Annotated in this window: 53 protein-coding genes and 3 pseudogenes (1 of these 56 only partly in view); 31 read left to right on the top strand and 25 right to left on the bottom strand. The window is 73.5% G+C overall.

Annotation, left to right across the window (positions count from 1 at the left end; genetic code table 11):
• On the bottom strand, positions 1 to 404 hold the 5' end (the start) of the coding sequence (locus ACZ58X_RS37540; RefSeq protein WP_470338049.1) for an SAV2148 family HEPN domain-containing protein. Its footprint begins 871 nt before the window's first position; only the first 404 of its 1,275 coding nucleotides appear in the window; the start codon lies at positions 402 to 404; its stop codon lies off the left edge, out of view.
• Positions 405 to 816: 412 nt separating this feature from the next.
• On the opposite strand from ACZ58X_RS37540, the gene glgX reads away from it, so the two are divergent.
• The 3 genes from glgX to treZ all read left to right on the top strand — a co-directional run bounded on the left by glgX (position 817) and on the right by treZ (position 7,351).
• A complete protein-coding gene (gene glgX, locus ACZ58X_RS37535) occupies positions 817 to 2,964 on the top strand; it encodes a glycogen debranching protein GlgX (protein ID WP_470338048.1) in 2,148 nt (715 codons plus the stop codon).
• A 128-nt stretch (positions 2,965 to 3,092) separates the two neighbouring features.
• Entirely contained in the window at positions 3,093 to 5,579 is a 2,487-nt protein-coding gene (locus tag ACZ58X_RS37530; protein WP_470338047.1) for an alpha-amylase family glycosyl hydrolase, read from the top strand.
• The gene (treZ, locus tag ACZ58X_RS37525) at positions 5,576 to 7,351 is read left to right on the top strand and encodes a malto-oligosyltrehalose trehalohydrolase (protein WP_470338046.1); all 1,776 of its coding nucleotides are present in this window, start codon (positions 5,576 to 5,578) and stop codon (positions 7,349 to 7,351) included. Before ACZ58X_RS37530 ends, treZ begins: the two co-directional genes overlap by 4 nt.
• Positions 7,352 to 7,355: 4 nt before the next feature.
• Here treZ and ACZ58X_RS37520 read toward each other — a convergent pair whose 3' ends face one another.
• Together ACZ58X_RS37520 and ACZ58X_RS37515 are read right to left on the bottom strand one after the other, a co-directional pair.
• Positions 7,356 to 8,249, bottom strand: a complete 894-nt coding sequence (locus ACZ58X_RS37520; protein WP_470338045.1) for a transketolase family protein — start codon at positions 8,247 to 8,249, stop codon at positions 7,356 to 7,358.
• A 137-nt stretch (positions 8,250 to 8,386) separates the two neighbouring features.
• A complete protein-coding gene (locus ACZ58X_RS37515; protein WP_470338044.1) occupies positions 8,387 to 9,100 on the bottom strand; it encodes a transketolase in 714 nt (237 codons plus the stop codon).
• A gap of 56 nt (positions 9,101 to 9,156) precedes the next feature.
• On the opposite strand from ACZ58X_RS37515, the gene soxR reads away from it, so the two are divergent.
• Together soxR and ACZ58X_RS37505 are read left to right on the top strand one after the other, a co-directional pair.
• A complete protein-coding gene (soxR, locus tag ACZ58X_RS37510) occupies positions 9,157 to 9,720 on the top strand; it encodes a redox-sensitive transcriptional activator SoxR (RefSeq protein WP_470338043.1) in 564 nt (187 codons plus the stop codon).
• A 43-nt stretch (positions 9,721 to 9,763) separates the two neighbouring features.
• Positions 9,764 to 10,687 carry a phosphotransferase family protein gene (locus tag ACZ58X_RS37505; protein ID WP_470338042.1) on the top strand — a complete coding sequence of 308 codons (924 nt, stop codon included), beginning with the start codon at positions 9,764 to 9,766 and terminating at the stop codon, positions 10,685 to 10,687.
• Here ACZ58X_RS37505 and ACZ58X_RS37500 read toward each other — a convergent pair.
• Positions 10,684 to 11,205, bottom strand: coding sequence for a GNAT family N-acetyltransferase (locus ACZ58X_RS37500; RefSeq protein WP_470338041.1), 522 nt, complete (start codon positions 11,203 to 11,205; stop codon positions 10,684 to 10,686). The genes ACZ58X_RS37505 and ACZ58X_RS37500 overlap by 4 nt on opposite strands.
• Before the next feature lie 35 nt (positions 11,206 to 11,240).
• Positions 11,241 to 11,756, bottom strand: a pseudogene (locus ACZ58X_RS37495) (formylglycine-generating enzyme family protein); the annotation flags it as partial.
• A 157-nt stretch (positions 11,757 to 11,913) separates the two neighbouring features.
• On the opposite strand from ACZ58X_RS37495, the gene ACZ58X_RS37490 reads away from it, so the two are divergent.
• Positions 11,914 to 13,062: an IS30 family transposase gene (locus tag ACZ58X_RS37490; protein WP_470338058.1), complete on the top strand. Its 1,149-nt coding sequence runs from the start codon at positions 11,914 to 11,916 to the stop codon at positions 13,060 to 13,062.
• Positions 13,063 to 13,107: 45 nt separating this feature from the next.
• On the opposite strand, the pseudogene ACZ58X_RS37485 reads toward ACZ58X_RS37490, so the two are convergent.
• Positions 13,108 to 13,245, bottom strand: a pseudogene (locus ACZ58X_RS37485) (formylglycine-generating enzyme family protein); the annotation flags it as partial.
• Between the two features lie 69 nt (positions 13,246 to 13,314).
• A complete protein-coding gene (locus ACZ58X_RS37480; RefSeq protein WP_470338040.1) occupies positions 13,315 to 13,944 on the bottom strand; it encodes a TetR/AcrR family transcriptional regulator in 630 nt (209 codons plus the stop codon).
• A gap of 61 nt (positions 13,945 to 14,005) precedes the next feature.
• Here ACZ58X_RS37480 and ACZ58X_RS37475 point away from each other — a divergent pair, with 61 nt between their 5' ends.
• Positions 14,006 to 14,488: an SRPBCC family protein gene (locus tag ACZ58X_RS37475; protein WP_470338039.1), complete on the top strand. Its 483-nt coding sequence runs from the start codon at positions 14,006 to 14,008 to the stop codon at positions 14,486 to 14,488.
• Positions 14,489 to 14,586: 98 nt separating this feature from the next.
• Complete coding sequence (locus ACZ58X_RS37470; protein WP_470338038.1) at positions 14,587 to 15,009, top strand: SRPBCC family protein; 423 nt, start codon at positions 14,587 to 14,589, stop codon at positions 15,007 to 15,009.
• A gap of 78 nt (positions 15,010 to 15,087) precedes the next feature.
• Here ACZ58X_RS37470 and ACZ58X_RS37465 read toward each other — a convergent pair whose 3' ends face one another.
• On the bottom strand, positions 15,088 to 15,732 hold the full coding sequence (locus ACZ58X_RS37465) for a TetR/AcrR family transcriptional regulator (RefSeq protein WP_470338037.1): 645 nt from the start codon (positions 15,730 to 15,732) through the stop codon (positions 15,088 to 15,090).
• Between the two features lie 177 nt (positions 15,733 to 15,909).
• Between ACZ58X_RS37465 and ACZ58X_RS37460 the strand changes: the two genes are divergently transcribed.
• Positions 15,910 to 16,611 (top strand): SDR family oxidoreductase, encoded by a 702-nt coding sequence (locus ACZ58X_RS37460; RefSeq protein ID WP_470338036.1) that lies wholly within the window; start codon positions 15,910 to 15,912, stop codon positions 16,609 to 16,611.
• Between the two features lie 45 nt (positions 16,612 to 16,656).
• Positions 16,657 to 17,079 carry a tautomerase family protein gene (locus ACZ58X_RS37455; protein WP_470338035.1) on the top strand — a complete coding sequence of 141 codons (423 nt, stop codon included), beginning with the start codon at positions 16,657 to 16,659 and terminating at the stop codon, positions 17,077 to 17,079.
• A gap of 6 nt (positions 17,080 to 17,085) precedes the next feature.
• On the opposite strand, the gene ACZ58X_RS37450 is transcribed toward ACZ58X_RS37455, so the two are convergent.
• From ACZ58X_RS37450 to ACZ58X_RS37435, 4 genes are all read right to left on the bottom strand, one after another.
• A complete protein-coding gene (locus tag ACZ58X_RS37450) occupies positions 17,086 to 17,511 on the bottom strand; it encodes an SCO4402 family protein (RefSeq protein WP_470338034.1) in 426 nt (141 codons plus the stop codon).
• Between the two features lie 91 nt (positions 17,512 to 17,602).
• Complete coding sequence (locus tag ACZ58X_RS37445) at positions 17,603 to 18,043, bottom strand: hypothetical protein (protein WP_470338033.1); 441 nt, start codon at positions 18,041 to 18,043, stop codon at positions 17,603 to 17,605.
• A 59-nt stretch (positions 18,044 to 18,102) separates the two neighbouring features.
• Positions 18,103 to 18,279 carry a hypothetical protein gene (locus ACZ58X_RS37440; protein ID WP_470338032.1) on the bottom strand — a complete coding sequence of 59 codons (177 nt, stop codon included), beginning with the start codon at positions 18,277 to 18,279 and terminating at the stop codon, positions 18,103 to 18,105.
• Positions 18,276 to 18,668, bottom strand: a complete 393-nt coding sequence (locus ACZ58X_RS37435; RefSeq protein ID WP_470338031.1) for an ATP-binding protein — start codon at positions 18,666 to 18,668, stop codon at positions 18,276 to 18,278. The genes ACZ58X_RS37440 and ACZ58X_RS37435 overlap by 4 nt, the downstream gene beginning before the upstream one ends.
• A gap of 247 nt (positions 18,669 to 18,915) precedes the next feature.
• On the opposite strand from ACZ58X_RS37435, the gene ACZ58X_RS37430 reads away from it, so the two are divergent.
• From ACZ58X_RS37430 to ACZ58X_RS37420, 3 genes are all read left to right on the top strand, one after another.
• The gene (locus ACZ58X_RS37430) at positions 18,916 to 19,770 is read left to right on the top strand and encodes a helix-turn-helix domain-containing protein (protein WP_470338030.1); all 855 of its coding nucleotides are present in this window, start codon (positions 18,916 to 18,918) and stop codon (positions 19,768 to 19,770) included.
• Positions 19,767 to 19,976, top strand: a complete 210-nt coding sequence (locus tag ACZ58X_RS37425; RefSeq protein ID WP_470338029.1) for a DUF397 domain-containing protein — start codon at positions 19,767 to 19,769, stop codon at positions 19,974 to 19,976. The genes ACZ58X_RS37430 and ACZ58X_RS37425 overlap by 4 nt, the downstream gene beginning before the upstream one ends.
• A gap of 70 nt (positions 19,977 to 20,046) precedes the next feature.
• Positions 20,047 to 20,316 (top strand): DUF397 domain-containing protein, encoded by a 270-nt coding sequence (locus ACZ58X_RS37420; protein WP_470338028.1) that lies wholly within the window; start codon positions 20,047 to 20,049, stop codon positions 20,314 to 20,316.
• Positions 20,317 to 20,373: 57 nt separating this feature from the next.
• Here the strand turns inward: ACZ58X_RS37420 and ACZ58X_RS37415 are convergent, their stop codons facing one another.
• On the bottom strand, positions 20,374 to 21,150 hold the full coding sequence (locus ACZ58X_RS37415; protein ID WP_360234612.1) for an SDR family oxidoreductase: 777 nt from the start codon (positions 21,148 to 21,150) through the stop codon (positions 20,374 to 20,376).
• A 172-nt stretch (positions 21,151 to 21,322) separates the two neighbouring features.
• Here ACZ58X_RS37415 and ACZ58X_RS37410 point away from each other — a divergent pair, with 172 nt between their 5' ends.
• From ACZ58X_RS37410 to ACZ58X_RS37390, 5 genes and pseudogenes are all read left to right on the top strand, one after another.
• The gene (locus ACZ58X_RS37410; protein WP_470338027.1) at positions 21,323 to 22,180 is read left to right on the top strand and encodes a helix-turn-helix transcriptional regulator; all 858 of its coding nucleotides are present in this window, start codon (positions 21,323 to 21,325) and stop codon (positions 22,178 to 22,180) included.
• Positions 22,181 to 22,219: 39 nt separating this feature from the next.
• Positions 22,220 to 23,140: pseudogene (locus ACZ58X_RS37405) on the top strand (aminoglycoside phosphotransferase family protein).
• A 498-nt stretch (positions 23,141 to 23,638) separates the two neighbouring features.
• Positions 23,639 to 24,526, top strand: a complete 888-nt coding sequence (locus tag ACZ58X_RS37400; RefSeq protein WP_470338026.1) for a LysR family transcriptional regulator — start codon at positions 23,639 to 23,641, stop codon at positions 24,524 to 24,526.
• 156 nt (positions 24,527 to 24,682) lie between these two features.
• Positions 24,683 to 25,948: an alpha/beta hydrolase gene (locus ACZ58X_RS37395; RefSeq protein WP_470338025.1), complete on the top strand. Its 1,266-nt coding sequence runs from the start codon at positions 24,683 to 24,685 to the stop codon at positions 25,946 to 25,948.
• Positions 25,949 to 26,549: 601 nt separating this feature from the next.
• A complete protein-coding gene (locus ACZ58X_RS37390; RefSeq protein WP_470338024.1) occupies positions 26,550 to 27,356 on the top strand; it encodes a hypothetical protein in 807 nt (268 codons plus the stop codon).
• A gap of 79 nt (positions 27,357 to 27,435) precedes the next feature.
• On the opposite strand, the gene ACZ58X_RS37385 is transcribed toward ACZ58X_RS37390, so the two are convergent.
• Positions 27,436 to 27,990 carry a hypothetical protein gene (locus ACZ58X_RS37385; RefSeq protein WP_470338023.1) on the bottom strand — a complete coding sequence of 185 codons (555 nt, stop codon included), beginning with the start codon at positions 27,988 to 27,990 and terminating at the stop codon, positions 27,436 to 27,438.
• A 178-nt stretch (positions 27,991 to 28,168) separates the two neighbouring features.
• On the bottom strand, positions 28,169 to 29,158 hold the full coding sequence (locus ACZ58X_RS37380) for an ArsR/SmtB family transcription factor (protein ID WP_470338022.1): 990 nt from the start codon (positions 29,156 to 29,158) through the stop codon (positions 28,169 to 28,171).
• 106 nt (positions 29,159 to 29,264) lie between these two features.
• On the opposite strand from ACZ58X_RS37380, the gene ACZ58X_RS37375 reads away from it, so the two are divergent.
• Complete coding sequence (locus ACZ58X_RS37375) at positions 29,265 to 30,134, top strand: alpha/beta fold hydrolase (RefSeq protein ID WP_470338021.1); 870 nt, start codon at positions 29,265 to 29,267, stop codon at positions 30,132 to 30,134.
• A gap of 39 nt (positions 30,135 to 30,173) precedes the next feature.
• Here ACZ58X_RS37375 and ACZ58X_RS37370 read toward each other — a convergent pair whose 3' ends face one another.
• Complete coding sequence (locus ACZ58X_RS37370; protein WP_470338020.1) at positions 30,174 to 31,064, bottom strand: LysR family transcriptional regulator; 891 nt, start codon at positions 31,062 to 31,064, stop codon at positions 30,174 to 30,176.
• Between the two features lie 70 nt (positions 31,065 to 31,134).
• On the opposite strand from ACZ58X_RS37370, the gene ACZ58X_RS37365 reads away from it, so the two are divergent.
• Positions 31,135 to 31,863 carry a CTP synthase C-terminal region-related (seleno)protein gene (locus ACZ58X_RS37365; protein ID WP_470338019.1) on the top strand — a complete coding sequence of 243 codons (729 nt, stop codon included), beginning with the start codon at positions 31,135 to 31,137 and terminating at the stop codon, positions 31,861 to 31,863.
• Positions 31,864 to 31,899: 36 nt separating this feature from the next.
• Here ACZ58X_RS37365 and ACZ58X_RS37360 read toward each other — a convergent pair whose 3' ends face one another.
• From ACZ58X_RS37360 to ACZ58X_RS37350, 3 genes are all read right to left on the bottom strand, one after another.
• Positions 31,900 to 32,439, bottom strand: coding sequence for a GNAT family N-acetyltransferase (locus tag ACZ58X_RS37360; RefSeq protein ID WP_470338018.1), 540 nt, complete (start codon positions 32,437 to 32,439; stop codon positions 31,900 to 31,902).
• 211 nt (positions 32,440 to 32,650) lie between these two features.
• Positions 32,651 to 33,250 (bottom strand): dephospho-CoA kinase, encoded by a 600-nt coding sequence (gene coaE / locus ACZ58X_RS37355; protein WP_470338017.1) that lies wholly within the window; start codon positions 33,248 to 33,250, stop codon positions 32,651 to 32,653.
• A gap of 32 nt (positions 33,251 to 33,282) precedes the next feature.
• Positions 33,283 to 33,924, bottom strand: a complete 642-nt coding sequence (locus ACZ58X_RS37350) for an MBL fold metallo-hydrolase (RefSeq protein ID WP_470338016.1) — start codon at positions 33,922 to 33,924, stop codon at positions 33,283 to 33,285.
• A gap of 62 nt (positions 33,925 to 33,986) precedes the next feature.
• On the opposite strand from ACZ58X_RS37350, the gene ACZ58X_RS37345 reads away from it, so the two are divergent.
• Positions 33,987 to 34,418, top strand: coding sequence for a MarR family winged helix-turn-helix transcriptional regulator (locus ACZ58X_RS37345; RefSeq protein ID WP_470338015.1), 432 nt, complete (start codon positions 33,987 to 33,989; stop codon positions 34,416 to 34,418).
• A gap of 40 nt (positions 34,419 to 34,458) precedes the next feature.
• Here the strand turns inward: ACZ58X_RS37345 and ACZ58X_RS37340 are convergent, their stop codons facing one another.
• Entirely contained in the window at positions 34,459 to 36,666 is a 2,208-nt protein-coding gene (locus ACZ58X_RS37340) for an MMPL family transporter (protein WP_470338014.1), read from the bottom strand.
• A 266-nt stretch (positions 36,667 to 36,932) separates the two neighbouring features.
• Complete coding sequence (gene rpsA, locus ACZ58X_RS37335; protein ID WP_063347134.1) at positions 36,933 to 38,423, bottom strand: 30S ribosomal protein S1; 1,491 nt, start codon at positions 38,421 to 38,423, stop codon at positions 36,933 to 36,935.
• 415 nt (positions 38,424 to 38,838) lie between these two features.
• On the opposite strand from rpsA, the gene ACZ58X_RS37330 reads away from it, so the two are divergent.
• The 3 genes from ACZ58X_RS37330 (at position 38,839) to ACZ58X_RS37320 (ending at position 42,783) form a co-directional block, all read left to right on the top strand.
• Positions 38,839 to 39,735, top strand: coding sequence for a class I SAM-dependent methyltransferase (locus tag ACZ58X_RS37330; protein WP_470338013.1), 897 nt, complete (start codon positions 38,839 to 38,841; stop codon positions 39,733 to 39,735).
• Positions 39,736 to 39,740: 5 nt separating this feature from the next.
• Positions 39,741 to 42,251: an ATP-dependent helicase HrpB gene (hrpB, locus tag ACZ58X_RS37325; protein WP_470338012.1), complete on the top strand. Its 2,511-nt coding sequence runs from the start codon at positions 39,741 to 39,743 to the stop codon at positions 42,249 to 42,251.
• Between the two features lie 154 nt (positions 42,252 to 42,405).
• On the top strand, positions 42,406 to 42,783 hold the full coding sequence (locus tag ACZ58X_RS37320; RefSeq protein WP_470338011.1) for a nuclear transport factor 2 family protein: 378 nt from the start codon (positions 42,406 to 42,408) through the stop codon (positions 42,781 to 42,783).
• Positions 42,784 to 42,819: 36 nt separating this feature from the next.
• Here ACZ58X_RS37320 and ACZ58X_RS37315 read toward each other — a convergent pair whose 3' ends face one another.
• A complete protein-coding gene (locus tag ACZ58X_RS37315) occupies positions 42,820 to 43,605 on the bottom strand; it encodes an alpha/beta hydrolase family protein (protein ID WP_470338010.1) in 786 nt (261 codons plus the stop codon).
• Between the two features lie 367 nt (positions 43,606 to 43,972).
• On the opposite strand from ACZ58X_RS37315, the gene ACZ58X_RS37310 reads away from it, so the two are divergent.
• Both ACZ58X_RS37310 and ACZ58X_RS37305 read left to right on the top strand, forming a co-directional pair.
• Positions 43,973 to 44,323, top strand: coding sequence for a hypothetical protein (locus ACZ58X_RS37310; protein WP_470338009.1), 351 nt, complete (start codon positions 43,973 to 43,975; stop codon positions 44,321 to 44,323).
• 151 nt (positions 44,324 to 44,474) lie between these two features.
• Entirely contained in the window at positions 44,475 to 44,963 is a 489-nt protein-coding gene (locus ACZ58X_RS37305; protein ID WP_470338008.1) for a GNAT family N-acetyltransferase, read from the top strand.
• Between the two features lie 56 nt (positions 44,964 to 45,019).
• On the opposite strand, the gene ACZ58X_RS37300 is transcribed toward ACZ58X_RS37305, so the two are convergent.
• Positions 45,020 to 45,643 carry an SMI1/KNR4 family protein gene (locus ACZ58X_RS37300; RefSeq protein ID WP_470338007.1) on the bottom strand — a complete coding sequence of 208 codons (624 nt, stop codon included), beginning with the start codon at positions 45,641 to 45,643 and terminating at the stop codon, positions 45,020 to 45,022.
• Between the two features lie 301 nt (positions 45,644 to 45,944).
• On the opposite strand from ACZ58X_RS37300, the gene ACZ58X_RS37295 reads away from it, so the two are divergent.
• The 3 genes from ACZ58X_RS37295 (at position 45,945) to ACZ58X_RS37285 (ending at position 48,535) form a co-directional block, all read left to right on the top strand.
• Entirely contained in the window at positions 45,945 to 46,586 is a 642-nt protein-coding gene (locus tag ACZ58X_RS37295) for a dihydrofolate reductase family protein (RefSeq protein WP_470338006.1), read from the top strand.
• A gap of 4 nt (positions 46,587 to 46,590) precedes the next feature.
• Entirely contained in the window at positions 46,591 to 47,469 is an 879-nt protein-coding gene (locus ACZ58X_RS37290) for an alpha/beta fold hydrolase (protein WP_470338005.1), read from the top strand.
• A 142-nt stretch (positions 47,470 to 47,611) separates the two neighbouring features.
• Positions 47,612 to 48,535, top strand: coding sequence for a hypothetical protein (locus tag ACZ58X_RS37285; RefSeq protein WP_470338004.1), 924 nt, complete (start codon positions 47,612 to 47,614; stop codon positions 48,533 to 48,535).
• 72 nt (positions 48,536 to 48,607) lie between these two features.
• On the opposite strand, the gene ACZ58X_RS37280 is transcribed toward ACZ58X_RS37285, so the two are convergent.
• Positions 48,608 to 48,895: a hypothetical protein gene (locus tag ACZ58X_RS37280; RefSeq protein WP_470338003.1), complete on the bottom strand. Its 288-nt coding sequence runs from the start codon at positions 48,893 to 48,895 to the stop codon at positions 48,608 to 48,610.
• A 649-nt stretch (positions 48,896 to 49,544) separates the two neighbouring features.
• Positions 49,545 to 52,247 (bottom strand): DNA polymerase I, encoded by a 2,703-nt coding sequence (gene polA / locus ACZ58X_RS37275; protein ID WP_470338057.1) that lies wholly within the window; start codon positions 52,245 to 52,247, stop codon positions 49,545 to 49,547.
• A 234-nt stretch (positions 52,248 to 52,481) separates the two neighbouring features.
• Between polA and ACZ58X_RS37270 the strand changes: the two genes are divergently transcribed.
• Together ACZ58X_RS37270 and ACZ58X_RS37265 are read left to right on the top strand one after the other, a co-directional pair.
• Positions 52,482 to 52,988, top strand: coding sequence for a PaaI family thioesterase (locus tag ACZ58X_RS37270; RefSeq protein ID WP_470338002.1), 507 nt, complete (start codon positions 52,482 to 52,484; stop codon positions 52,986 to 52,988).
• Positions 52,989 to 53,588: 600 nt separating this feature from the next.
• Positions 53,589 to 54,830 (top strand): branched-chain amino acid ABC transporter substrate-binding protein, encoded by a 1,242-nt coding sequence (locus ACZ58X_RS37265; protein WP_470338056.1) that lies wholly within the window; start codon positions 53,589 to 53,591, stop codon positions 54,828 to 54,830.
• The last annotated feature ends 178 nt before the right edge of the window (positions 54,831 to 55,008 follow it).

Genomic DNA, 55,008 nt, shown 5'->3' with positions numbered 1-55,008 from the left:
GCCGGGTCGAGGAGGTAGCCCTTGCGGCGGCTGACCTCGCGCACGGCGCCGGCCCGGTGGGCCCACTCCTCGCCGGCCGGGCCGGCCGCGGCGGTGACCCAGTCCTCGCCGTGGGCGGGGGCGTAGATGGGGTGCAGCACCTCGTCGACCAGGGCGCGCAGCCGCTGTTCGACCAGATTGAGCCAGACGTAGGCGCGCCCGGAGAGCCGGACCCGCTGGTAGGACTCCTCCCACTCGGCGGCCGACCAGGCGAGCGCGGGGACCTCGACCGGGCCGCCCTGGGCGGGGACGAGGGCGCGGCCGGTCATGGTGGGCCGCATGACGACCGTGGGCGCCTCGCTGCGGGCGCCGCCCCGGTCGGGGCCGTCGGGCCCGGAGCCGCGGCCGCCAGCAGGGAACACCATGCGCCACCTCATCTGCGGCTGACCCCCGCGGGCGCGGGGGCCGTTGACGGGCCGTTGACAAGCACCGGTCGGCCGGAGCGGCCGGACGATCAAGGGTACTGCCCGCCGCGAGCCGCCCGCAGCCGGATCGGCCAGGGGCCTCCGGCGCATCTCCCGCACCGGAGGCACCAGTCTTCACACGAATGCTCGCCGGACACCCGTTCGGACTAACCCCGGCGGTACCTCCCGGCCGCCGGGGAAGGGCTCGGGGAGTATCTCGGGGAGTGTGCGGGCTGTGCCGTGCGTCACGGACCCCAGGGCCGCACATGCCCGGCCGCCCGGCCGGGAAGAGAGCGTCCGGGCCGGCCGCCCGGCCGGAACACGCGTCGGACTACACATCAGTTTCCGTAAGTCACAAGGAAGTTGAGGACTCATGCAGGTCTGGCCCGGCAAGCCCTACCCCCTCGGCGCCACCTACGACGGGGCCGGCACCAACTTCGCGGTGTTCTCGGAGAGTGCCGACCGGATCGAGCTGTGCCTGATCGACGAGGACGGCTCGGAGACCGCCGTCGAACTGCGCGAGACGGACGCCTTCGTCCGGCACGCCTACCTCCCGGGCGTCCAGCCCGGCCAGCGCTACGGCTTCCGGGTGCACGGCCCGTACAACCCGGGCCTGGGCCAGCGGCACAACAGCGCCAAACTGCTCCTGGACCCGTACGCCAAGGCGATGAGCGGCCACATCGACTGGGACGAGTCCGTCTACGGCTACCACTTCGGCGCGCCCGAGCGCCGCAACGACCTCGACTCCGCCCCGCACACCATGCACTCGGTGGTCATCAACCCGTACTTCGACTGGGGCACCGACCACCCGCCGCGCACCGACTACCACCGCACCGTCATCTACGAGGCCCACGTCAAGGGCCTCACCCGGCTGCACCCCGGCATCCCCGAGGAGATCCGCGGCAGCTACGCCGGCCTGGCCCACCCGGCGGTGATCGAGCACCTGGCCAAGCTCGGCGTCACCGCGATCGAGCTGATGCCGGTGCACCAGTTCGTCCGCGACCACCGGCTGCGCGACCTCGGACTGGCCAACTACTGGGGCTACAACACCATCGGCTTCTTCGCCCCGCACTCCTCCTACTCCTCCACCGGCGACCGCGGCCAGCAGGTGCAGGAGTTCAAGTCGATGGTCAAGGCGCTGCACGCGGCCGGGATCGAGGTGATCCTGGACGTCGTCTACAACCACACCGCCGAGGGCAACCACCTCGGGCCGACGCTGTCGCTGCGCGGCCTGGACAACGTCTCCTACTACCGCCTCGCCCAGGACCAGCGCTTCTACGAGGACACCACCGGCACCGGCAACAGCCTGCTGATGCGCAGCCCGCATGTGCTCCAGCTGATCATGGACTCGCTGCGCTACTGGGTCACCGAGATGCACGTGGACGGCTTCCGCTTCGACCTCGCCGCCACCCTGGCCCGGCAGTTCCACGAGGTCGACCGGCTGTCCTCGTTCTTCGACCTGGTCCAGCAGGACCCGGTGGTCTCCCAGGCCAAGCTGATCGCCGAGCCCTGGGACCTCGGCGAGGGCGGCTACCAGGTCGGCAACTTCCCGCCGCTGTGGACGGAGTGGAACGGCATGTACCGGGACACCGTGCGCGACCTGTGGCGCGGCGAGAACGCCACCCTGGCCGAGTTCGGCTCCCGGCTCACCGGCTCCTCCGACCTCTACCAGGACGACGGCCGCCGCCCGATCGCCTCCATCAACTTCGTCACCTGCCACGACGGCTTCACCCTGCGCGACCTGGTCTCCTACAACGACAAGCACAACGAGGCCAACGGCGAGGACAACCGGGACGGCGAGTCCTTCAACCGGTCCTGGAACTGCGGCGCCGAGGGCCCCAGCAGCGACCCGGCCGTCGAGGAACTGCGGGCGCGCCAGCAGCGCAACTTCATCGCCACCCTGATGCTCTCCCAGGGCACCCCGATGCTCTCCCACGGGGACGAGCTCGGCCGCACCCAGGAGGGCAACAACAACGCCTACTGCCAGGACAACGAGCTCGCCTGGGTGCACTGGCCCGAGGGCGACGGCCCGGCCGCCCGGCTGCTGGAGTTCACCCAGGGGATGATCTGGCTGCGCCGCGACCACCCGGTGTTCCGGCGGCGCCGGTTCTTCCACGGGCGGCCGGTCTCCGGCCGGCACGGCGCGGTCGCCCCCGCCCCGGACGGCTACGACGACCTCACCGACATCGCCTGGTTCACCCCCGCCGGGGAGGAGATGACCAAGCGCAACTGGGGTGCCAGCTACGCCAAGTCGCTGACCGTCTTCCTCAACGGCTACGCCATCTCCGAACCGGACCGGCGCGGCGGGCGGATCGTCGACGACTCCTTCCTGCTGATGTTCAACGCCCACTTCGAGCCGCTGGAGTTCACCGTCCCCGCCGGCCACGGGCAGGAGTGGCAGGTCGTGGTCGACACCGCGCAGCCCCGGCTGCCCGCCCCCGGGGCCGGGGCCCGGGTCAAGGCCGGCGACGCCCTGTGGCTCACCGACCGCTCGCTGATGGTGCTGCAGCGGCCGGCCTAGGGAGCTCGCGCGGGGACCCCGCGGAGGCCTCGCACGGACCCCGCCGGGATCTCATGGGGATCTTGCGCTCACCTGTTCGGGTCAGTACCGGGTCTTGGCGGCGGGCCCGGCCGGGTACCTATGGAGCTATGACCTCCGCCGCCGAGCCCGCGCAGCCCCGCCCGGCCGCTACCCCTCCCACCACCGCCCCCACCGCCTCGTACCGCCTCCAGCTCCAGCCCGGCTTCACCCTCCGCGACGCCACCGCCGCCGTCCCCTACCTGGCCGCCCTCGGCGTCTCCCACCTGCACCTGTCCCCGCTGCTGGAGGCCTCCCCCGGCTCCACCCACGGCTACGACACCGTCGACCACACCCGGATCAGCGAACAGCTCGGCGGCGAGGGCGCGCTGCGCGCCCTGGCCGCCGAGGCCCACCGGCACGGCCTGCGGCTGCTCGCCGACGTGGTGCCCAACCACATGGCCGTACCCGTCCCCGAAGGGCTCAACGAGCCGCTCCGGCAGGTGCTCCGGGACGGCCCCGACTCGCCGTACGCCCGCTGGTTCGACATCGACTGGACCGCCCAGCCCGGCCCCGCCGACGCCCCGGAGCGCGGCCGGGTGCTGCTGCCGCTGCTCGGCGACCGGCTCGGCGCCGTCCTCGACCAGCTGGTGGTCGACGGCGAGGTGCTGCGCTACCACCGGCACGAACTGCCGCTGCGCCCCGGCACCGAACGGCTCCCGCTCCCGGAGCTGCTGGGCCGGCAGTGGTACCGGCTCGCCTGGTGGCGGCTGGCCCGCACCGAGCTCAACTACCGGCGCTTCTTCACCGTCAACGAGCTGATCGCCGTCCGGGCCGAGGACCCGGAGGTCTTCGCCGCCACCCACGCCGTACTGCTGCGGCTGCACGCCGACGGCGTCCTGGACGGCTTCCGGATCGACCACCCCGACGGGCTCGCCGACCCGCGCGGCTACCTGCGCCGCCTGGCCGACGCCACCGGCGGCGCCTACGTCGTGGTCGAGAAGATCCTCACCGGCGAGGAGCGGCTGCCCGCGGACTGGCCGGTGGCCGGCACCACCGGCTACGACGCGCTGCGCCGCATCGACGGCGTGCTCACCGACCCCGCGGGCGCCCGCCGGCTCGCCGAGGCGTACGAGACCTTCCTGCACGACGGGCCGGTCCCGCACGACGGGGCGAACCCGCACGACGGGGCGGGCCCGCACGGCGGGCCGGCGGACTTCCCCGGCCAGGGCCCGCACCCGGCGCTCGCCGCCGCCCGCCGCGGCCGGGCCGAGATGACCGGGCCCGGCGGCGAGCTGACCGCCGAGGTCGAGCGGCTGGTCCGGATCGCCCTGCGGATCGGCGCCGCCGAACCCGCGCACGCTGACCACGCGCCCTGGCAGCTGCGCGCGGCGCTGCGCCGACTGCTCACCGACTACCCCGTGTACCGGCCGTACGCCCGGCCCGGCGAGCCCGTCGACGACCCCGGGCTGCCGGTGGACGACGCCGCCGACCCGACCGCGCGCCTGGTCGCCGCCCTCGCCCTCGGCCGGCTGGGCCGCAGCGAGTCCAAGGACGAGTTCTGCGTGCGCTTCGCCCAGACCGCGGCCGCCGTGGCCGCCAAGGGCGTCGAGGACACCGCCTTCTACCGCTGGAACGCGCTGCCCGGCCTCAACGAGGTCGGCGGCGAGCCCGCCCGGCCCGGACTGTCCCCGGCCGCCTTCCACGACTGGTGCCGGTACCTGGAGCGCAGCTGGCCGCACAGCATGACGGCGCTCTCCACCCACGACACCAAGCGCAGCGCCGACGCCCGGGCCCGCCTCGCCGTCCTCGCCGAGCAGCCGCAGGCCTGGGCCGCCGAGGCCACCGCCTGGTCCGCCGCCGCCGGGCCCGCCGCCCCCGGGCTCGACCGGGACGCCGACTGGCTGCTCTGGCACACCCTGGTCGCCGCCTGGCCGATCACCCCCGACCGGCTGGTCGCCGCCCTGCTCAAGGCCGTCCGCGAGGCCAAGCTGCACACCTCCTGGACCAGCCCGGACACCGGCTACGAGCAGGCCCTGGAGCAGCGGGCCCGCGCCGTCCACGGCGACGCCGGACTGCTCGCCCGGATCGAGGGCCAGGTGCGGGCGCTCGCCCCGTACGCCCGCGCCAACACCCTGGCCGCCGCCCTGCTGCACCTGACCGTCCCCGGCGTGCCGGACCTCTTCCAGGGCAGTGAGGAGCCGCTGTACACGCTGGTCGACCCGGACAACCGGGGCGTGGTGGACCTCGGCGCGCTCGCCGTGCGGCTCACCGACGCGGCCGCCCCGCGCCCCGGCGACCTCGCCCGGGAGAAACTGCACCTGACCGCCACCGCGCTGCACCTGCGCCGCTCCGGCCCGCTCGGCGCCTACCGGCCGCTGGCCGCCCCCGAGCACCTGCTCGCCTTCGCCCGCGGCGCGGACGTGGTCACCGCCGTCACCCGGCTGCCGTACGGGCTGGCGCGGGCGGGCGGCTGGCGCGACGCCGTGCTGGAGCTGCCGCCCGGCGGGCCGTGGACCGACCAGCTGTCGCTGCGCGACTTCCCCACCGGTCCGGTGCCGGTGGCGGAACTGCTGGCGACGTACCCGGTGGCGCTGCTGACGAGGAGGGGCCGATGAAGTCGCGCTACGAGGTCTGGGCGCCGAACGCGACCCGCCGGGTCGACGTCGAAGTGGACGGCAGCGCCCACGCGTTGGCGCGCTGCCCGGAGCGGGACGGCTGGTGGAGCGGCGAGGCCCCGGCGGGCGACTACGCCTTCCGCCTCGACGGCGGACCACCGCTGCCCGACCCGCGCTCGCCCCGCCAGCCGTACGGCCCCGACGGCCCCAGCCGGGCGGTCGACCACGCCGCCTTCCGCTGGTCGCACACCGACTGGCGCGGCCGGGCCCTGCCGGGCGCGGTGCTCTACGAGCTGCACGTCGGCACCTTCACCGCCCGCGGCACCTTCGACGCGGCCGCCGACCACCTGGACCACCTGGTCGAGTTGGGCGTGGACTTCGTCGAGCTGATGCCGGTCTGCCCGTTCCCCGGCCGGCACGGCTGGGGCTACGACGGCGTCGCGCCCTGGGCCGTGCACGAGCCCTACGGCGGCCCGGAGGGACTCAAGCGCTTCGTGGACGCCGCGCACCGCAAGGGCCTCGGGGTGGTGCTCGACGTGGTGCACAACCACCTCGGCCCGTCCGGCAACCACCTTCCCGCGTACGGCCCGTACTTCACCGACCGGCACCACACCCCGTGGGGCTCGGCGGTCAACCTGGACGCACCCGGCTCGGACGAGGTGCGCGCCTACCTGGTCGGCAGCGCGCTCGCCTGGCTGCGCGACTACCGGATCGACGGCCTGCGGCTGGACGCGGTGCACGCCCTCGTCGACGACCGGGCCGTCCACTTCCTGGAGGAACTCTCCCGGGAGGTCGAGAAGTTGGCGACCTCGTCGAACCGCCCGCTGTTCCTGGTCGCCGAGTCCGACCTCAACACCCCGCGCACCACCGCCGCCCGCGAGGCCGGCGGCCAGGGCCTCACCGCCCAGTGGAACGACGACTTCCACCACGCCCTGCACTGCGCGCTGACCGGCGAATCCCAGGGCTACTACGCGGACTTCGCGACCGCGCCGCTCACCGCCCTGGCCAAGACGCTGCGCCGCGGCTTCTTCCACGACGGCACCTGGTCCTCCTTCCGGGGACGCAGCCACGGCCGCCCGTTCGGGGCCGGTGCGGCGGGCCACCGGCTGCTCGGCTACCTCCAGACCCACGACCAGGTCGGCAACCGGGCGCTCGGCGACCGGATCTCCACCTCGCTCACCCCCGGCCGACTGGCCTGCGGCGCCGCGCTGGTGCTCACCTCGCCGTTCACCCCGATGCTGTTCATGGGCGAGGAGTGGGGCGCCGCCACCCCCTGGCAGTACTTCACCGACCACACCGACCCGGCTCTGGCGGAGGCCGTCCGGCAGGGCCGGCGGCGGGAGTTCGCCGAGCACGGCTGGGCCGCCGAGTCCGTCCCGGACCCGCAGGAGCCGGCCACCGTGCTGCGGTCGGTGCTCGACTGGACCGAGCCCCGGCGCGGCCCGCACGCCGAACTCCTCGACTGGCACCGGACGTTGATCGCACTGCGGCGCGCCCGGCCGGAGCTCGCCGACCCGGACCTCGGCGCGGTGCGGGTCGACCACGACGAGGCGGCGGGCTGGCTGGTGCTGCACCGGGGGCCGTACCGGATCGCGGTCAACCTGGGCCCGGCCGAGGCCCTGCTGCCACTGGGCGGGACCGGGCGGGAGCTGGTGGCGGCCTTCGGCGCGGCGGCGCTGGACGGGGAGACGGTGCTGGACCGGGAGACGGTGCCGGGCCGGGAGGCGGTGCGGCTGGGGGCGGACTCGGTCGCGGTCGTGCGGGTGAGCTGAGGCCTCACCAGAGGAAGGTGCCGATCCGCTCCCGGAGCGCGGCCGCGTCCAGGCCGTAGGCGGCCAGGTGCTCCGGGATCGACCCGTACTGCCGGTGCTCCTCGCGCGGCACGCCCAGGGCCAGCACCCGGTGCGGGCGGTCGGCCAGCGCCGCGTGCGCCTCGTTCGCCGAGGTGCCCGCCAGGTACGGCTCCACCAGCACCACGTCCGCCTTGTCGCCCAGCGCGGCGCGCAGCCCGGCGGCGTCGAAGGGGCGCACCGTCGCCGCGTACAGCACGGTGACGTCCAGGCCCTCGGTGGCCGCGAGCACCGCGTCCAGCATCGGGCCGACGGCCAGCACCACGCCGCGGCCGCCGGTGCGGACGGTGGTGAAGCGGCCGGGCTCGACGGCGACCGGCTCGGCGTTCCGGTGCGCCGAGAGCCGCACGTACACGTTGCGGTCACCGTCCGCGTAGGCGTCGCGCAGCAGCTGCTCGGCCTCGTCCGGGTGGCCGGGGACGTGCACCGTCCAGTCCGGCAGGGTGTCCAACAGGGCGACGTCGCCCGGGGACATGTGGGTGCGGCCGCCGGCCGGCCAGTCGTAGGAGCCGGCCGCGCTCACCAGCACCGCGCCGACGCCCTGGTGGACCAGGTCCAACTTGACCTGTTCCCAGGGCCGTTCGATCAGGAAGCTGGCGAAGGTGTGGGCGATCGGGCGCATCCCGGTCAGCGCCAGTCCGCCGGCCGCGCCGATCAGCAGCTGCTCCCGGATGCCGACGTTGACCACCCGGTCGGGGTGGCGCCGTTGGGCCGGCTCGAAGGCGGCGGCGGTGATGTCGGCGAGCACCACGGCCAGCCGGGGGTCCTCGTCCAGCAGCCGGGTGGTGACGTCGACGAAGCGGTCGCGCATGGTGTCCATCGGTGAAGTGCCTTTCGCTGCGCTCTGGTTGGTGTGCTCGGGAGGCCTACGGCACGGTCGGGGGCCCTGCGGCTCGGTCGGGGGCCCTACGGCTCGGTCAGGGGTGCTGCGACGCGGTCGGGGGTGCCGCGACGCGGTCAGGAGTCCTTCGGCTCGACCCGGGCGACCACCGCGTGCGGGCGGCCCGGGTGCTCGGCGGTGTACGCCCGGTACAGCGCCTCGTGGTCGCGGCCGTCGACGGTCGCGGTGGACCAGCCCTCGGCGGCGAAGCGCCGGGCGATGCCGCCCTGCCAGCCGTGGGTGGCCGAGGAGTTGTCGATCACCACCACGTGGAGCCGGTCCAGGCCGTACGCGCCGGCGAAGGCAACCGCCTCGTGGTTGGAGCCCTCGTCGAACTCGGCGTCGCCGACCAGCACCCACACCGCCGGGTCCGCCAGTCCCTGGGCCCGCAGCCCGAGCGCGGTGCCCACGCCCAGCGGCAGGCCGTGGCCGAGCGAGCCGGAGGCGATCTCCACCCCGCGCAGCAGGGTGCGGTCCGGGTGGTGGCCGAGCGGCGAGTCGTAGCCGCCGAAGCTCGGCAGCACGGCCGGATCGAGGAAGCCCTTGGCCGCGAGCACGGCGTAGTAGGCCATCGGGCCGTGGCCCTTGGAGAGCAGGAAGCGGTCACGGTCCTGGGCGTCGGCGGTGTCCGGGGAGACCCGCAGCACCCGGTCGTACAGCACCCACAGGGCGTCCAGGGTGGAGGTGGCGGCGGGGCCGTGCTTCTCGTCGCCGGTCATCAGGGCCATCAGGCCCGGCAGGTCCGCGAAACGGGCCCGGCCCACGGTTTCCGTACTGGTCGTCGTCGTCATGCGTCGATCGTGCAACTTAAAGCGAACTTGAGGTCAAGCGGCTACAGTGAGTGCCCATGACCGCGATACCCGGCAGCGGCCGCACCGCCGCCCCGCGCCCCGGCGACCTGCTCACCATCGGCCAGCTGGCCGCCCGCAGCGGGCTGGCCCACTCCGCGTTGCGCTACTACGAGAGCCTCGGCCTGATCCACGCCACCCGCACCGCCGGCGGCCAGCGCCGCTACCCGCGCGGCACGCTGCGCCGGGTCGCCTTCATCCGGGCCGCCCAGCGGGTCGGCCTCTCCCTGGACGAGGCCAGGGTCGCCCTCGACCGGCTGCCCGAACGCCCCGCCCCCAGCGGCACCGAGTGGGACGTCGTCGCCGAGTCCTGGCAGAGCCGGATCGACGAACAGATCGCCGAGCTCGAACGGCTCAAGGCCAAGCTCACCGGCTGCATCGGCTGCGGCTGCCTCTCGCTCACCCGCTGCGCCCTCTACAACAGGGACGACCGCGCCGCCGAGGCCGGCCCCGGCGCCCGCTACCTGCTCACCCGCGACCCGGACAGCGGGCCGGAGCCGGTCCCGGCGGACCTCCCGGACGGCTGCGGCCCCCGGGGGCGCTCGGGGCGCGAGGGGAGCTGAAAAGCCTTTGCCAGCCGGTCGTTGGGGTGCCTACGGTGCGGGCATGCTGCCCCTGGTGGAGACGGACGAGCAGGGGGACGCCGTCGTCCCCGACGAAGCGGTGATGCGCCCGGGTGCCGAGGCGCTGTGCGCGCGGCTGGGCGTCGGCGGGCAGGCACTGGAGCGCTTCGCGGAGGGCTCCGTCCCGGTCTACGCGGTGGGCTCCGAGCACGTGCTCAAGCTGTTCCCGGCGCCCTCCGCCGCGGACGGGCTGGCCGAGCAGCGCGTCCTGACCTTCCTGGCGGGCAGGCTCCCCGTGCCCACCCCCGCGGTCCGGGCGGCCGGCGCGTACGTCAACGGCTGGCGCTACGTGCTGATGTCCCGCCTGCACGGCGAGGGCCTGGCCCCCGCCTGGCCGCGCGTCCCGCAGGCCGAGCGCGAGCGGATCGCCCACGACTGCGGCGAGGCGCTCGCCGCCCTGCACGCCCTGGACGCGGAGCCGCTCGCCGACACCCTCCCGCCCGGCGACTGGCCGGACTTCCTGGCCCGGCAGCGCGTTCGCGCCGTCGCCCGCCAGCGCGAACGCGGCCTGCCGGAGTCCTGGTCGGAGCAGATCCCGGACTTCCTGGCCGCCGCCCCGCTCCCGGCCACCCCGCAACGCGCCCTGCTGCACACCGAGTTCATGCGCGAGCACCTGATCACCGATCCGGCCCACGGCTGGCGGCTCACCGGCCTGATCGACTTCGAGCCCGCCATGATCGGCGACCCGGCCTACGACCTGGTCGCCGTCGGCCTGTTCACCACCCGCGCCGACCCCCACCTGCTCGGGCGGCTGCTCGCCGCCTACGGCCGCCCCTTCGAACCGCGCCTGCTGATGGCGTACACGCTGCTCCACGTGTACAGCGACCTGCCGTGGTACCTGCGGGAGTTGAAGCCCTCGGCGCGCACCCTGGACGACCTCGCACAGGAGTGGTTCGGGGCTGCCTAAGGCCGGGGGTCCGTGCGCAGCAGGCTGTAGTAGACCATGTCGCGCCACTCCCCGGCGCGGAAGACCATCGACCGGTGGACGCCCTCGCGGGTGAAGCCCAGCTTCTCCAGGACGCGCTGCTCCGCGAGGTTGCCCACCTCGGTGTCCGCCTCCAGCCGCACCGCCGTGGTGTGCGCGAACAGGTAGTCCACCAGCAGGCGTTGGGCCCGGGTGCCGATGCCCCGACCCCGTGCCTGCGGCAGCAGCTGCGCACCGATGCTCCAGTACGGAGTGGTCGGCCGCGCCGCCTTGCGGGTGGCGGCGACGAAGCCGAGGAACTCGCCATCGGTGGCGACGGCGAAGATCGACTGCTCCTCGCCCAGCAGCCCGTGCTCGGCCCAGCGGCGGCGGAAGCGCTCCGGGTCCGCCCAGCCGTACCACTGGAACTCGCCCAGCGACTCGGGGTCGTTCAGCATCCCGCCCAGGGCGGTGAGGTCGGCTTCGGCGATCGGCCGGAGGAAGATCCTCTCTACATCCATGCCGGCAGCAACGACGGAGATCGCTCGACCGTTCCTCAGACGGAGACGGAGACGGAGACGGAAACGGAGGCAGGGGCCGGGACGGACCGGGCGAGCCGGAAGCCGACGTCGTCGATCCGCAGGGTCGGGTGGCTGCGGCGGCGGACGGAGGCGCGGCAGCTCCAGTGCTCGTCGAACCAGCCGCCGCCGCGCAGGACGCGGTAACTGCCGTACACCTCGGGGTCGTAGAGGTCCCAGCACCACTCCCACACGTTGCCGAGCAGGTCGTACAGCCCGTGGGCGTTGGGCCGCAGCTCGCCGACCGGGTGCGGGCGCTCGCCGGAGTTGCCGCGGTGCCAGGCGATCTCGTCCAGCGGGCCGTAGCGCGGACCGTCGGTGCCGGCGCGGCAGGCGTGCTCCCATTCGGCCTCGGTGGGCAGCCGGTGGCCGTCGGCGGTGCGGTCCCAGGCGACGTCCTCGCCGTCCACCCGGTAGGCGGGGGCGAGGCCGTCGCGCCGGGACAGCTCGTTGCAGTACCGGACGGCGTCGAGCCAGGAGACGCTGTGCGCGGGGCGGCGGTCGCCGCTGAGGCCCTCGAACTGCCTTGGGTTCTAAGGATCGTTGCAACACCCCAGTTCAAGGGGTGCGATGTTCGAGATCCGGATGAACCGGACGGTGGCTCAGGGGACCAGGACCCTGGTCCGTGAGCGGGAGGAATACTTCCGGCTCATGGACCAGGGCCTGAGCAGTCGGGAAGCGTGCAGACGCGTCGGGATCAATCTGCGCACGGGCAAGCGGTGGCGCAACGGCCGCAACGCGTCGGGCAAGGACAAGGCCAGGCCGCCGGTCCTGGCTGCGTTGCCGGCTTCCGGCCCGTCCCGCTACCTGCGCGAGGCGGATCGGATATACATCGCCGACCGCCTGCGGGAGAAGGCGTCCATCCGCGAGATCGCCGCCGAGCTCGGCCGCAGCCCCTCAACGGTGAGCCGGGAGGTCCACCGCAACGGCACGCCGCTGCGCGGAGACCAACAGCGCATCGCCTACCGGCCGCATGCCGCTCAGGCCCGCGCCGACGCCCGCCGGCCCCGCCCGAAGCGCGGCAAGATCGGGCAGAATCCCGAGCTGCGGGACTTCATCCAGGACCACCTTGACCGCAAGTGGAGCCCGGAGCAGATCTGCCAGGCTCTGCGGGACACCTTTCCCGAGCGGCCGGAGATGCACGTGGTCCACGAGACGGTCTACCAGGCCCTCTACATCCAGGGCAGGGGCGAGCTTCGCCGGGAGCTGGCCGCCGCCCTGCGCTCCGGCCGCGCCCGGCGCAAGCCGCATCGGCAGGCCAACTGCCGCCAGCCCCGCTTCTCCACACCGATGGTCATGATCAGCGAGCGCCCGGCCGAGGCCGAGGACCGGGCGGTTCCCGGTCACTGGGAGGGCGATCTGATCATCGGCAAGGACGGTGCCTCCGCGATCGGCACCCTAGTCGAGCGCGCCACCCGCTACGTCCTGTTCCTGCACCTGCCGAACGGCCGCACCGCCGAGCACGTGCGCGATGCCCTGGTGGAGACCGTCCAGACCTTGCCCGGTCACCTGGCGCGGTCGCTGACCTGGGACCAAGGCGCGGAGATGGCCGCGCACGGCGCGTTCACCATCGCCACCGGCGTCCCGGTCTACTTCTGCGACCCGGCCAGTCCCTGGCAGCGCGGCTCCAACGAGAACACCAACGGCCTGCTGCGGCAGTACTTCCCGAAGGGCACCGACCTATCGGCCCACGGCCCGGAGCACCTTGCCGCCGTCGCCGCCGAACTCAACGGCCGCCCACGCAAAACGCTCGGCTGGGAAACCCCAGCCGAGCGCCTGCATAAACTGCTCGCGGCCTGATCAACACGGCCATGTGTTGCAACGACCCCTAGAAACCGCCTGCTCGCGGGTGACCGGACAGGGCGCCAGCTGGAAGGGGGCCACTTCGACGCTCCAACTCCGCCGGGTGCGGCGGTCGGAGAGCGTGACGCGGCCGGGCGGAACGACGATCGGTACGGCGCCGGGTCCGGTACGGGGTTCCATGATCGCCGATCCTACGGCCCGACCCCGGCTGCCCTACCGCCCGGCTCGACCCTCCGTCCCGGCTCCGCCCTACCGTCCGGCTCGACCCGGCAGGTCGACGGCGCCCTCCGTCCCGACTCCGCCCAGCAGGTCGACGGCGCCGCGCTCGGCCAGCTCCTCCGCGTGGGCGGGCAGCGGGGTGCCCGCGTGCAGATGGGGCCGGACGACGGCGAGCGGCAGGCCGACGACGGCGAGGGTGACCCGGTCGAGGTCCAGCGGCGTCACGGCGCCGATCCGCTCGGCGAGCCCCCGCACCGCCTGCCGCACCCGCTGCCCGGCCTGCCGTTCGCGCCGCGCCTGCTCCTCCGGCCACTCGGCCCGGCCGAAGGCCTCCGCGCCGTGCAGCAGGACGACGGCCCGCTCCCGGTTCGCCCGGCTCCAGGCGACGACCTGCCGGGCGGCGGCCCCGGCGATGAGCCGCGGCTCGGCCTGCTCGGCGAGGACCGGCAGGTAGGTGCCGTGGAACTCGCCGAGCGTGCGCAGCCACAACTCGGCCAGCAGCGACGAGCGCTGGGGGAAGCGGTGGTAGACGGAACCGTTGGGCGCGCCGCTCTCGCGGGCCACGGCGGACATGGTGACGGCGGCCGGGCCGCCGGCGGCCGCGAGGCGGACGGCGGCGTCGAGGAGGGTGGCTTCGTCATGGCGGGGTGGCCTGGGCATGCAATGGAGAGTACTCTCCAATTCAATTGGATGGACCCATCCAAAACCAGGAGGATCCGCTGTGGCCGTGCTCAACATCCACGAACGCACCATCCCGGCACCGGAGTCGACGGTCGGCGCACTCCTCGACGGCCTCGCCGGCCCGGACGACCGGCTCTGGCCCGGCCGCGACTGGCCCCCGCTGGAGCTCGACGGCCCGCTCGCGGTCGGCGCCTCCGGCGGACACGGGCCGGTCCGCTACCGGGTCGTCGGATACCAGGCGGGCCGGTGGGTGCGGTTCCGGTTCAGCGGGCCGCGCGGGTTCGACGGGTTCCACGAGTTCACCGTCCAGCCCGCGAACGGCGGTTCGCTGCTGCGCCACACCATCGCGATGCGGCTGCACGGCCCGGGGCGGCTGACCTGGCCGCTGGCCTTCCGCTGGCTGCACGACGCCCTGCTGGAGGACTCCCTCGACCGGGCCGTCCTCGCCTGCGGCGCCGCCGTGGACTCCCCGGCGCGCTGGAGCTCCCCCGTACGGCTGCTGCGCCGGCTGGCTCACCGCTGACCACACCACGCCCCCTGGCGCCCGCCCATGACGCACCGCCAGGATGGTTCCCGACCAACGGGAACAGCGGACGAGAGGCGGCGAGGGCCATGGCGGTCATGACGGTCAGCACGGTGGTGGAGGCCCCGGACGACCGGGTCTGGGAGCTGGTCGGGGACTTCCACGCCCTCGGCGAGTGGCACCCCCACCTGCCGGCGAGCCGACTCGGCAACGAGCTGACGGGCAACGCGATCGGCGCGGTCCGGGTGTTCGAGTTCGACGGCGTGGTGCTGCGGGAGACCCTGGTCGCCTACGACGACGGGGCCCGCGCCTACAGCTACAGCTTCCCCGCCGGGACGTTCCACTTCGACGACTACCGCGCCACCCTGCGGGTCACCCCGGTGACCGAGCTGGGCGCCAGCTTCGTGGAGTGGAGCGTGACGTACGACATCGAGGCGGAGCACCGCAAGGAGTCCACCGAGCGCGTGCACGGCGTCTTCACCACCGGCCTGGCCGCCCTGCGGGAGCGCTTCGCGGGCTGAGGCGGCGGCGGGGGCTGCACGGGAAGTCGACCCGGTCGACTTCTCGTGCACGGGCCGCCTGCCGGGCAGTCCCTCGCCCTATGCCGGTGACGCGCCCCCGCCCCCGTCCGCGTCCTCGTCCTCGTCCGACGCGGCCAGGCGGTGCCGGGCCGCGGCGAGCAGCTCGCCGGACAGGCCCGGATCGTCGCTCGCCCGGGCGAGCATCAGCGCGCCGACCATCGTCGACAGGTCGGCGAGCGCCGCCTCGCGCCCGGCCGGGTCGGGCAGCTGCTGGAAGCCGTCGACCAGGTCGCGCAGCCCGGCCGTGAAGGCGGTGCGCAGCGGGGCGCCGGGTTCGGCGCGGGCCGCGTCGGCGGCCAGGGCGGCAGCGGCGCAGCCCTGGCCGGGGTGGTCGCGGTGGAGGGTGGAGAGGTAGCGGGCGAGGAACTCGGCGCGGGGGGTGCGCGGCTCGCCCGAGGGGTCGTCCGCGGAGCCGTCCGCGCGCTGGTCCACGAGGGCGTCCATGGCTTCGCGGCGTTCGGCGAAGGCGGCGGTGAGGGCCTGGGCGACGAGGTCGTCCTTGGACGAGAAGTGCCGGTAGAAGCCGCCGTGGGTGAGCCCGGCCGCGGCCATCGCCCGGGGGACGCTGACCTGCTCGGAGCCCTTCTCCCGGATCAGCCTGGCGGTGTGGTCGATGACCTCCTGACGGTGGCGTTCGGCCTCGGCGCGTGAGACGCGGGGCATGTCCGCGCTCCCTTCGTCGTCCTGTGGTGGTGTCCTGGCGATCCCCGGCGGTGCTCCCGGTGGCGTTCCCACTCTCCCATCCGGGCCTCCTTGCCCATTTTAGATGATGCCCATAATCTAAAACCGCGACGCCCCGGCACCGGGGCACCGCCCTTCCCGAGAGCGAGGAACACGCACATGACCGTGATCGAAGGCTCCACCGCCCTGGTCACCGGAGGCCTCCGCGGCCTCGGCCGGGCGTTCGTCGGCGAGCTGCTGGCCCGCGGCGCGACGAAGGTCTACGCCACCGCCCGCACCCCCTCCCCCGGCGAGGACGCCCGGGTCGAGGCCCTCGCCCTCGACGTCACCTCCGACGCCTCGGTCGCCGCCCTGGCCGAGCGGGTTCAGGACGTCGACATCGTCTTCAACAACGCCGGCGTCCTGCACCCGGGCGCCCTGCTGACCGCCGACCTGCGGCACGTCCAGGACACCTTCGACACCAACGTCCTCGGCCCGCTGCGGATCGCCCGCGCCTTCGCGCCCGTCCTCGCCGCCCGAGGCGGCGGGGCACTCGTCGACATCCACTCGGCGCTGTCCTGGGGCGCGGGCGCGGGCGCGTACGGCGCCTCCAAGGCGGCCTTGTGGTCGCTCACCAACTCGCTGCGCCTGGAGCTCGCCGCCCAGCACACCCAGGTCGTCGGCGTGCACCTGGGCTTCGCCGACACCGAGATGGTGGCCGCTCTGCCCGTCGACAAGCTCCCGGCCGACGAGGTCGCCCGCATCGTGCTGGACGGCATCGAGCGCGGTGACCGCGAGGTCCTCGTCGACGACGTCTCCCGGTCGTTCAAGGCCGCGCTCTCCGGGCCGGTGGAGGGCCTGACCGTTCCCTTCCACCGCTGAGTCCGGACCCCACCGCCGCCACCACCTTCACCGAGGAGCACACCCATGCCCCTGTGGCACGTCTACCACCCTCCCGGCACCTACAGCCCCGAGCAGAAGCAGCGGATGGCCGCCGACATCACCGGCGTCTACACCCGCTTCGGGCTGCCGAAGTTCTACGTGATGACGCTGTTCCACGAGATCGGCGCCGACGACTTCCACGTCGGCGACCGGCCCACCCAGGACGCGGTACGGATCGTGGTCGAGCACATCGCCCGCCACACCGAGGACCCCGACCTGCGCAAGCGCACCCGGGAGGCGCTCGCCGCCGTCCTCGCGCCCCACACCACCGATCGCGGCCTGTACTGCGAGTTCCACGTCGACGAGACGCCCCGCGACCTGTGGATGATGGACGGGATCTCCCCGCCGCCGTCCAACAGCGAGGCCGAACAACTGTGGGTGCGGGAGAACCGCCCGATCCCGTACTGAGCGACCCTACGGAGTGCCGTGCGGCCAGGCGTGGCCGGCCTCGTGCAGGTTCGCCAGCGCCAGGTAGTCGTTGCTCAGCATCACCTGAGCCAGCCGGGCCGCCGCCGAGACGACGTCGGGCCAGCCGGGGGCATCCAGGAACACCTCGTCGCGAGCCCGGGCGCCGACCGCGTCCTGTACGGCGCTGTAGGCGGCGCCGAGCCGGGCCATCAGTTCGACCTCCTGCTCGGTGCGCAGGCTCAGGCCGAGGTGGCCCGCGGGCTCGTGCGCGTCGCAGAAGTCGTCGAAGAGCACGTGGACGACGTGGTCGAGGTCCTCCAACTGCCCACGGTCGAGCCACACTTCCCGCTGCCAGGTCGGGCTGGCCAGCGAGACGACGGCGGGCACGACGTGGAGCCGGAAATGAGGAAAGGCGATTCCGTGATCGATCACGGGCCGACGGTACCCACACAGCACTCGATCGGGCAGTGATGAAAGAGTGCTGCTCCGCGGGCTCACCCGAGGGGGACAGTTCGGACAACCGCTAGAGGGCCAGCACGAACCAGCCGGCCACCGAGACCGCTACGGCGACCCGGCCGAGGGCAACCGCCGCCCGCCCGTACTCCGGCCCCCGTGCCCGCTGGAAGGCGGCGATCAGCGCGCTGATCGCCGCTACCGGCATGAACAGGAACGCCAGGAACCAGGGCCATCCGCCCAGGGAGAGCGCGGCGAGGAGGCCGAGGATCAGCAGCGGCAGCCACACCCCAGCCACCGTGAACCCGGCTGCGGCGCAGGCGACCCGGAACCGGTCCTGGCGCCGGTAGAAGACCGGCGCGGCGCAGACGGCGGAGGTCAGCAGTCCGACGGCGGAGAGGAAGAGCCACAGGCCGACCCCGTACATCGGCGCGATGACCACCAGCGGCGCGAGGAGCACCGCACTCGCCATCCCGGCCGACCACCGCGCACTCGCGGGCACCACGGCCATGCCTCCCCCTTCCATTTGAACGCGTTCAAACCTAGCACGCGGGGAGACTGGGGCGGCGGTCAGGTGGATTCGGCGTCGCCGATCGCGGCGAGCAGCTGTCGGCGGACGGCGGCGGAGGCACAGGGCGACCGACGGGCCAACTCCACGTCGAGTCGCCGACGTTCGGCCCGGAGGAGCCGGGCGACGGGGGCGCGGGAGCAGTGCTGGAACCAGAAGTCGCGGAGCCGGTCGATCACGCGGCCACCTCGCCCCAGACGATCTTGCCGATGGGCCGGCGCGGGCAGCAGCCCCAGCGCTCGGTGAGGGAGTCGACGAGCTGGAGGCCTCGCCCGGTCTCGCCGTCGAGGCCGGGCGAGGAGAGGGAGGGGAGGCGGTCGCCCCGGGCGTCGTGGACCTCGATACGGAGGCGGGTGGGGTCGACGTCGAGGGCGAAGTAGATGAGGTGGCCGATCGGGGTGCCGTGCAGGACGGCGTTGGTGACGAACTCGGTGGTGACGACGAGCCCGGAGTCGAGGAAGCGGCCGCCGTGCGGGGTGGAGGAGAGGAGGACGGCGAGCCGCTGGCGCGCGATGGCGGGCGAGCGGCGGCTGCGCGGGAGCCAGATGGTGGAGGAGGTTCGAGACATGGCGAAGTCACCTTCCAGGACGAGGGGTTGAAGCCATGCGACGGCCGAGCGGAGGCAAAGGAATGCCCGGCGGTAGACCCGTCGTGATCACCCAGACGACCCGAAGGACTACTCCCTGTAGCATGCCCTGGCGAAGCAATTGCATGCAACTGCTCGCACCATGCAATTGCTCGATCATGAACCGAGATTGGACTCCGGGAGTGATGGCAAACTATGCAAGGAAGCGACCGGCCAGGGAGTGTGACGCATGAGCAGTCCGACCGTGCTGCGGCGTAGGCTCGGCGGCGAGCTTGGCAAGTTGCGCGCGTCGCGCGAGATGAACGCCAAGGACGTGGCCGCCGCGCTGGGTTGGTCCGCGTCGAAGCTGAGCCGCATCGAGAGCGGGCTCGTGCCACTACAAGAGCGCGACGCCGCGAAGCTCTTGGCCCACTACGGCGTCACTTCGGCCGATGAGGTGAAGCACTTCCTCAGCCTGACGCGCCAGAGCCGCCAGCAAGGTTGGTGGCACGCGTACGGCGAGGCATTGCCGGACTGGTTCCGCGCCTACGTGGGCTTCGAGTCCGACGCCGCGAAGATCGAGACCTATCAGTGCGAGCTGGTTCCAGGGCTTCTACAGACCGAGGAATATGCGCGGCACGTGATCCGTGCGATGAACCCGACTGAATCCGCCGAAGAAGTGGATCGGCGGGTCGCCCTGCGGATGGATCGGCAGCAGATCCTCGATCGCCGCGAGCCTCCGCAGCTGTGGGCAATCATCGGCGAGGCCGTCATACGGCGACCGGTCGGCGGCAGCCAGACCATGGCTGAGCAGTTGAATCACCTTGCCACGATGGCGGATGAGCACCCACACATCACCATTCAGGTCCTGCCGTTCTCTGCCGGTGCACACGCGGCCATGGGCGCTTCTTTCTCCATCCTCTCGTTCAACGACATCCCCGGCAGCGTGGCGTACTCCGAGGCAACCACCAGCAGCATCTACTCGGAACGGCCTCACGAGATCGCCCGTCACGAGGATGCCTTCCACCGCCTTATGGCGTCGTCGGTTCAGCCCGAGAGGTCCATCGCATGGTTGAGGGAAGTCGCAGAGGAGTACTCCCCGTGAATCACGAATTCCAGAAGGCCGGTTGGCGCAAGAGCACCTACAGCAACGGCCAAGGTGACTGCATCGAGATCGCCGACGGACTCGACAACATAGTCCCGGTCCGGGACAGCAAGGACCCCCACGGCCCCGCACTCGGCTTCACCCCAGAGGCCTGGCAAGCGTTCGTGGCCGGTCTCCGAGCAGGCGACTTCCCGGCCACCAACTGACCCAGTACCGTGGGCTGCCCGGGCTGCGCGGGCAGCCCACACCAACTGGCAGCCTCAGGAGGTCCTGCACGTGTCAGTCGGCCTTGAATGGCGAAAGAGCAGCTACAGCAACCCCTCCGGCGGGGACTGCGTCGAAGTCGCCTCGACACTCCCCATCGCCTGGCGCAAGTCGAGTGCCAGCAACCCGAACGACAACTGCGTCGAGTTCGGCCAACTGGTCAGCACTGTCGCCGTCCGGGACAGCAAGGACCCGCACGGCCCCGCGCTCACCTTCTCCCCCGACGGCTGGCAATCCTTCATCGCCGGCATCCGCTCCGACGACTTCCCCACCGCCCCCTGAAACACCACGGGCGGCCCCGCGCAGTGTGCGCGGGGCCGCCCGTGTGGGGGTTGCGGCTCAGCTGGGCTGGCCGGTGGGCATCACCGTGACCTGCTGGAGGTTGACCCGGGGCGGCAGGGTGGCGATGAAGCCGACGGTCTCCGCGACGTCCTCCGGGGTGAGCCACTCCATGGCGGCCTTCGCGCCCTCCAGCCAGTCCAGCGCGCCCTGGTCGGTGACGTGGCTCTGCAGCTCCGTCCCGACGATGCCGGGCTCGACCGCCGACACCCGGACCTTCTTCGCGCCCAGCTCGGCCCGCAGGGTCCGGGACAGGTGGCTGACGTACGCCTTCGTGCCGGAGTACACCGCGAAGGTCGGGAAGATGTTCTGCGCCGCGATGGACGAGGTGTTGATCAGGTCGGCCACGCCGCGCTCGGCGGCCGCCTTCACCAGCTGCGGGGTGAACACGCCGATCGCGTTCATCAGGCCGGTGATGTTGAGGTCGATCTGCTGCTTCCACTGCGCGGTCGCCAGCTCCTCGATCGGGGCGGGCAGCATGACCCCGGCGTTGTTCAGCAGCAGGTCTGCACCGCCGAACTCGGCCGCCACCCGCGCCGCGGCGGCCTGCATCGCCTCGACGTCCGTCACGTCGGCGGCGATGGCGACCGCGCTGCCGCCGTTCTTCTCGATCCGCTCGACCAGTTCGGCCAGCCGCTCCGCCCGCCGCGCCAGGACGACGACCCGGGCGCCCAGCGCCGCCAGCTTCTCGGCCGAGGCCGCACCGATGCCGCTCGAAGCCCCGGTGACGACGGCGACGCGGCCGGCGAGCGGAAGGGAGGTGGTGTTCGTGGACATGTCTCTTACGCTCCAGGGGTGTGGGTTTCGGCCGCCGTTCCCGGTCGGCCGCAGATCCAGTACAGCCCCCGCGCCGGCCCCTCGGGACGCCATAGCTGGCCCTGCCCAGGCAGGTACTGCCAGGGCCACCCAGGACCGCCCGCCACCCCGCCCCCGCACCGACAATGGAGTCATGGACCGCACCAAGGAGATCGCCGGCTTCCTCCGCTCCCGCCGCGCCCGGGTCACCCCCGAGACCGCCGGGCTGCCCGCCGACGGGCGGGTCCGCCGGGTGCCCGGGCTGCGCCGGGACGAGGTGGCCCGGCTGGCCGGGGTGAGCACCGAGTACTACACCCGCCTGGAGCAGGGGCGGGCCCTCAACCCGTCCCCCGAGGTCGTCGACGCGATCACCCGCGCCCTGCGCCTGGACGACACCGAGCGCGAGCACCTCACCGACCTCCTCCACGCCGACCCCCGGCCCGCCGCCCGCCGCGCCCCGGCCACGGCCCAACGGGTCCGCCCGGGGCTGTACTTGATGCTGGAGACGCTCGACCGCGTCCCGGCCTTCATCCTCGGCCGACGCACCGACGTGCTCGCCTCCAACCGGCTCGCCCGGGAGGTCCTCACCGACTTCGACGCCCTGCCCGCCAACCGCCGCAACCTGGCCCGCTTCTACCTGCTGGACCCCAAGGCCCGGGAGACCGTGGGTGACTGGGAGCGGCTCGCCGCCGAGACGGTGGCCATGCTCCGGTTCGAGGCGGGCCGCTACCCGCAGGACCGCCGGCTCGCCGACCTGGTCGGCGAACTCACCCTCCAGGTACCGGAGTTCACCGGCTGGTGGAACGACCACCGGGTGCTGCGCCGCACCCACGGCGCCAAGCACTACCACCACCCCCTGGTCGGGGAGCTGCACTTCTCCTACGAGTCCTTCCAGGTGCCGGGCGACGCGGAGCAGACGCTGTGCGTCTACAACGTCGAGCCGAACTCCCCGACCGCGGAGTCCCTCCGGGTGCTGGCCAGCTGGACGGCGCCCACGATCCCGGCCCCCTAGGCGTAAGCCGTCTCACGGCACCCAACTACCCTTCCCTCCATGCCCCGTACCGAGATCGAGATCACCGAGGACCTGGTCCGGCAGCTCCTGCGCGACCAGCACCCCGACCTGGCCGACCTTCCGCTGCGGCTCGGTGCGCTCGGCTGGACCAACCAGATGTGGCGGCTCGGCGAGGACCTCGCCGTCCGGCTGCCCTGGGAGACGGAGACGGCAGGAGCCCTGCTGCGCAAGGAACATGACTAGCTGCCCGCCCTCCCCCAGCCCCTCCCGCTGCCGATCCCGGCACCCCGGCGCCTCGGTGAGCCGTCCGAGCGATTCCCCCACCCCTGGCTGGTCACCACCTGGGTACCGGGCACGCCCGCCGACCTCGCCCCCGCCACCCGCGCCGAGGCGTCGGCCGAATCCCTGGCCGCCTTCCTGACCGCCCTGCACCGGCCCGCCCCCGCGTCGGCACCCACCGGCGCCAGGGGCGGGCCACTGGCCGACCAGGCCGAGCACGTCACCAGGGGGCTCGCCTCGGCCGCCGCCATGGGGCTGGTCCCCGACCCGGAGGCCGTCCGCGCCGTCTGGGACGACGCCGTCACGGCGCCCACCTGGGCCGGCCCGGCGCTGTGGGTCCACGGCGACCTCCACCCGGCCAACGTCCTCACCGCCGACGGCACCCTCTGCGGCGTCGTCGACTTCGGCGAACTCTGCGCGGGCGACCCGGCCGGCGACCTCGCCGCCGCCTGGTCCCTGCTCCCGGACGGCGGCGTCGAGCTGTTCCACCGGGCCTACCGGCCTGCCCAGGACCCGGCGACCCTGCGCCGCGCCCGCGGCTGGGCCGTCATGCGCGCCCTCGGCGGCGTCCACATCGGCGAGGCCGGCCGCCACGGCCGCCCCGGCGGCAAGACCACCTGGGGCCCGCCCGCCCACGCCGCCCTCCGCCGCCTCGCCGCCTACGCCCGCACCCGGCTGTAGCGGACGGCTGCATCCGCTGGGGGCACGCGCTCACCGCACCGTCGGGGAGCGCGGCACCCCGCACACCGAGTGCACGTCCGAGCGCGGCACCCCGCCCGCACACCGAGTGCACCGTCCGAGCGCGACCCCGCTCCCAGCCGCCTCCCGGGCCGTCCCGCGCGACCTCCGGGGTGCCCGTCCCGCGGGACCTCCGGGGTGCCCGTCCTGCCCCACCCGCCGACTGACGGGTCGGCGGGTGGGGCAGGAGCGGCACCGCCGGCCGGGGTGGCAGCAGCGGCCGCCGCAGGATCCGTGGTCTCGCGGAGGATGCTGCGCGCCGGATCTCCCCGTTCCGTTCGGCCGGACGCGTGCAGAAGGCCGAATGACGTGCACGCCGAGACGTCACTCGGCATACCCCCGTCGCCATTCGCGATGGCCTGTTGCACGCGCCCACTCTGGGTTCGATCACCGGACAGCACAAGTGAATGTTTCTTGACTGCACCTCGTAGCATCACTGAGATGTTGAACCTCGAACGCTTGCGGGTGCTGCACGCGGTGGCGACGACCGGATCCGTCGTGGGCGCGGCCCGGCTCCTGCACGTCACCACGTCGGCGGTCTCGCAGCAGATGGCGCGACTGGAGCAGGAGACCGGCGCCCACCTGGCGGAACGTCAGGGCCGGGGCATTCGCCTGACCGAGGCCGGCACCCTGCTCGCCGGGGAGGCCGCGGAACTGCTCGCGCACGTGGAACGCGTCATGGCGACGATGGCGCAGCACCACGGACTGGTGACCGGCGACCTCACGATCGCGGCCTTCCCCACCGCCGCCCGCGCGCTGCTCCCGTCGGCCCTGCGGGCCCTGCGGGCCCGGTACCCGGACCTGACGGTGTCGGCGCGGGAGCAGGAACCGTACGAAGCCGTCCCGGCGGTGCGGCGCGGGCTGCTCGACCTGGCCGTCGTCGAGGACTGGACCGGTGATCCGCTCGCCCTGCCCCAGGGGCTGGACCACCGCGCCCTCCTCGACGACACCTACGACATCGCCCTGCCCCCGGACCATCGGCTCGCCGGCCGCCCGACGCTGAGCTTGGCCGACCTCGGTGATGAGCACTGGATCACCTCGAGCGACGGGCAGCTGTGCCACGCATGGCTGGTGCGCAACATCAAGCGTGCCCGCATCGCCCACACCGCCTCGGAACACCCCACGCAGTTGGCGCTGGTCGCGGCAGGGCTGGGAATCGCCATCATCCCGCGCCTGGGACGTGAACCGGCCGCCGCTCCGGTACGGTTCGTGCCCCTGGTGGACGCCCCGCGGCGCCGGGTCTTCGCCGTCTGGCGTTCCACCTCGACCGCGCGTCCCTCGATCGGCGTTGTGGTCGATGCGCTGATCGAAGCCTGTCCGGCCGGCTGAGAGCCGTCCCGTCCGGATGTCGGCCCGGCGCCCGGCAGCGGACGGGTGCTACCGCGACGGCGGCCACGCCCCGCACTCCCAGGTGGCGGTCAGCGAACCACCAGCGAACGGTCAGTCTCTCAGCCCCTTCTCATCCACCGCCCCTAGCCTCCGCGCATGAACGTCTCGCTGCTCGACGGCTGGTTCCCCTGGACCGTCCAGGCCGCCGCCCTCGCCCTGTTCCTGACCGCGGTGGGCCTGCGGGACCGGGCGTGGCAGCGCAAGTGGGGGCCGATCGCGCTCGGTACGGCGCTGGCGGTCACCGCGCTGCTCGCCGTCGCCGTCCTCACGCTGTCCGGGATCACCGACCCGATCCCGTTCGGGGTGTGGCTGTGGAGCGGGGTGGCGATCGCGGCGTTCGCCGTCCTGGGCTTCGGCTGGCGCGGCGCGCGCTGGTGGCGGCGGGCGCTGGTGGTGCCGACCGTCCTGCTGGCGCTGTTCTGCGCCGCGAACAGCGTGAACATCGCCACCGGCTACTACCCGACGGTCGACGACGCGATCGGCGAGCTCAGCGGGCAGCCGCTGCCGGACCAGATCACCCTGGCCGAGGTCTCCTCGATCCACGGGAAGACGACGACCGGCCGCATCGTCCAGGTCGACATCCCGGACACCGCGAGCGGCTTCACCCACCGCCAGGAGCTGGTCTACCTGCCGCCCGCCTGGTTCCGCAGCAAGACCCGGCCGAAGCTGCCGGTGCTGGAGATGATCGGCGGCGAGTTCGCGGCGCCCGACAACTGGATCCGCTCGGGCAACGCGGTGAAGACCGCCGACGAGTTCGCCGCGAAGCACAACGGCTTCGCCCCGATCCTGGTCTTCGTGGACGCCACCGGCGGCTTCCGGGTGGACACCGAGTGCGTGGACGGCCCGCACGGCAACTCCGAGAGCCACCTGCTCAAGGACGTCCCCCCGTACGTCCAGAAGACCTTCAACGCCGCCACCGACCCGCACAAGTGGGGCGTGGCCGGCTGGTCGATGGGCGGCACCTGCGCCGTCGACCTGGTCGTCGAGCACCCCGATGTCTTCACCCACTTCGGCGACTTCTCCGGCGACAAGGGCCCGTACATCGGCGACAAGGACCACACCGTCCAGGAGCTGTACGGCGGCAACGCGGCCGCCTGGGCCGCCCACGACCCGCTGACGGTGCTCGCCCACCACCCCAAGTACCAGGGCGTCTCCGGCTACTTCGGGCAGGGCGACGAGGAGCACGGCCAGATCGAGTCCGCGAAGGCCCTGGAGGCGGCCGCCAGGAAGGACGGCATCCGCACCACCGCCGCCGTCGGCTCCGGCAAGCACAGCTGGCAGACCGGCTCCGCCACCTTCGCCCAGGCCCTCCCCTGGCTCGCCGCCCAACTCGGCGTCCCGGGCACCCACCCGCAGCCGTGACGGGCCGGACACCCCGCAGCCGAAACCGGCCGGGCACCCCGCAGCCGTAACGGGGCGGACACCCCGCGCGACCTGCCCCGACCCGGACCGTGGGTGGGATCACATCCGCCCCGCGGCCGGGAGGAAGCCTTGGCATCGGCGACCCGGCCGGGGCGGGCCGGCGCCGCCCCGAACGGGCACGACCCACCGCCGCTTCCCGGCCCCGGAGCCCTGGATCCGGTGCCCGCCAAGGGATCCGGCCGCCCATCGACCGCCCCGACGGCACTCCCCCGCCGGACATCGGTTCCGCCGCGGTCGCACACATGTTCACCACCAGCCCGCTGCAACCGCCGCATTCGCCCGCGCGCCGGGCGGAATCCCGCTTTGCGACCGGCGCCGCCGTGTCATAGGTTTCGTCCGCCGTCGACGCGGCAGCCGCTCTGACCGTTCCTCAGACCCGCGGTGAGCTGCGGAGCCAGGGGGCCTGACGGCAGCAGCAACGGGGGGAACAGCCATGCCGAGTGCCCGCAGTCACGGGTCGGCCGGGCGGCGGGGCCGGGTGGCCGGCGCGCCACCGGCCCCGGCCCCGCTCCACGACACCGGACACCCGAGGAATCGTCACGTGCGCAGCAGCACCCGCCTGGTCACCGTCACCGCCGCCGCCCTGCTCTGCGCGGGCGCCCTGAGCGCCTGCGGACCGGACGACGGCGGCCAGGACGGCGGCCGGAGCGCCGCCCCGGCGGCGCCGACCACCGCGGCGCCCGCCACCGGCACGGCCAGGCCCACCGGCGAGGGCGCCAAGCCCAGCACCGGCGCCGACCAGGGCAAGGGTGTCCCGGCCAAGGCCTGGGCGGACACCAAGAGCATCCCGATGGACGAGACCTACCACTTCGCCCCGCTGGCGGCCAACGCCAAGCCGGTCACCGGACCGATCGGCTTCAAGGGCATGGAGCTGTGCCACGCCGCGCCGCCCAAGGGCGACGAGTACATGTACACCGACGGCGCGGCGCGGGCCAAGGCCGCCGTCGGCTTCGGCGGGGACCGCTGGACGGCCCAGCAGACCGTGGACTTCTGGGGCGACCCGACCCACAGCAGCGGCAACGCCCAGACCGCCAAAGCGATCGAGCGCGGCCTGGTCGAGGCCGTGACGAACTGCGCGCGGACGACGCCGGGCGCCACGGTCAAGGTGACCAGCGCGACCGACGCGCCCTACTTCGCCGCCACCGTCACGGCCCCGCAGCCGGACGGCTCCACCGCCACCCTGCACGAGTACGTCGTGCTGGGCGGCGGGGCGGTCACCGAACTGTCCGTCTGGGCGAGCGCCAAGGGCGGCGCCCAGCCCAAGGACGCCTGGAAGGCGCCCGAGGACAAGTACGTCGCCACCGGCATGACGGCCCCGCTCTGCGCGGCCTTCCCCGGCTGCGCCTGACGTACCGACAGACCGCCGCCAGGCCCGTCCGGCACAGGGGACCGGACGGACCTGGCGGCATCCCCTCAACCCCGCGGGGTCACAGCCCCAGGCGGCTGAGCGCCGTGGTCCAGTCGCCGGCGATCGCGCTGCGGGCGGCGTCCAGGGTCACCTTGTGGCCGCACACCGCGTTCTTCAATCTGGTCTCGACCGAGTCCTTGCTCTGCGCGGGCTCGTTGCCGTAGCGCGGCTCGGGCCACAGGTTGCGCGGGTCGCGCGGGTCACCGCCGAGTTCCAGCGGGACGAAGTGGTCCTCCTCGTAGTCCGAGGGGTTGGTGTCCGAGTAGCCGTACTGGGCGATCTGCTGGGTCTTCAACGCGTTGGTGTAGCTGGTCGGCGGGCGCACGGTGGCGGTCCAGCCGGAGACGCAGATGGTCTGGCCGATGGTGGCCTGGGTGACCGCCGGGTTGTACGCGCCGGGGGTGCAGGACGGGTCGGGCAGCGGCAGGTACGCCTGCGAACAACTGGCGGCCGTGCCACCGGACTTGCCCGGCCTGTGGGTGGCCGTGGCGGCCTGCGCGGTGCCGGTGGCGAGTCCGGCGGCGGCGAGGGCGGCCACCGCGGCGATGACGGTGAGACGCTGACGGAGCATCATGGGGGAAGCTCTCCCGGTCCGGCCCGGCCGTTCGCCGGGCGACTGTGCCCATGACAGCACCGCCCGCACGACGACCGTCAGGTCCGGGACGTGAACGAGTGGTGTCCACCCCCTCCACATCCGCCCGGCCCCGCCGGAGCCGGACCCGCCCGCCCGACCCCGGCGGGGGCTCCGGCCCTCAGCCCCCGGACCCCGGCCGAACGGCGCCCGCCTCCCCCACCAGCACCGCCCCCACCGCCGTCCGCAGGTGCAGCGCGTTGCGCCCGCTCCGCCGGGTGGCCACCAGCCCCGCGCCGCGCAGTGCGCCGAGGTGCTGGGAGACGGCGCTCGGGGTGACACCGAGTCGCTCGGCGAGCTGCGGGGTGCTCAACGGCTCGCCGAGCACGGCGAGCAGCTCCGCCCGGGTGCGCCCCAGCACGGCGGCCAGCCCGGCGGAGGACGGCCGGGGCTCCTCCCACAACAGCCCGACGCCGGCCGCCGGGTAGCGGATCGAGGCGGCGGCGCGCGGGGAGTGGTCGACGATCACGTCCGGCCAGCCGAAGACCGACGGCAGCAGGGCCAGGCCGTGCCCGCCCGCCTCGACCGTCCACACCGACCCGGTGCGACGGCGGCCGTGCACCAGCAACTCGCCCTCCCTCCAGACGACATCACCGTGCAGCTCGGCGAACAGCCCCTCCACCCCGCGGTCCACCAGGGTCACCGCCCGGCGGCCCAGGTCCGCCTCCAGCAGGGCCCGCATCCGCCCCCAGTGCGGGGCGACCAGCGCACCGTGGAAGCGCTCCAGCGCATCGGCGACCCGGCTCAACAGCTCAGCGGTGTCCGGCAGTTCACGTGCCCGGGCAGCGCCCAGCGCGGCGACGCACTCGGCCGCCGCGTACGCCGGATCGGTCGCCCGCAGCCCGGCCAGTTCGGCCTCGAAGGAGGGCAGTCGCACCTCCGGCACCGGGAACAGGAAGGACGGCAGGCACCCGGCCAACAGGGCGCGCAGCAGCGGCAGTTCGGGCTCGCGGGCGAGCAGCGGCCGGGCCCCGCGCACCCACCCCCGGTGCACGTCGTGCCCGCCGACCCCGAGCGTCAGCCGCAGCCCGAGCACCGTCTCGGCCAGCGGCGAGACCGCGAACCGCACCCGGGCGACCTCCGCCGCCGACAGCCGGATCTCCACCGCCACGCGGCCACCGCCCCTCGATCACCCGGTCCTCGATCACCCGGTCCTCGATCATTCAGTCCTGGCTGAACGATAGCCGTGCGCGCGCCGGCCCTCCAGGCTGTCCGCCATGGAGTTCCTCACCTCGTACGACGGCACCGACCTGGCCTTCCGCACCCTGGGCGACGGCCCGCCGCTGCTCTGCCTCCCCGGCGGCCCCGGCCGCGCCGCCGAGTACCTCGGCGACCTCGGCGGCCTGAGCGCCCACCGCACCCTGATCCTGCCCGACACCCGCGGCACCGGCGCCTCCGGGACACCCGCCGACCCCGCGAGCTTCCGGGTCGACCGCCTGGTCGCCGACGTCGAGGCACTGCGCCGCCACCTCGGCCTGGACCGGATCGACCTGCTCGGCCACTCCGCCGGCGGCGCCCTCGCCATGCTCTACGCGGCCGCCCACCCCGACCGCCTAACCAGCCTCACCCTGCTCACCCCCTCCTTCGCCGCCGTCGGCCTGCCCTCCGACACCGGCGCGCGGGAGGTGATCGCCGCCCGGGCGGGCGAGCCCTGGCACGCCGAGGCCGTCGTCGCGTACGACGGGATGCGGTCCGCCACCACCTTCGCCGAGGCCGCCCGGCACCGCTTCGCCTTCGAGCCGCTGATGTACGGCCGCTGGGACACCGCGGCCCGCGCCCACGCCGCCGCCGACCCGGCCCAGCGCTCCCTGCCGGTCAGCGAGCACTACTACGCCGACTACACCCCCGACACCGAGGAGCTGCGCCGCCGACTGGCCGCGCTCACCTGCCCGGTGCTGCTGCTCGCCGGGGAGGTGGACCTGTGGCCCACCGCCGCCTCGGCCACCGCGGCGGCCTCGCTCTTCCCGGACGTCACCCTCACCGTCCAGCCGGGCGCGGGCCACTACCCGTGGCTGGACGACCCGGCGGCGCTCACCGGCACGGTCGCGGACTTCCTCACCCGGGGCGACGAACGGACCGCGGCCTGACCACGCGCGCCTGACCGCGCGCCTGCCCTCCGCCTGCCCTCACCCCGCCAGCAGCCGCGCCAGCAGCGCCGCCGGCCCCTCCGGCAGGCTGCCGTGAAGGAGTTCGGTGCGGTGCACCAGCCGGGGCGCGGCGATCGGGGCGGACGCGATCCCGGGTGCCCGGGCAAGGACGGGCGCGGGCAGCAGGGTGAGCCCGTGCCCGGCGGCGACCAGCGCGAGCAGCCCGTGCAGGTCGGTGCCGCGGTAGCGGGTGGCGGACCGGAAGCCGTCGGTGCCGGCGGCGGCGCGCAGCCGGGCCGCGGTGGGGGTGAGGTCGGGGGCGTCCAGCCAGCGGGCGGCGGACAGGTCGGCGAGGGCGAGGCCGGGGCGGTCGGCCAGCGGGTGCCCGAGGGGCAGGGCGACGGCGAGCGGCTGTTCGTCGACGGCGACGGTGGTCAGCGGGCCGACCTCGGGCAGCGGCAACGGGTCGCTCGGCGCGGCCAGGCCGTCGATCAGCGCGAGGTCGACCTCGCCGGTGGCGACCTGGGCGGGCAGCACGCCCTGGGCGAGCACCTGGACGACGGGTTCCACCTGCGGGAACACCCGGCGCACTTCGCCGAGCGCGTGCCCCAGGGCCGCTCCGACCGCCAGTGGGGTGGCACCGAGCACCAGCCGGGCGCTCGGGGCACCGGCCAGGCGCGCGACGTCGGCGCGCGCCGCCTCCAGCCGGACCAGCAGCGGGGCGGCGTGCTCCAGCAGCCGCCGCCCCGCCGCGGTCGGGGCGACCGGACGGCGCCCCAGCAGGGCGGTGCCGAGGTCCGCCTCCAGTGCGGCGATCTGCTGGGACACCGCGGACTGGGTGTACCCGAGGTCCCGGGCCGCCTCGGAGAAGGAGGCGAGCCGGGCGACGGTGACGAAGGTGCGGAGTTGCTGCGGATCCACGGCGGTCATCAACCGATCTGATCGAGGTGTAAGAAATCATCGTTGGCGCTGATCTCGGGTGCGGGGTCAGGATAGCCCCGTGACCTACCTGACCCCCCGGATCGCCCTGGTCGGCGACCGCTCCCCCGCCGTCCGCTCGCACGCCCGCATCCCCGGCCTGCTCGCCTCCCTCGCCGAACGCGAGCAGCTGGTCCTGGACGCCTACTGGATCCCCACCGAGGACGCCGGGGCCCCGGGCGCGCTCGACGGCTTCGACGCCGTCTGGCTGCTGCCCGGCAGCCCGTACCGCAGCGAGCGGGGCGCCCTGGCCGCGATCCGGACCGCCCGCGAGAACGGCATCCCCTTCCTCGGCACCTGCGCCGGGTTCCAGCACGCGGTGCTGGAGTTCGCCCGCAACGTCTGCGGCATCACCGAAGCCGTCCACGGCGAACAGGAGCCGGACCTCGACCAGCAGGTGATCGTCCCGCTCAGCTGCTCCCTGGTCGGCCACGAGGGCGCCGTCGCGCTCACCCCCGACACCCTCGCCGAGCGCACCCTGGGCGCCACCGGCACCCAGGAGCGCTACCACTGCAACTACGGCCTCAACGCCGACTACCTGGACCGGCTGAGCGCCCACGGGCTGCGTTTCAGCGGCGCGGACGCGTCCGGCGAGGTCCGCATCCTCGAACTGCCGGAGCACCCGTTCTTCCTGGCCTCGCTGTTCCAGCCCGAGCTGTCCGGCGACGGCACCCGCGCCCACCCGATGATCCGCGCCCTGGCGGAGGCGGCCGTCGCCCACGCGGCACTCACCGGGGCGACGCCCGCCTGAGCCCGCCCGAACCCGGCGGCCCCGGCCGATCGGCCCTCACATCGGCAGCGACCGCAGCCGCACCGGCCCCTCCGGCCACCCGGCGCCCTCCGCCAGCGGCCGCCACATGGTGCGCAACGGCATGACCGCGAGCCGCCCCTCCGGCTGCTCGACCGTCACCTCCTCGGCCACCTCCCGGAATCCGAGCCCCCGGTAGAACGCCGCCAGCGGCGGGCGGCAGAACAGCAGCGCGTACCGGAAGCCGAGCGCGCGCCCGTGGTCCACGGCGCTGCCGACCACGGCGTGCGCCAGGCCCTCGCCGCGCCGCTCGGGGGCGACGCAGACGCCGCCGACCCCGATCGCGTCCAGGTCGGTGCCGCCGACGGTGAGCGGGACCGGGAGCAGCCCGGTGTGGGCGACGAGCCGGCCGTCGGCGGCCCGGATGCCGAAGTGCACGTCCTTGGGCCGGAAGGCGAGCCCGGTGTAGGCGACGCCGTACGGGTCCTCGCCGGGGCCGAGGATCTGGTCCTGTTCGGCGCGGGAGTAGCTCTCCAAGCGCTCGACGCTCAACGGTTCGGCGGAAAAACGATCATCCATCACTCCATGCTCCCTTCCCCGCCGAACGGCCTCCGAGTCCCCTCCGGGCCACCGGATCGGTCACATGATCCGACGGTCGTCCCCATGGGTACCGGGGTGTGGCAGCATGCCCCTCCTGCGCCGGCCGCCCGGCGCTCGTCCCGCTCACCGCGCACGGCCCCGAGTCCGGCCCGACTGCCCCTCGGCGCCGCCTGACGGCCGCCCCTAGCCCCTAGGCGGCAGCCCGCTCCACCAGCTCCGCCCACACCTCGTCGACCCGCGCCGACAGCGCCTCCAGCGGCCCGCCGTTGTCGATCACCAGGTCGGCGACCGCCAGCCGGTCCGCCCGCGAGGCCTGGGCGGCCATCCGGGCCCGGGCCTCCGCCTCGGCCATTCCGCGCAGCCGCACCAGCCGGTCCAGCCGTACCTCGTCGGCCGCGTCGATCACCACGACCAGGTCGAACAGCGACGCCAGCCCGTTCTCGGCGAGCAGCGGCACGTCGTGCACCACCACCGCGTCCGGCGCGGCCGCCGCCTCCAGTTCGGCGGAGCGGGCCCGCACCAGCGGGTGGACGATCGCGTTCAGCGCCCGGAGCTTCTCCGGGTCGGCGAACACGACCGCCCCGAGGGCCGGCCGGTCGAGCGTGCCGTCCTCGCGCAGCACCTGCGGGCCGAACTCGGCGACCACGGCCGCCAGGCCGTCCGTCCCGGGGGCGACCACCTCGCGGGCGATCAGGTCGGAGTCCACGATCACCGCGCCGTGCGCGGCGAACAGCCGGGACACCTCGCTCTTGCCCGCGCCGATCCCGCCGGTCAGTCCGATCTTCAGCATGGCGTCAGGCTACCCGCGCGGGATCGGACGCGTCAGCCCAGCTCCAGGCTCTCGCCGTCGCCCAGCACGGTCAGTTCCGATCCGGCTCCGGGCCCGTCCGGCCCGAGCAGCCGGGTGGCGATCATGTGCCCGATCGGGCTGAGCGTCGCCTCGTGCACCGGCACCGCCACCCGCGGGGCCGCCTCCCGGACGTAGTCGACCACCTCGCCGGCCTTGCTCCACGGCGCCGCGAGCGGCAGCAGCAGGGTGTCCACGGCGTGCGGCGGCACGGTGAAGGAGTCGCCGGGGTGGAACAGCCGGCCGTCGAGGAGGAAGCCGATGTTCTTCACCAGCGGGATGTCCCGGTGGATCTCGGCGTGCCACTCGCCGTGGACGGAGACCCCGACGCCGCCGACCTCGAAGGCGTCGCCCTCGCCGACGACGGTGATCCGCTGCCCGACGCCGTCCAGCTGGGCGGCGACCTCGCGGTTGGTCCACACCCGCAGTGCCGGGTCGGCCTCCAGCGCGGCGCGCAGCCGGGACGGCTCGAAGTGGTCCATGTGCTCGTGGGTGATCAGGACGGCGTCGGCCCCGGCCAGGGCGGCGGGGTCGGTGAAGGCTCCGGGGTCGATGACGAGGGTGGTTCCGTCGTGCTCGACGCGGACGCAGGCGTGTCCGAACTTCGTGATTCGCATGGAGGAAATACTACAGCATGACTGTACAGTCTTGCTGCACATCTTCCGGATAGACTTCCCCCATGCCCAGCAACGCCCCGCACCCGGACACCCTGGATCTCGCCGCCGACCTGCGCGCCGCCCTCGGCAGCCTGGTCCGCACCCTGCGCGACAGCGACGACCTCCCGCCCAACCAGGCCGCGGTGCTCGGCCTGCTGGTCCGCGACGAACGCTCCTACACCGTCGCCGAACTCGCCGACCTCCGCCGGGTGCGCCACCAGTCGATGGCCCGCACCGTCGCCCTGATGTCCGAGGCCGGCCTGGTCGCCCAGCAGCCCCACCCCACCGACCGCCGCAAACAGCTGATCGCCACCACCGATGCGGGCCGACTGGCCCTGCTCGACCAGCGCGCCCGCCGCGAGCACCACATCGCCACCGCCATCGAGTCCCGCCTCAGCACCACCGAGCGCGAGCAACTGCGCACCGCCGTCGGCCTGCTGAACCGCCTCGCGTGATCCGCCGCCGCCCCGGCCGGGCGGCGGCCGCCCGGCCCGGCTACGCCTCGACCAGGTCCTTGGCCGCCGGCCGCTGCGCCGGGAGCACCGCCGGCTCGATCTCCGGCAGGTCCACGTGCTCGCTCAGCCCGAACCGCCGGTGCAGCCGCCGCAGCGGTGCGGGCGCCCACCAGTTGAACTCGCCGAACAGGCTCATCGCGGCCGGCACCAGCAGGCAGCGCACCAGGGTGGCGTCCACCGCGACGGCCACCGCCAGCGCGATGCCCATCTGCTTGACCATGAGCATGTCCCCGAGCGCGAAGCCCGCGAAGACGATCACCATCAGCAGCGCCGCCGAGGTGATGATCCGACCGCTGCGCTGGACGCCCAGCTCCACCGCGCGGACGCAGCCGTACCCGCGGTCGGTCAGCTCCTTGATCCGGGCGAGCAGGAACACCTCGTAGTCCATCGACAGCCCGAAGGCGAAGGCGAAGACCAGCACCGGGATGAAGGTCTCCAGCCCGCCCGTCGAGCTGAACCCGAGCAGCCCGCTCAACCAGCCGTCCTGGAACACCAGGGTCAGCGCGCCGAGCGAGGCGCCCAGCGACAGCAGGTTCATCAGCAGCGCCTTGACCGGCATCACCACCGAGCCGGTCATCAGGAACAGCAGCACCAGCGTCCCGACCGCGACCAGGCCCAGTGCCCACGGCCCGCGCGCCAGCAGCTCGTCCTGGAAGTCCACCACCGAGGCCGCGCCGCCGGTGACGTAGGTCGTCAACCCGCCCCGGTCGGCCCGCAGCTCGTCCACCACCTGCTTGGCCGTGGCGCCCTGCGGGTCCCCGTGCACCAGCACGTCGACGGTCGACACCGCCCCGCTCACCGGCGTCACGGCCCGGACCCCGCTGACGCCCGGCAGCTTGGCCACCACCTCGTCCGCGTACGCCTGCGCCACCGGCGCCCCGCCCTCGACCACCACGGTGATCGGCGCGGCCGCGATCTGCGGGAAGCGCTGGTCGATCGCCTCCGCGACCTGCCGGCCGGCTGAGGAGGCGGGCAGCACGGCGGCACCGGAACTGCGCATGTCGGCATGCAGGAACGGCGCCCCGGCCGCCATCAGCACGCCCACGCAGGCGAGGGTGACGAGCACCGCCCGCTTGCGGACCCGGCGCACGGTACGGCTGAAAAAGCCCTCGTCCGGGACGGGTGCGCTCGGTGTCCTGATCCGGCCGCCCGCGAAGCCGAGCAGGGCGGGGATCAGGGTGAGCGCGGCCGCGACCGCGATCACCACCACGCTCACCCCGGCGGCGGCGACCGCGCCCAGCACCGGACTGGTGAAGACGAACAGGCCGGACAGGGCGACGGCCACGGTCAGTCCGGAGAAGGCGACGGTGCGTCCGGCGGTCGCGGCGGTGCGTTCGACGGCTGCGGCGATGCCCGCGCCGTGGCCGCGCTCCTCGCGGAAACGATTCACCATCAGCAGCGCGTAGTCGATCGAGAGCCCGAGCCCCAGCACCGTGGCGATCGGCAGCACGCTGGTGTCGATGTCCATGATCCGGCTGAACCCGAACATGGCCAGCAGCGCCCCGCCCACCGAGGCGACGGCGCCGATCACCGGCAGCGCGGCGGCGGCCAGACCGCCGAACACCAGCACCATGACGACCAGGGTGAGCGGCAGGGTCACCATCTCGCCGAAGCGGGTGTCCTGCTCGGTCTGCTTCTTGACCTCCTGCTGGAGGACCAGGTCCCCGCCGACGGTCACGTGCGCCCCGCCCGCGCCGTTCAGGGCGGCCAGCCGATGGGTGGCCGCGTCGGTCTGCGCCGAGGTCGCGGTGTCGGCCATCCGCACGCTGACCAGGCCGGCCCTGCCGTCGGCGGCCCGCAGTGCGGCCGCGCCCGGGCCGGAGCCGTACGGGTCCTGGGCGCCGGCGACCCCCGGCAGGGCCGCGATCTCGGCGGTGGCCTTCTGCACGGCGGCCCGGACGGCCGGATCGTCCACCGGTCTGCCGTCCACCACCGCGGTCAGCGTCCCCTTGACCGGGTCGGCCGCGGCGACCACCGCACTGCCCCGGTCCGCCTCGGCGGTCGCGGAGGACGCCCCGGCCACCGACCCCTCGAACACCCGGCCGCCGATCAGCACCCCGACGACGAGGACCACGGCCCAGAAGCCGAGCACCCAGCGACGGTGGCGGAAACAGAACCGGCCGATCGCGGCGAGCCGGCCACCGACCACAGCGGCGGGGACGGCGGAGGAGGGGTTGCGCATGCGCATGAAGGAGCCTTTCGGGCAGCTCCACTCAATGTAGGTGCAACCCGAACTCCGGCCTATAGCAGGGCAATGAGCCTCATCTCACATTTCCCTTCACATAAACCACACATAAGTCAAACCGGAAAACGAAGGCTTGGGAGAAGGCGCGGAACACCCGAGAACCCGGAGCCGGACAGCGCGAGGTCGACCGGAAACGCGAAACGGGCCCCACCCGGAGTGATCCGGATGGGGCCCGTTCCCTAGCTGTCAGCTAGTGGGGGGCGAGAGCCTCAGCTCTGGCCGCCCGCCAGCTTCTCGCGCAGGGCGGCCAGGGCCTCGTCGGAGGCCAGGGCGCCCGAGCCCTCGTCGCTGCTGGACGAGTAGGAGCCACCGGCAGCGGCGGCGACGGCGTCGCCACCCTCGGCAGCGGCCTCGGCGTCGGCCTCGCGGCTCTTGATGACCTGGGCCTGGTGCTGCTCGAAGCGGGACTGCGCCTCGGCGTACTGGCGCTCCCACTCCTCACGCTGCTTCTCGAAGCCGGCCAGCCAGTCGTTCGCCTCGGGGTCGAAGCCCTCCGGGTAGATGTAGTTGCCCTGGTCGTCGTACGAGGCGGCCATGCCGTACAGGGTCGGGTCGAACTCGACCTCGGCCGGGTTGGCACCCAGGGCCTCGTTGGCCTGCTTGAGCGACAGGCTGATGCGACGACGCTCGAGGTCGATGTCGATGACCTTGACGAAGATCTCGTCGCCGACCTGGACGACCTGCTCCGGGATCTCGACGTGGCGCTCGGCCAGCTCGGAGATGTGGACCAGGCCCTCGATGCCCTCGTCCACGCGGACGAACGCACCGAACGGAACCAGCTTGGTGACCTTACCCGGAACGACCTGGCCGATCTGGTGGGTACGGGCGAACTGCTGCCACGGGTCCTCCTGGGTCGCCTTCAGCGACAGGGAGACGCGCTCGCGGTCCATGTCAACGTCGAGAACCTCGACGGTGACCTCCTGGCCGACCTCGACAACCTCGGACGGGTGGTCGATGTGCTTCCAGGACAGCTCGGAGACGTGCACCAGGCCGTCGACGCCACCCAGGTCCACGAAGGCACCGAAGTTGACGATCGAGGAGACGACGCCGGAGCGCACCTGACCCTTCTGGAGGGTGGTGAGGAAGGTCTGGCGGACCTCGCTCTGGGTCTGCTCCAGCCAGGCACGGCGGGACAGGACCACGTTGTTGCGGTTCTTGTCCAGCTCGATGATCTTGGCCTCGAGCTCCTTGCCCACGTAGGGCTGGAGGTCGCGGACGCGGCGCATCTCGACCAGCGAGGCGGGGAGGAAGCCCCGGAGGCCGATGTCGAGGATGAGACCACCCTTGACGACCTCGATGACGGTACCGGTGACGATGCCGTCCTCTTCCTTGATCTTCTCGATCGTGCCCCAGGCACGCTCGTACTGAGCGCGCTTCTTGGACAGGATCAGACGACCCTCCTTGTCCTCCTTCTGGAGAACCAGGGCCTCGATGTTGTCACCGACGGCGACGACCTCGTGCGGGTCAACGTCGTGCTTGATCGAGAGCTCGCGGGACGGGATGACGCCCTCGGTCTTGTAACCGATGTCGAGGAGGACCTCGTCACGGTCGACCTTCACGATGACGCCCTCGACGATGTCGCCATCGTTGAAGTACTTGATGGTCTCGTCGATGGCGGCGAGGAAGGCCTCCGCGTCGCCGATGTCGTTGACCGCGACCTGCGGGGTGGTGCTGAGGGAGGAGTCGGTGGGGCTCGTCATTAGGAAAAGGGCTCCGGTACGGACATGAAAGTCGTAGGTAATGCCACGCGGAGGGCCCGTATCGCTCCCACCGAAAGCCGGACAGCCAAGAACACGGCACACCGGAACTCCCGTGAACAACGAGAAACCGGCGTCCGTCTTGCGACCGTGGGGTCTTCGACAGATGCGAGCGCGACCTGCTCCGTCCGAGGCGCGCAGGCCCGCAGCGCAACTTGTAGCATACGGGGACGGCCAGGCACGGTCAACGCCAGAAGAGGCAAGACGGTGGAGCCCGGTACGGATCAGGCCATATCCTCCGATTGCGCACCTCGCGGTGGCGCACGAAGGGGCCCTGTCCCCGGATGCCACCGCCAGGATCCGGCCCTGATCGGGCCGTTTCGCGGCAGCGGCGCTTCCGCACTCCATACCCTACGCGATGGGCATTGTCACCGTGGCCACCACCCCCCAGTCGTCCCTTCACGATCTTGACACCTCCCCCGCAGGGGCTGCCGAGTTCGACGAGTTCGAGGAGGAGGACGGCGACGACGCGGTCCGGCGCGAGGCCGGGGTCGGCGAGAGCAGCCGGGCCAGCCGGCACTGGTGGGACCGCAACGCCGACGAGTACCAGGACGAGCACGGCGAGTTCCTCGGCGACGACCGCTTCACCTGGTGCCCCGAGGGCCTGGACGAGGCCGACGCCCGCCTGCTCGGCGACGTGGCGGGCAAGGACGTGCTGGAGATCGGCGCCGGCGCCGCCCAGTGCTCCCGCTGGCTGGCCGCCCGCGACGCCCGCCCCGTCGCCCTCGACATCTCCTACCGCCAGCTCCAGCACTCCCGCCGGATCGACCTCGGCCGGGGCGTGCGGCCCGTGGCCGTCGTCCAGGCCGACGCGGCCGTCCTGCCCTTCGCGGACGCCTCCTTCGACCTCGCCTGCTCCGCCTACGGCGCCGTCCCGTTCAGCGCCGACACCGAGCGGCTGATGCGCGAGGTGCACCGGGTACTGCGGCCCGGCGGGCGCTGGGTGTTCTCGGTGACCCACCCGATCCGCTGGGCCTTCCCCGACGAGCCCGGCGTCGAGGGCCTGACCGCGATGTCCTCCTACTTCGACCGCACCCCGTACGTCGAGCAGGACGAGAACGGCCACGCCACCTACGTCGAGCACCACCGCACCCTGGGCGACCGGGTCCGCGAGCTCGTCGCCGCCGGCTTCCGGTTGATCGACCTGGTCGAGCCCGAGTGGCCGGCCGGGCTGGAGCAGGAGTGGGGCGGCTGGTCCCCGCTGCGCGGGCGGCTGATCCCCGGCACGGCGATCTTCGTCACCGAGCGGGGCTGAGGTCCTTGAACCCCGCTTGGCGCGAACTCCCGGTCCGCACCGCCCTCCCCGCGCTGCACGAGGCCCTGGACGGGGACGGCACGGCCGTCCTCGCCGCCCCGCCCGGCACCGGGAAGACGACACTGGTGCCGCTCGCCCTGGCGGGGCTGCTCTCCGACGGCCGGCCGGTGCGCCGGGTGCTGGTCGCCGAGCCGCGCCGGCTCGCCGTCCGGGCCGCCGCCCGGCGGATGGCCTGGCTGCTCGGCTCGTCCGTGGGACGCGAGGTCGGCTACACCGTGCGCGGGGACCGGCGCGTCGGCGCCGACACCGTGGTCGAGGTGGTCACCACCGGGGTACTGCTGCAACGCCTCCAGCGCGACCAGGAGTTGCCCGGGGTGGACGTGGTCGTCCTGGACGAGTGCCACGAACGGCACCTGGACGCCGACACCGCGCTCGCCTTCCTGCTCGACGTCCGGGCGGCGCTGCGGCCGGAACTGCGGCTGGTCTGCGCCTCGGCCACCTCCGACACCGAGGCCTGGGCCGAACTCCTCGGCGGCGCAGCGGTGGTGGAGGCGCACGGGGTGTCCCACCCGGTCGACGTGGTGTGGGCGCCGCCGCCGCGCGCCGTCCGGCCCGCGCACGGGACCAGGGTCGATCCGGCGCTGCTCGACCACGTCGCGGCCGTGGTGCGGCGGGCGTTGGGCGAGCAGGACGGGGACGTGCTCTGCTTCCTGCCCGGGGTCGGCGAGATCGCCCGGGTCGCCGGGCAGTTGAACGGCGTACCGGCCGACGTGCTGCAACTCCACGGCCGCGCCCCACAGGCCGTCCAGGACGCCGCCCTGACGCCGTCCGCGGCACGCCGGGTCGTCCTCGCCACCGCCGTCGCCGAGTCCTCGCTCACCGTGCCCGGCGTGCGGGTCGTGGTCGACGCCGGACTCGCCCGGGAGCCGCGCACCGACCACGCGCGGGGACTGGCCGGGCTGGTCACCGTACGGGCCTCGCTCGCCGCGGCCCGCCAGCGCGCGGGACGGGCCGGGCGCGAAGCCCCCGGCACCGTCTACCGCTGCTGGAACGAGGCCGAGGACGCCCTCGCCGCCCGCTTCCCCACCCCCGAGATCGCCCTCGCCGACCTCACCTCCTTCGCCCTCCAGGCCGCCTGCTGGGGCGACCCGGACGCCACCGGCCTCGCCCTGCCCGACGCCCCGCCCGCCGGGGCGATGGCCGCCGCCCGGCAGACCCTGACCGCCCTCGGCGCGGTCTCCCCCGACGGCCGGGCCACGGATCGCGGCGTCCGGCTCGCTCGCACCGGGCTGCACCCCCGACTGGGCCGCGCCCTGGTCGACGGGGCGGCGGCCGTCGGCGCGCGGCGGGCCGCCGAAGTGGTCGCCCTGCTCTCCGAGGAGCCGCCGCGTGCCCTCGGCGACGACCTCGGCGCGGTGTGGCGGGCGGTGAGGGACTCCCGGGACCCGTACGCCGGCCGCTGGCGCGACGAAGTCCGCCGGTTGCGGCGCGCCACCTCCGACGAACCCGCGACCGCCCTGCCCGACGCGACCGCCGTCGGACTCGTCGTCGCCCTCGCCTTCCCCGAACGCATCGCCCGCGCCCGGGTCGAACGGCCCGCCCCCGGCGAACGCAGCCCGTACCTGATGGCCTCCGGCACGGCCGCCGAACTCGCCCCCGGCACCGCCCTGGGCGCCCTCCCCTGGCTCGCCGTCGCCGTCGCCGACCGCCCGGCGGGCTCGCACTCCGCCCGGGTCCTGCACGCCGCGGCACTGGACGAGTCCACCGCCCTCCAGGCCGGCGCCTCGCTCGTGAGCGCCCGCGAGGAAGTCCACTGGGACACCCGCCGAGGCGAGGTCGTCTCCCGCCGGGTCGAATCCCTCGGCGCCATCGAACTCGCCGAGAAGCCCCTCAACCGCCCCGACCGGGCACTCGTCCGCGCCGCCCTCCTGGAAGGCCTCTCCCGCGAAGGCGTGAGCGAGGTGCTGACCTTCACCTCCGGCCTCCGCGAACGCCTCGCCTTCCTCCGCACCGCCCTCGGCGACCCCTGGCCCGACGTCTCCGACGAGGCACTGCTCGACCGCGCCGAGGAATGGCTGGAGCCCGAACTCTCCCGCGCCCGCCGCCGCGCCGACCTCGCGAGGATCGACACCACGGCCGCCCTCCAACGCCTCCTCCCCTGGGGCACCGGCGAAGCGGGCCGCCTGGACGAACTCGCACCGGAACGCATCACCGTCCCGTCCGGCTCGAAGATACGGGTGGACTACGGCACCGAACGCCCGGTCCTGGCCGTCAAGTTGCAGGAACTCTTCGGCTGGACCACGACCCCCGCCCTGGCCGCCGGGCGGGTGCCCGTCACCATCCACCTGCTCTCCCCGGCCGGCCGCCCCGCCGCCGTCACCGGCGACCTGGCGTCGTTCTGGCGCGAGGGCTACCGAGCCGTCCGCGCCGAACTCCGAGGCCGCTACCCCCGCCACCCCTGGCCCGAGGACCCGACCACGGCCGAACCCACCCGCCGCACCAACCCGCGGAACTGACGCCGCCGCAAGGCCGTCGGGAGACGTCGGGAGGCCGTCGGGAAACGTCGGGAGACATCGGGAGACCTTCAGGCGGGCTCGAAGCCCAGCCGGCGCACCACCCCGAGCACCCACGCGGGACGAGCGCACCCGCAACGGCTGGTATTACTAGGGCATGCAGGAAGAGATGGCACGCTCCGCGATCGACACCTTCATCTCCGCGTTCAACGCCTCGGACGACAGCTATGTGACTGCCCTCCTCTCCCAGGCCCTGACCTCGGACGTGGTCTTCTGGGGGCCGTTGGGTCGCAGCGAGGGAATCGCCGCGGTCGAGCGGTTCGTGCTGGACATCCGGCGCCACCCGGCGGGGACCGGCACGATGGCGCGCTGCTCGGCGGTGGACATGCCCGACGAGTGGGCCCGGTACCAGTGGGTCTTCACCACGCCGGACGGAGGCCCCCGCCTGGCGGGAACGGACGTCGTCCACCTGCGGCGGAACCTCATCGACCAGGTCATCGTCTTCGCGGGGGAGATCGGGCCGTCCGACTCCTGAGTCGCCCCCTTCTGCCGCTGTCCTTCTCAGATCAGCTCAGGCCGGCCGGGTGGTGGGGCCGCCGAGGTGCCGGGCGAAGAAGCGGGCCGCGCTGTCGGCCTCGAAGCGGGGGAGGTCCTTGTGCCTGCCCGAGTTCACGTGCAGGGACTTCTCCTTCGAGGCGAAGGCGTCGAACAGGGCGAGGCCCTCCTCGCGCGTGATGTGCTCGTCGTCCCACTGGAGGTCGAACTCGATCGGGACGGTGATCCGCTTCGCCTGCTCGGCCAGGGTGTCGGGCCAGTGCTGGCCGAAGACGGCGGCGGAGATCCTGGGTTCGCCCGCCACGAAGGGGATGCCGATCGCGGTGCCCATGTTGATGCCCCAGAAGCCGACCGGCCCGTCGGCGCCGATCTCCGGGAGCTCCTGGAGGGCGTCCAGCAGCGCCCGGTACTCGGGCACCGCCTGCTCCGCCAGGTGGTCGTTGTAGCGCACGACGATCGGGCCCTCCGGCTCGCCCGCCGCCCGGGCCGCGTACAGGGCGGCGATCTCCGCCTCGTCGTGTGCCGTGCGCGGCCGGTCGCCGTGGCCGGGTGCGTCGATGACGGCGACGTGGAAGCCGCAGCCGGCCACCAGGAGTCGGGCGCGGCCGGACATCGCCGGGTGCTTCTTGTGGTTGCCGCCGCCGTGGGCCATCAGGACCAGGGGCGCGGGGTCGGCCGCGCCGGAGGCCGGGGACCAGAGGACACCGGGGACACCGGGGACGCCAGGGCCGGCGCCCAGGGTGAAGTCTCGCTCGAGGATGCCGTTCGAGGACGACTGGGCGGTGAAGTGCGAAGAGTGCATGAGGTGTTGCCTTTCGGGAGTGCCTGGCTGTCGAGGCGCTCCCGGCGACACCTACGTCAATCGCCCGACCGTGACGAGCGGGGGAGCACCCACATGGGTCCAGCGTTCATGGGTCTCACCTCCTCGGGCGGTTGCACGGTCGCTCGGAAGCTACCAGCCCGGGCGATCATCCCTCAACCCCTTTTCCGCCCGTACGCACCGGAGGTCGGCCCGGTCGACCTCCCGCGCCGCGCCCTCAACTCCGCAGGGCCGGTTGCTCTTTCGGGGGAATTTCGGGCCGACCCCGGGACAGCCGTGACCGCCCTCGGTCAAGGTGGCACCGGGCCCTCCCCCGGGCCCGCGCGATCCCCCGAGGAAGGGCACCCCTATGCGCGTCTCCCCGTCCCGGCTCGTCCGCACCGGCGGCACCATCGGATCGATCGCCCTGGCGACCGTCCTCGCGACCGCCACCACGGCGGCCTCCGCCGGCCCCACGTCCTTGCAGATCGACGACGGCACCACCGTCAGCTCCCGGCAGGTCACGGTCGGGCAGTGCGTCAACCCCTCGCTGACCACCCACATCCAGAGCATCGCCGTGGGGAACCGGGCGGGCAACGGCAGCGCGACCGTCTTCCAGTCCCGCAACTGCACCGGCAACGTGATCCGGCAGGGCCGGAGCCCCATGTTCTTCAACCCGCCGACCTCGATCGGCTCGGTCCGCATCGACTCCGCCCCCTGACCGCGCGGGCGCAGGAAGTCGACCCCGCCGACTTCCTGCGCCGTGGCACCACGGCAGTCCGCGTGGCTCGTGGGGCCGAAACCCCTTGGACGGCACGGGGACCGGCTTGCTGCAATGGCAGCGCGGCAGAAGAAGCAGAGGGGGTACGGCGATGACCGGGATCAGGCTGCACCTGTCGGTGCGCGGCCTCACCGACGCGGACCTGCCGTCCTGCGGCTGGGCCGGCTCCGCCGAGCACGTGCGCCGGCTCGCCCACCAGATCCGCCGAGCCGAGGCGGGCGAGATCGACTACCTGGCGGTCTGCACGCCGGTCGGGCTCCCGGTGGCGGTCGGCGGCGTCGACTACACGGTCGAGCCCGGCGCCGGCACGCTCTGGCAACTCGGCGTCCACCCCGCCCTGCAGTCCTGCGGAATCGGCACGCTGCTGATCCGCTCAGCCGAGCAGCGGATCCGCGCCCGGGGCCTGACCCGCGCCGAACTCGCCGTCGAGGAGGTCAACCCACGTGCCCGCGCCCTCTACGAGCGCCTGGGCTACCGGGTCTTCGGCCGCAAGCCCGACTCCTGGGACGTCGAGGCCGCGGACGGCTCGCTCCAGCGCTACGAGACGACGTGCACGCTGATGCGCAAGGACCTGACGTGACACCGGACTTCGGGGACTTCCCGGCCTTCGGGCCGTCCTGACCCGGGCCCGGTACGTCAACGGCCCGCCGTGGTGGGCTGCCAGGTGAGATCGAGTACGGCGTCGACCGTGGCGGTGCCGGGTGCCTGGGAGCCGCCGAGGGCCGCGTGGCCCAGCAGCACCGGCGTCCCGGCCTCCAGCGCCTGGGTGACGTCCTGGAGCATCGAGGTCACCGAGGCCCACTGGGGAACGTCCAGGATCCAGGTCTCGTGGTCCCAGAGGAGCACCGCGCCGCGGGTGTCACCGGGGCGCAGGTCGACGATCAGTCCGTCGCCGCCGGGGCTCATGGCGATCGGCATGAACTCCCGCTGGTAGCGGCTCTCGGGCCGCCCGTTCCCATCGAAGGAGTCGCCGTCCTGCGCCGCGACCAGCAGCCAGGTCTCGTGGGTCTCCAGGGCCTCGTCCAGCGACATCGGGGCGAACTCGCCCGGGATCCAGTGACCGGCGGCGACCTCGGGCAGCAGCCACCAGGCCCGCAGGTCGGCGGGCAGCGGCAGGCCGAGGTCCGCCTCGAACGCGTCCAGCCGGGCCGCGTCCGTCGCCGGTCCCGCCGATCTCACCGGGCCCCGTCGGGTGTGCGCGGTGAGCCAGGCGTCGACGCGGCTCCAGGAGGTCGGGACATCGTGATCGGCGCTGCTCATGGCCGGCAGTCTGCCGCACCGGACCGACACCGGAAGTCGGCCCGTCCGACGTCCGGTGCCGGACGGGCCACCGCCGGACGGGCCATCGCCGGACGGGGCACCGCCGCTGCCGGGGCTGCTCGAACTCGAGGTACCCGCCCGAATCGCGATCCGCCGGACGGGGTGGTCGGCGGGTCCGGAAACCGGGTGTCGGCGCGGCGATGAGTTTTCCGGCCCCAACCGGTCTACATCTCGACGGGACCGGCTGGTCCCACCGACCGGCCGGTCCCACCGACCGACCCAGCTCATCGGGAGTACAGACATGGGCCTCATCCACATCGAAATGTTCGCGACCCTCGACCTCGTCGGCCAGGCGCCCGGCGGGCCCGACGAGGACCCGGCGGGATTCCCGTACGGCGGCTGGCAGGCGCCCCTGCTGAACGAGGCCACCGGGGCGCAGATCCTCGCCGCGTACGAGGGCACGGACGCGCTGCTGCTCGGCCGGCGCACGTACGACATCTTCGCCTCCTACTGGCCGCACCAGAAGGAGGGCGAGATCGCCGAGCTGTTCAACCGCGTCCCGAAGTACGTCGCCTCCCGGGGCACGACCGACCTCCCGTGGGCCGGCTCCACCCGGCTGGGCCCCGACCTGGCCGGCGCGGTGCGCGAGATCCGCGACCGGCACGAGCACGTGAAGGTCGTCGGGAGCCTGAACCTGGTGCAGACCCTGCTGCGCGAGAAGCTCTTCGACCGCCTCGACCTCTGGGTGCACCCGATCGTGCTCGGCGTCGGGAAGAAGGTCTTCGAGGAGGGCGCGGTGCCCACGAACCTCACGCTCCTCGAACCCCCGGTGGCCGGCCCGCAGGGCACCGTTTACCTGCGGTACGGGCTCGCCGAGGGCACGCCCAGGACGGGCGACATGAGCCTGCCCGACCGCGGTCTCGGGGACGACGGGGCCCGGTGACCGGATGACCACCGTTCACGCCGCCGTCCACGCCAACGGGGTCGTCTCGGGCGCCGAGTCGTTCGGTGCCGACGACGCGCCGCTCGTGCTGCTCGCGGGCGGGCCGACGATGCTGTCCTGGCCCGACGCCCTCTGCGAGCGGCTCGCCGCCGGCGGGCGCCGGGCGGTGCGCTACGACCTGCGCGACAGCGGGGCGTCGACGACGGCGGATCCGCAGGCGCCCGCCTACACCCTGCGCGACCTCGCCGCCGACGCCGCCGCCCTGGCCCGCGCGTTCGGCGGTGCGGGCCGGGGCGGCGGGAGGCCCGCGCACCTCGCGGGGATCGGTGTCGGCGGGATGGTCGCCCAGGTGGCCGCGCTCGACCACCCGGGGGCGTTCTCGGCCCTCACCCTGGTCGGCACCCGCGCGGTCGCCCCCGGCCCGCCCGACGACGACCTCCCCGACCACGACCCGGCGATGATGAGCCGGCTGTTCGCCCGTCCGGCGCCGGACTGGAGCAGCCGCACGGCGGTGGCGGAGTTCGCCGCCGCCGGCGCGGAGATCCTCGGCAACGATCCCGGCGCCGCCCGCGCGACCGCCGCGCGCATCTGGGACCGCACGCCCGGTACCGCTCCCCCGGTCCAACTCGCCAACCAGCTGGGCCTGGTGTTCTCCCGGCTCGACTGCACACCCCGCTGGCGCGAGCGCCTGCCCGGGATCCGGGTCCCCACGCTCGTCGTGCACGGCCGCCGCGACCCGTTCTTCCCCGTCGGCAACGGCGAGGCGCTCGCCCGTGAGATCCCCGGGGCCCGGCTGCTCGTCCTCCCGGAGGCCGCCACGGCGATCCCCGACGCGGCGGTCGACGAGGTCGCCGGGGCGATGCTCGCGCTCGGACCGGGGTGAGGCAGGGTGGGTGGGCACACCCGGTGAGCAGGGAACCCACCGGGTGTGCCCACCCGCCCCACCCACCGCCCCGCCCTTCGCCCCACCCACTGCCCCGCCCTTCACCCCGGCCCCGAACGGGCCCGCAGCACCCAGGACCCGCATGCCCCACGACGACGCCCTCCCCGCCCCCTCCCCCCGGCCCGAGGCGCTGCTCCTCACCGGGACGGTCGGCGTGGGCAAGACCTCCACCGCCGACCTGCTGGGCGACCTGCTCGCCGACCTGGGCGTACCGCACGCGGTCATCGACCTCGACCGGCTCTGCCAGGCCTGGCCCGCCCCCGCCGAGGACCCGTTCCAGCACCGCCTCCTGCTCGCCAACCTGCGGGCGGTCGCCCACAACCACCGCGCGGCCGGCGCCCGACTCCTCGTGCTGGCCGGTGTCGCCGAGAACACCGCCGAACGCGACGCCTACCAGGACGCCCTGGGCGTGCCGCTGCGGGTCTGCCGCCTGACCGCGGACCTCCCCGCCGTCCGCGCCCGCCTCCGGGCACGGCACGAGGCCGACCACGACACGGCCTCCCTGCCCTGGCACCTGGAGCGGGCCGAGGAACTCCACCGCGTCCTGGAGGCGGCCGGGATCTCCGACCTCACGGTCGACACCACCCACCTGACACCCGCCCGGACCGCGGCCGCCGTCCTCGAAGCAGCCCACTGGAACACCGCCGCCACCGCCACCCCCGCCACAGCCGACCAGCCGAGCGGCCGGCACCAGCACCTGCGGTTCTTCTTCGAGTACGGCGTCGACACCCCGCTGTGGCCGGGATCCCCGGACCATCCGGACCTCGACAGCCCCTACGGATCGCCCTGCGAGCCGGAGTTGCTGCCCATCACCCCGGCCACCCGGGACGAACTGACGCGGCTCGCCGACCGGTACCAGTCCTCCCTCGACTGGGACGACCCGGGCGGCCCCTCCCTCTGGACCCCGGACCAGTGGGAATCGTTCCGCACCGCGGCCGACGCCGCCCTGGCAGCACTGCGCCACGACCTGGGCGACGGCTGGACGGTCACGGACCGCAGGAGCTGAGCCCACGCCCACGCCCACGCCCACGCCACGGGCAGCAGGCAGCAGGGGCGCCCCGCCCCCGCCCCCCGCACGTCAGTGGGTGTGGTTCGGTCCGGGCGGCGTCGGGGTGCCCATGGACTGCCCCGGGCGCAGGATCGGAATGCCGACCTGAGTGGGGGTGCACGTGATGACCCGGCCCGCCGGGTCGTGGATGCAGGTGTGCTGGGGGTCGGGATCCTGTGCCACCGTCCGGCATTCGGCGCAGGGCACCGGGGCGATGTCGTGCGGGTCCTGCCCGGTCGGGGCCTTGGGCTTCGCGGCCCCGGCGGCCCCGGCGGCCCCCTGCGGCTTGGCCGCGGGAGCGGCAGAAGCCTTCGCCACGGGCTTCCGCGGCGCGGCCGGGGCGCTGCTCCCCGGCTCGTCCGCCTCCGGCGAGGCGGAGGCCCCAGCCGGCTCCGGCTCCGACGTCACGGTCGGGCTCGGGCTCGGGCCCGACGCAGCCGGCGCCCCGGTCGGCGTCGACGCGACCGTGGGCGTCGGCGCAGCGGGCGGCGAGGGCTCCGCCGTCGGACTCGCCGCCACGCTCGGGGTGCCCGCCCCCACCGGCGCCGCCGACCCGCCCCCGCCCCCGGACAGCGCCCACACCGAGCCCCCGGCCGCCACCGCCACCAGCAGAGCCGCCGGTACCACCAGCCTGGCCCGCAGGAATGCCCGGCTCCCCACCGCGCCGTCGTCCGCCTCGGTCATCGTTGCTCCCCCCGACTCGTCGCCGCGCCCACTGCGCGACGGCCCGGCAGATCGTAGCGGCGGGCGACGCCGTCGACCCGATCGCCTCCGGTGCCACCGGCGCCGCCCTGACCGTGAAGGCTTCGCCTGCATCCTCTCCGAGCGCCCGCGTCCCAGGGGAGTTCGGGTGGTCTCCCGCCGGCGGGGGCCGGGAGCACCGGCCGGGACCAGAGCCCCGGAACACGGCGGCGGGCCCGGACACGCCACCGTGTCCGGGCCCGCCGCCGAGGATGACCGCAGCGGGTCAGTGCGCGGCGGCTTCCCAGTTGGCGCCGACGCCGACGGAGACGTCGAGCGGGGCGCGCAGCGGGTAGGCGCCGGCCATCTGCTCGCGGACGACGGCCTCGACCGGCTCGCGCTCGCCCGGGGCGAGTTCCAGCACGATTTCGTCGTGCACCTGGAGCAGCATCCGGGAGGTCAGCCCGGCGGCGCGCAGGGCCTCGTCGACCCGCAGCATGGCGATCTTGACGATGTCGGCGGCCGAGCCCTGGATGGGGGCGTTGAGGGCCATCCGCTCGGCCATCTCGCGGCGCTGGCGGTTGTCGCTGTTGAGGTCGGGCAGGTAGCGGCGGCGGCCGAGGAGCGTCTCGGTGTAGCCGGTGGCGCGGGCCTCCTCGACGACGCGGTGCAGGTAGTCGCGCACGCCGCCGAAGCGCTCGAAGTAGGTGTCCATCAGGCCCTGGGCCTCGGCGGGCTTGATGTTGAGCTGCTGCGAGAGCCCGTACGCGGAGAGCCCGTACGCGAGGCCGTAGGACATCGCCTTGATCTTGCGCCGCATCTCGGCGTCGACCGCCGCGCCCGGGACCTCGAAGACCTGGGAGGCGACGGTGGTGTGGAGGTCCTCGCCGGAGGCGAAGGCCTCGAGCAGGGCCTCGTCCTCGGAGAGGTGCGCCATGATCCGCAGTTCGATCTGCGAGTAGTCGGCGGTGAGCAGCGACTCGTAGCCGGCCCCGACGACGAAGGCGCGGCGGATGGCGCGCCCCTCCTCGGTGCGGACCGGGATGTTCTGGAGGTTCGGGTCCTGCGAGGAGAGCCGGCCGGTGGCGGCGACCATCTGGTTGAAGGTGGTGTGGATCCGGCCCTGCGGGGAGACGGTCTTGAGCAGGCCCTCGACGGTGGTGCGCAGCTTGGCCTGGTCGCGGTGGCGCAGCAGGATGACCGGCAGTTCGTTGTCGGTCTGGGTGGCGAGCCAGGTGAGCGCGTCGGCGTCGGTGGTGTAGCCGGTCTTGATCTTCTTGGTCTTGGGGAGGGCGAGTTCGCCGAAGAGGATCTCCTGCAGCTGCTTGGGCGAGCCGAGGTTGAACTCGCGCCCGGCGGCGGCGTGGGCCTCCTCGACGCAGCGCTGGATCTCGGCGGCGAACTGGGCTTCGAGCCGGGTGAGCCAGTCGCGGTCGGCGGCGATGCCGTAGCGCTCCATCCGGGCGAGGAGGGCGGCGATGGGCAGTTCCATGTCGTGCAGCAGCTCGGCGGCGCCGACCTCGGCGAGGCGGGTGTCGAAGAGCGTGGCGAGGTCGAGTACGGCGCGGGCCTGGAGCATGAGTGCCTGGGCGCGCGCGGCCTCGGCGTCGACGCCGTCCTCCTCCGGGGCGTCGAAGGAGAGTTGGCCGCTCTCGGCGGCGGGGGCGGCCGGGGTGAGCGAGCGGGCCAGGTACTCCTCGGCGAGCACCTCCAGGGTGAAGGTGCGGCGGCCGGGCTTCTCCAGGTAGGCGGCGAGCGCGGTGTCGGCGACGACCCCGGCGACCGTCCAGCCGCGTTCGGCGAAGGCCCGCATGACCTGCTTGGCGATGTGCAGGGCCTTGGGGGCGGCCGGGTCGGCGAGCCAGTCGGCGAAGGCCCGCTCGTCCTCCTCGGCGAGCTGCGCCGGGTCGAACCAGGCGGCGGACTCCCCGACGGCCAGGGCGACTTCGGTGACCTCGCCGGCACCGAGGGCCCACTGGTAGACGGCGGCCAGCGCCACCGGCGCCTTGTCGTCGCCGGCGTGCTCGCGCAGCCAGGCGGCGAGCGTGCCCGGGTCGGTGAGGAGTTCGCCGTCGACCTCGACGCCGGGGGCGAGTTCGGCCTCCGCGGCCTCCGCGGCACCGGCCGGGTCGATCCCGAACACCCGGTCGCGGAAGTTGACGTTGCGGAACTCCAGCGACTCCATCAGGGTGCCGACGGCGTCCCGGTCGAAGGCCTGCCGGGCCAGGTCGGGGACGCCCAGCGGGAGTTCGACGTCGCGGACCAGCTCGGTGAGCACCCGGTTGCGCTTGACCGAGTCGAGGTTGTCGCGCAGCTTCTCGCCGATCTTGCCCTTCACCTCGTCGGCGCGGGCGACGAGTTCGTCGAAGGAGCCGAACTGGTTGACCCACTTGGCGGCGGTCTTCTCGCCGACGCCGGGGATGCCGGGCAGGTTGTCGGACGGGTCGCCGCGCAGGGCGGCGAGGTCGGGGTACTGGCGCGGGGTGACGCCGTACTTCTCGGTGACCTTCTCCGGGGTGAAGCGGGTGAGCTCGGAGACGCCCTTGGTCGGGTAGAGCACGGTGACGTGGTCGGTGACGAGTTGGAGGGAGTCGCGGTCGCCGGTGACGATGTCGACGTCGTAGCCGGCCGCTTCGGCGGCGGTGGCGAGGGTGGCGATGATGTCGTCGGCCTCGAAGCCCTCGACCGTCATCCGGGGGACGTTCATGGCGTCGAGGAGTTCGCCGATCAGGCCGATCTGGCTCTTGAACTCGTCCGGCGTCTTGGCCCGGTTGGCCTTGTAGTCGGGGAACTCGGCGGAGCGGAAGGTCTGCCGGGAGAGGTCGAAGGCGACGGCGAGGTGGGTGGGCCGTTCGTCCCGGACGGTGTTGGCGAGCATCGAGGCGAAGCCGTAGACCGCGTTGGTGGGCTGTCCGGTGGAGGTGTTGAAGTTCTCCACCGGCAGGGCGTAGAAGGCCCGGTAGGCCATCGAGTGCCCGTCGAGCAGCATCAGCCGGGGCCGCGGGCCGGCCCCGCCGCCACCCGTCGCGCCCTTGTCCGTACTCTGCGTAGCCACGTCAACGTCCGTTCCTGCCGATTCCACTACCGGTCACCGATCCTATGGCCCGGCACCGACAAAAGGGGCGCCGCGCCGGTCGGGCCTGGCCCGCTACCAGTGAGTAGGACGGTCGTACGATCACAGGCAGCACGACGACGTGACCCCAGAGCGGCAGGAGTTCCCCCGATGACCGACGCGGCCCCCGGCACCGCCCCCGAGAACGCCCCGGGCACCGCCCCCGACGGCGCCCCGGCCCCCGTCCTGAACGTCCCGCAGGACGTGCTGGACCACTTCGCCAAGCTCGGGGTGAACCCGGAGACCTTCTCCGGCGGCCACCTCGGCGAGAAGCTCGGCATCCGGATCGTCGAGGCCTCCGGCGACCGGGTCGTCGGCACCATGCCGGTGGAGGGCAACCAGCAGCCGTACGGGCTGCTGCACGGCGGCGCTTCGGCGGCGCTGGCGGAGACCCTCGGCTCGATCGGCGCGATGCTGCACGCCGGCCCGGGCCGGTACGCGGTGGGCGTGGACCTCAATGCCACCCACCACCGCTCGGCCACCTCCGGCCTGGTCACCGGCGTGGCGACGGCGGTGTTCAAGGGCCGCACCGCCGCGACGTACGAGATCGCGATCACCGACGACACCGGCAAGCGGATCACCAGCTGCCGGCTGACCTGCATGCTGCGCGACCTGTAACGGGCCTCCGAGCGGTACAACGGGCCGCCGGGCAGCGCCAGTTCACCACCGAGAACATCAAGTCTCCTTCCCGCCCCCTTGTTTGACCTTCCGCCACCCTGGGCAGGCGTTGGTCTGAACGAGGGGGCGTCGGCATGCCCGGGTGCGATCGGCACGCCCCCGAACCTGTAACACTGCGTAACAGGTGGGAAATCCCAGCAGGTGACAGTTCCGCGGCCCCCCGAGGCGCGGAACCTCTTCGCCGCACCCCCACTGTCCGTAATGCGGACGTGCACGGCCGAATGCCGCACACCGGACATCGCTGTCCGATTATCGACGCTGCCAGCTGCAACCCCCATTTCTGGCCCTTACATCCCTCTACCAGCAAGTAAACGCCCGGCAGTTCAGGATCGGTCGAGCCGGAACGACCACATGCTGAGACAAATGCTCCGTGTGCTCATAACAAGAGAATCACAGCCTGCCCACAGCACTGCCCGAGCCGCCCAACGGCATCTAGAGTCACGGCCAGTCACCGCGCCATCCGGAATGGGCCCGGCCCTCCGCGCATCCCGGCTCCCGCCACTCAGGCGCGGGCGCCTCCTGAACCGAATGGGGACCCTCGTGCGTCATCGTTCCGCAATTGTCGTGAGCATTGCCGTGATCGGCGCCCTCAGCCTCACCGCCTGCGGCTCCCGCGGCGGGAAGTCCGGCGACAACGCCGGCGGCAAGGACAACGGCTCCACCACCGTCGTCATCGGCGTCGACGCCCCGCTCACCGGCGACCTCTCCGCCCTCGGCCTCGGCATCCGCAACTCCGTCGACCTCGCCGTCAAGAACGCCAACGCGACCAACGAGGTCCCCGGCGTCAAGTTCGAGGTCAAGGCCCTCGACGACACCGCGAAGCCCGCCCCCGGCCAGCAGAACGCCACCCAGCTCGTCGGCGACCCCAAGGTCCTCGGCGTCGTCGGCCCGCTCAACTCCAGCGTGGCCCAGTCCATGCAGCAGATCTTCGACGACGCGAGCCTCACGGAGATCTCCCCCGCCAACACCGGCGTCGCCCTCAGCCAGGGCGAGAAGTGGGCCAGCGGCGACAAGAAGCGCCCCTTCAAGTCCTACTTCCGCACCGCCACCACCGACGCCGTCCAGGGCCCCTTCGCCGCCCAGTTCCTCTACAACGACGCCAAGAAGACCAAGGTCTTCCTCATCGACGACCAGAAGACCTACGGCGCCGGCCTCGCCTCCACCTTCAAGGGCGAGTTCACCAAGCTCGGCGGCACCCTGGCCGGCGAGGAGCACGTCAACCCCGACGACCGCGACTTCTCCGCCATCGTCACCAAGGTCAAGACCTCCGGCGCCGACGCCGTCTACTACGGCGGCGAGTACCCCGCCGCCGGCCCGCTCTCCCTCCAGCTCAAGGACGCCGGCGTCAACATCCCCCTGATGGGCGGCGACGGCATCCAGAGCGGCGACTTCATCAAGCTCAACCCCAAGGGCCAGGGCGACTTCGCCACCGCCGTCGGCCTGCCCGTCGAATCCCTCGACACCGCCAAGAAGTACATCGCCGACTACAAGGCCGCCGGCTACAAGGACGCCTACGAGACCTACGGCGGCTACTCCTACGACAGCGCCTGGGCCATCATCCAGGCCGTCAAGTCCGTCGTGAGCAGCAACAACGGCAAGCTCCCCACCGGCGACGGCCTGCGCAAGACCGTCCGCGACGCCGTCCAGAAGGTCTCCTTCGACGGCGTCACCGGCAAGGTCTCCTTCGACGAGTTCGGCGACACCACCAACAAGCAGCTCACCGTCTACACCGTCAAGGACGGCAAGTGGGCCGTGGAGAAGTCCGGCACCTTCAACGGCTGACACGCCTTCAACGGCTGACGCACCGGCCGGCCCCACCGAACCACCAGCGCGGGGGGGGGGGGGGGAGGAACCCCCCCCCCCCCCCCCCCCCCCCCCACCCCCACCCCCCCCCCCCCCCCACACAGGAGCCGAAATGCCCACACACCCCCCATCCACATCCCCCAACCCCCCACTCCCC

Source organism: Kitasatospora sp. NPDC040550 (genome assembly GCF_055594965.1).
Note: the sequence above shows the minus strand (reverse complement) of the source record. Positions and strands in the feature narration are given on the sequence as shown.

Excerpts from the sequence above, each read along its gene's own strand:
- glgX (WP_470338048.1), top strand. The coding sequence starts at position 817 with ATGCAGGTCTGGCCCGGCAAGCCCTACCCCCTCGGCGCCACCTACGAC.
- ACZ58X_RS37530 (WP_470338047.1), top strand. The coding sequence starts at position 3,093 with ATGACCTCCGCCGCCGAGCCCGCGCAGCCCCGCCCGGCCGCTACCCCT.
- treZ (WP_470338046.1), top strand. The coding sequence starts at position 5,576 with ATGAAGTCGCGCTACGAGGTCTGGGCGCCGAACGCGACCCGCCGGGTC.
- ACZ58X_RS37520 (WP_470338045.1), bottom strand. The coding sequence starts at position 8,249 with ATGGACACCATGCGCGACCGCTTCGTCGACGTCACCACCCGGCTGCTG.
- ACZ58X_RS37515 (WP_470338044.1), bottom strand. The coding sequence starts at position 9,100 with ATGACGACGACGACCAGTACGGAAACCGTGGGCCGGGCCCGTTTCGCG.
- soxR (WP_470338043.1), top strand. The coding sequence starts at position 9,157 with ATGACCGCGATACCCGGCAGCGGCCGCACCGCCGCCCCGCGCCCCGGC.
- ACZ58X_RS37505 (WP_470338042.1), top strand. The coding sequence starts at position 9,764 with ATGCTGCCCCTGGTGGAGACGGACGAGCAGGGGGACGCCGTCGTCCCC.
- ACZ58X_RS37500 (WP_470338041.1), bottom strand. The coding sequence starts at position 11,205 with ATGGATGTAGAGAGGATCTTCCTCCGGCCGATCGCCGAAGCCGACCTC.
- ACZ58X_RS37490 (WP_470338058.1), top strand. The coding sequence starts at position 11,914 with ATGGACCAGGGCCTGAGCAGTCGGGAAGCGTGCAGACGCGTCGGGATC.
- ACZ58X_RS37480 (WP_470338040.1), bottom strand. The coding sequence starts at position 13,944 with ATGCCCAGGCCACCCCGCCATGACGAAGCCACCCTCCTCGACGCCGCC.
- ACZ58X_RS37470 (WP_470338038.1), top strand. The coding sequence starts at position 14,587 with ATGACGGTCAGCACGGTGGTGGAGGCCCCGGACGACCGGGTCTGGGAG.
- ACZ58X_RS37465 (WP_470338037.1), bottom strand. The coding sequence starts at position 15,732 with ATGCCCCGCGTCTCACGCGCCGAGGCCGAACGCCACCGTCAGGAGGTC.
- ACZ58X_RS37460 (WP_470338036.1), top strand. The coding sequence starts at position 15,910 with ATGACCGTGATCGAAGGCTCCACCGCCCTGGTCACCGGAGGCCTCCGC.
- ACZ58X_RS37455 (WP_470338035.1), top strand. The coding sequence starts at position 16,657 with ATGCCCCTGTGGCACGTCTACCACCCTCCCGGCACCTACAGCCCCGAG.
- ACZ58X_RS37445 (WP_470338033.1), bottom strand. The coding sequence starts at position 18,043 with ATGGCCGTGGTGCCCGCGAGTGCGCGGTGGTCGGCCGGGATGGCGAGT.
- ACZ58X_RS37435 (WP_470338031.1), bottom strand. The coding sequence starts at position 18,668 with ATGTCTCGAACCTCCTCCACCATCTGGCTCCCGCGCAGCCGCCGCTCG.
- ACZ58X_RS37430 (WP_470338030.1), top strand. The coding sequence starts at position 18,916 with ATGAGCAGTCCGACCGTGCTGCGGCGTAGGCTCGGCGGCGAGCTTGGC.
- ACZ58X_RS37415 (WP_360234612.1), bottom strand. The coding sequence starts at position 21,150 with ATGTCCACGAACACCACCTCCCTTCCGCTCGCCGGCCGCGTCGCCGTC.
- ACZ58X_RS37410 (WP_470338027.1), top strand. The coding sequence starts at position 21,323 with ATGGACCGCACCAAGGAGATCGCCGGCTTCCTCCGCTCCCGCCGCGCC.
- ACZ58X_RS37400 (WP_470338026.1), top strand. The coding sequence starts at position 23,639 with ATGTTGAACCTCGAACGCTTGCGGGTGCTGCACGCGGTGGCGACGACC.
- ACZ58X_RS37395 (WP_470338025.1), top strand. The coding sequence starts at position 24,683 with ATGAACGTCTCGCTGCTCGACGGCTGGTTCCCCTGGACCGTCCAGGCC.
- ACZ58X_RS37385 (WP_470338023.1), bottom strand. The coding sequence starts at position 27,990 with ATGATGCTCCGTCAGCGTCTCACCGTCATCGCCGCGGTGGCCGCCCTC.
- ACZ58X_RS37375 (WP_470338021.1), top strand. The coding sequence starts at position 29,265 with ATGGAGTTCCTCACCTCGTACGACGGCACCGACCTGGCCTTCCGCACC.
- ACZ58X_RS37370 (WP_470338020.1), bottom strand. The coding sequence starts at position 31,064 with ATGACCGCCGTGGATCCGCAGCAACTCCGCACCTTCGTCACCGTCGCC.
- ACZ58X_RS37360 (WP_470338018.1), bottom strand. The coding sequence starts at position 32,439 with ATGGATGATCGTTTTTCCGCCGAACCGTTGAGCGTCGAGCGCTTGGAG.
- coaE (WP_470338017.1), bottom strand. The coding sequence starts at position 33,250 with ATGCTGAAGATCGGACTGACCGGCGGGATCGGCGCGGGCAAGAGCGAG.
- ACZ58X_RS37350 (WP_470338016.1), bottom strand. The coding sequence starts at position 33,924 with ATGCGAATCACGAAGTTCGGACACGCCTGCGTCCGCGTCGAGCACGAC.
- ACZ58X_RS37345 (WP_470338015.1), top strand. The coding sequence starts at position 33,987 with ATGCCCAGCAACGCCCCGCACCCGGACACCCTGGATCTCGCCGCCGAC.
- ACZ58X_RS37340 (WP_470338014.1), bottom strand. The coding sequence starts at position 36,666 with ATGCGCATGCGCAACCCCTCCTCCGCCGTCCCCGCCGCTGTGGTCGGT.
- rpsA (WP_063347134.1), bottom strand. The coding sequence starts at position 38,423 with ATGACGAGCCCCACCGACTCCTCCCTCAGCACCACCCCGCAGGTCGCG.
- ACZ58X_RS37330 (WP_470338013.1), top strand. The coding sequence starts at position 38,839 with ATGGGCATTGTCACCGTGGCCACCACCCCCCAGTCGTCCCTTCACGAT.
- ACZ58X_RS37320 (WP_470338011.1), top strand. The coding sequence starts at position 42,406 with ATGCAGGAAGAGATGGCACGCTCCGCGATCGACACCTTCATCTCCGCG.
- ACZ58X_RS37315 (WP_470338010.1), bottom strand. The coding sequence starts at position 43,605 with ATGCACTCTTCGCACTTCACCGCCCAGTCGTCCTCGAACGGCATCCTC.
- ACZ58X_RS37310 (WP_470338009.1), top strand. The coding sequence starts at position 43,973 with ATGCGCGTCTCCCCGTCCCGGCTCGTCCGCACCGGCGGCACCATCGGA.
- ACZ58X_RS37305 (WP_470338008.1), top strand. The coding sequence starts at position 44,475 with ATGACCGGGATCAGGCTGCACCTGTCGGTGCGCGGCCTCACCGACGCG.
- ACZ58X_RS37300 (WP_470338007.1), bottom strand. The coding sequence starts at position 45,643 with ATGAGCAGCGCCGATCACGATGTCCCGACCTCCTGGAGCCGCGTCGAC.
- ACZ58X_RS37295 (WP_470338006.1), top strand. The coding sequence starts at position 45,945 with ATGGGCCTCATCCACATCGAAATGTTCGCGACCCTCGACCTCGTCGGC.
- ACZ58X_RS37290 (WP_470338005.1), top strand. The coding sequence starts at position 46,591 with ATGACCACCGTTCACGCCGCCGTCCACGCCAACGGGGTCGTCTCGGGC.
- ACZ58X_RS37285 (WP_470338004.1), top strand. The coding sequence starts at position 47,612 with ATGCCCCACGACGACGCCCTCCCCGCCCCCTCCCCCCGGCCCGAGGCG.
- polA (WP_470338057.1), bottom strand. The coding sequence starts at position 52,247 with ATGCTGCTCGACGGGCACTCGATGGCCTACCGGGCCTTCTACGCCCTG.
- ACZ58X_RS37270 (WP_470338002.1), top strand. The coding sequence starts at position 52,482 with ATGACCGACGCGGCCCCCGGCACCGCCCCCGAGAACGCCCCGGGCACC.